Origin of the sequence: Methylomonas sp. HYX-M1 (genome assembly GCF_040741385.1) — a bacterium.
Lineage (GTDB): Bacteria > Pseudomonadota > Gammaproteobacteria > Methylococcales > Methylomonadaceae > Methylomonas > Methylomonas rhizoryzae.
In genome coordinates, this window is the sequence record NZ_CP160405.1 from 746060 (window position 1) to 802663 (window position 56604).

59 protein-coding genes (2 of these 59 only partly in view) are annotated in these 56604 nt (G+C 51.6%); 44 read left to right on the forward strand and 15 right to left on the reverse strand.

Features of this window, described 5'->3' with window-relative positions:
* The 10 genes from AB0A83_RS03525 to hemB form a co-directional block, all read right to left on the reverse strand.
* Positions 1 to 89, reverse strand: the start of a protein-coding gene (locus tag AB0A83_RS03525) for a hypothetical protein (RefSeq protein WP_367155411.1). The gene continues 1321 nt to the left of window position 1, outside the view; only the first 89 of its 1410 coding nucleotides appear in the window; its start codon is at positions 87 to 89; the stop codon falls past the left edge of the window.
* Positions 90 to 400: 311 nt separating this feature from the next.
* A complete protein-coding gene (locus AB0A83_RS03530) occupies positions 401 to 1033 on the reverse strand; it encodes a hypothetical protein (protein ID WP_150046778.1) in 633 nt (210 codons plus the stop codon).
* Between the two features lie 33 nt (positions 1034 to 1066).
* Positions 1067 to 3364 (reverse strand): hypothetical protein, encoded by a 2298-nt coding sequence (locus AB0A83_RS03535; protein WP_367155413.1) that lies wholly within the window; start codon positions 3362 to 3364, stop codon positions 1067 to 1069.
* Between the two features lie 265 nt (positions 3365 to 3629).
* Complete coding sequence (prlC, locus tag AB0A83_RS03540) at positions 3630 to 5669, reverse strand: oligopeptidase A (RefSeq protein ID WP_367155414.1); 2040 nt, start codon at positions 5667 to 5669, stop codon at positions 3630 to 3632.
* A gap of 33 nt (positions 5670 to 5702) precedes the next feature.
* Positions 5703 to 7064 (reverse strand): HDOD domain-containing protein, encoded by a 1362-nt coding sequence (locus AB0A83_RS03545; protein WP_367155415.1) that lies wholly within the window; start codon positions 7062 to 7064, stop codon positions 5703 to 5705.
* Positions 7065 to 7069: 5 nt separating this feature from the next.
* The gene (locus AB0A83_RS03550) at positions 7070 to 8368 is read right to left on the reverse strand and encodes an HDOD domain-containing protein (RefSeq protein WP_150046784.1); all 1299 of its coding nucleotides are present in this window, start codon (positions 8366 to 8368) and stop codon (positions 7070 to 7072) included.
* Positions 8369 to 8373: 5 nt separating this feature from the next.
* Entirely contained in the window at positions 8374 to 9639 is a 1266-nt protein-coding gene (locus AB0A83_RS03555; protein WP_150046786.1) for an HDOD domain-containing protein, read from the reverse strand.
* A 69-nt stretch (positions 9640 to 9708) separates the two neighbouring features.
* On the reverse strand, positions 9709 to 10560 hold the full coding sequence (gene aroE, locus AB0A83_RS03560; protein WP_367155416.1) for a shikimate dehydrogenase: 852 nt from the start codon (positions 10558 to 10560) through the stop codon (positions 9709 to 9711).
* The gene (locus tag AB0A83_RS03565) at positions 10547 to 11101 is read right to left on the reverse strand and encodes a hypothetical protein (protein ID WP_150046790.1); all 555 of its coding nucleotides are present in this window, start codon (positions 11099 to 11101) and stop codon (positions 10547 to 10549) included. The genes aroE and AB0A83_RS03565 overlap by 14 nt, the downstream gene beginning before the upstream one ends.
* Positions 11102 to 11127: 26 nt before the next feature.
* The gene (gene hemB / locus AB0A83_RS03570) at positions 11128 to 12141 is read right to left on the reverse strand and encodes a porphobilinogen synthase (protein ID WP_150046792.1); all 1014 of its coding nucleotides are present in this window, start codon (positions 12139 to 12141) and stop codon (positions 11128 to 11130) included.
* A 143-nt stretch (positions 12142 to 12284) separates the two neighbouring features.
* On the opposite strand from hemB, the gene AB0A83_RS03575 reads away from it, so the two are divergent.
* The 33 genes from AB0A83_RS03575 (at position 12285) to AB0A83_RS03735 (ending at position 40993) form a co-directional block, all read left to right on the forward strand.
* Positions 12285 to 12923, forward strand: coding sequence for a phospholipid-binding protein MlaC (locus AB0A83_RS03575; protein ID WP_150046794.1), 639 nt, complete (start codon positions 12285 to 12287; stop codon positions 12921 to 12923).
* Between the two features lie 49 nt (positions 12924 to 12972).
* Entirely contained in the window at positions 12973 to 13722 is a 750-nt protein-coding gene (gene cmoA / locus AB0A83_RS03580) for a carboxy-S-adenosyl-L-methionine synthase CmoA (protein WP_367155417.1), read from the forward strand.
* Complete coding sequence (gene cmoB / locus AB0A83_RS03585) at positions 13719 to 14693, forward strand: tRNA 5-methoxyuridine(34)/uridine 5-oxyacetic acid(34) synthase CmoB (RefSeq protein WP_150046798.1); 975 nt, start codon at positions 13719 to 13721, stop codon at positions 14691 to 14693. Before cmoA ends, cmoB begins: the two co-directional genes overlap by 4 nt.
* A 104-nt stretch (positions 14694 to 14797) precedes the next feature.
* On the forward strand, positions 14798 to 15121 hold the full coding sequence (locus AB0A83_RS03590; protein WP_150046800.1) for a helix-hairpin-helix domain-containing protein: 324 nt from the start codon (positions 14798 to 14800) through the stop codon (positions 15119 to 15121).
* A 231-nt stretch (positions 15122 to 15352) separates the two neighbouring features.
* Positions 15353 to 16000: a 3-hexulose-6-phosphate synthase gene (hxlA, locus tag AB0A83_RS03595; RefSeq protein ID WP_150046802.1), complete on the forward strand. Its 648-nt coding sequence runs from the start codon at positions 15353 to 15355 to the stop codon at positions 15998 to 16000.
* Positions 16001 to 16003: 3 nt separating this feature from the next.
* On the forward strand, positions 16004 to 16537 hold the full coding sequence (gene hxlB, locus AB0A83_RS03600) for a 6-phospho-3-hexuloisomerase (protein ID WP_150046804.1): 534 nt from the start codon (positions 16004 to 16006) through the stop codon (positions 16535 to 16537).
* Positions 16538 to 16716: 179 nt separating this feature from the next.
* Entirely contained in the window at positions 16717 to 18726 is a 2010-nt protein-coding gene (gene tkt, locus AB0A83_RS03605; protein ID WP_150046805.1) for a transketolase, read from the forward strand.
* A gap of 67 nt (positions 18727 to 18793) precedes the next feature.
* The gene (locus tag AB0A83_RS03610) at positions 18794 to 19429 is read left to right on the forward strand and encodes a hypothetical protein (RefSeq protein ID WP_367155419.1); all 636 of its coding nucleotides are present in this window, start codon (positions 18794 to 18796) and stop codon (positions 19427 to 19429) included.
* 277 nt (positions 19430 to 19706) lie between these two features.
* On the forward strand, positions 19707 to 20702 hold the full coding sequence (locus AB0A83_RS03615) for a transaldolase (protein ID WP_150046807.1): 996 nt from the start codon (positions 19707 to 19709) through the stop codon (positions 20700 to 20702).
* Between the two features lie 112 nt (positions 20703 to 20814).
* Positions 20815 to 21894: a class II fructose-bisphosphate aldolase gene (gene fbaA, locus AB0A83_RS03620; protein ID WP_150046809.1), complete on the forward strand. Its 1080-nt coding sequence runs from the start codon at positions 20815 to 20817 to the stop codon at positions 21892 to 21894.
* Positions 21895 to 22153: 259 nt separating this feature from the next.
* Entirely contained in the window at positions 22154 to 22681 is a 528-nt protein-coding gene (locus AB0A83_RS03625; RefSeq protein ID WP_150046811.1) for a flagellar basal body-associated FliL family protein, read from the forward strand.
* Positions 22682 to 23662 (forward strand): flagellar motor switch protein FliM, encoded by a 981-nt coding sequence (gene fliM, locus AB0A83_RS03630; protein ID WP_367155420.1) that lies wholly within the window; start codon positions 22682 to 22684, stop codon positions 23660 to 23662. It begins immediately after the preceding gene.
* A 22-nt stretch (positions 23663 to 23684) separates the two neighbouring features.
* Positions 23685 to 24125, forward strand: a complete 441-nt coding sequence (gene fliN / locus AB0A83_RS03635) for a flagellar motor switch protein FliN (RefSeq protein ID WP_150046815.1) — start codon at positions 23685 to 23687, stop codon at positions 24123 to 24125.
* On the forward strand, positions 24125 to 24568 hold the full coding sequence (gene fliO, locus AB0A83_RS03640) for a flagellar biosynthetic protein FliO (RefSeq protein ID WP_150046817.1): 444 nt from the start codon (positions 24125 to 24127) through the stop codon (positions 24566 to 24568). The genes fliN and fliO overlap by 1 nt, the downstream gene beginning before the upstream one ends.
* On the forward strand, positions 24561 to 25313 hold the full coding sequence (gene fliP / locus AB0A83_RS03645; protein WP_150046819.1) for a flagellar type III secretion system pore protein FliP: 753 nt from the start codon (positions 24561 to 24563) through the stop codon (positions 25311 to 25313). The genes fliO and fliP overlap by 8 nt, the downstream gene beginning before the upstream one ends.
* A 12-nt stretch (positions 25314 to 25325) precedes the next feature.
* Positions 25326 to 25595 carry a flagellar biosynthesis protein FliQ gene (fliQ, locus tag AB0A83_RS03650; RefSeq protein ID WP_150046821.1) on the forward strand — a complete coding sequence of 90 codons (270 nt, stop codon included), beginning with the start codon at positions 25326 to 25328 and terminating at the stop codon, positions 25593 to 25595.
* The gene (gene fliR / locus AB0A83_RS03655) at positions 25592 to 26368 is read left to right on the forward strand and encodes a flagellar biosynthetic protein FliR (RefSeq protein WP_150046823.1); all 777 of its coding nucleotides are present in this window, start codon (positions 25592 to 25594) and stop codon (positions 26366 to 26368) included. Before fliQ ends, fliR begins: the two co-directional genes overlap by 4 nt.
* The gene (flhB, locus tag AB0A83_RS03660; RefSeq protein ID WP_150046825.1) at positions 26369 to 27493 is read left to right on the forward strand and encodes a flagellar biosynthesis protein FlhB; all 1125 of its coding nucleotides are present in this window, start codon (positions 26369 to 26371) and stop codon (positions 27491 to 27493) included.
* 12 nt (positions 27494 to 27505) lie between these two features.
* Positions 27506 to 29611 (forward strand): flagellar biosynthesis protein FlhA, encoded by a 2106-nt coding sequence (gene flhA, locus AB0A83_RS03665; RefSeq protein WP_367155422.1) that lies wholly within the window; start codon positions 27506 to 27508, stop codon positions 29609 to 29611.
* Between the two features lie 19 nt (positions 29612 to 29630).
* The gene (gene flhF, locus AB0A83_RS03670) at positions 29631 to 31040 is read left to right on the forward strand and encodes a flagellar biosynthesis protein FlhF (RefSeq protein WP_367155424.1); all 1410 of its coding nucleotides are present in this window, start codon (positions 29631 to 29633) and stop codon (positions 31038 to 31040) included.
* A 31-nt stretch (positions 31041 to 31071) separates the two neighbouring features.
* Positions 31072 to 31905, forward strand: a complete 834-nt coding sequence (locus AB0A83_RS03675) for a MinD/ParA family protein (RefSeq protein WP_197737411.1) — start codon at positions 31072 to 31074, stop codon at positions 31903 to 31905.
* Entirely contained in the window at positions 31902 to 32648 is a 747-nt protein-coding gene (locus AB0A83_RS03680) for an RNA polymerase sigma factor FliA (RefSeq protein WP_367155426.1), read from the forward strand. The genes AB0A83_RS03675 and AB0A83_RS03680 overlap by 4 nt, the downstream gene beginning before the upstream one ends.
* 92 nt (positions 32649 to 32740) lie before the next feature.
* Complete coding sequence (gene cheY / locus AB0A83_RS03685) at positions 32741 to 33127, forward strand: chemotaxis response regulator CheY (RefSeq protein ID WP_150046832.1); 387 nt, start codon at positions 32741 to 32743, stop codon at positions 33125 to 33127.
* A 32-nt stretch (positions 33128 to 33159) separates the two neighbouring features.
* A complete protein-coding gene (locus AB0A83_RS03690; protein ID WP_232056764.1) occupies positions 33160 to 33870 on the forward strand; it encodes a protein phosphatase CheZ in 711 nt (236 codons plus the stop codon).
* A 10-nt stretch (positions 33871 to 33880) separates the two neighbouring features.
* The gene (locus tag AB0A83_RS03695; RefSeq protein WP_150046834.1) at positions 33881 to 36079 is read left to right on the forward strand and encodes a chemotaxis protein CheA; all 2199 of its coding nucleotides are present in this window, start codon (positions 33881 to 33883) and stop codon (positions 36077 to 36079) included.
* A 209-nt stretch (positions 36080 to 36288) separates the two neighbouring features.
* Positions 36289 to 37035: a flagellar motor protein gene (locus AB0A83_RS03700; RefSeq protein WP_150046836.1), complete on the forward strand. Its 747-nt coding sequence runs from the start codon at positions 36289 to 36291 to the stop codon at positions 37033 to 37035.
* Positions 37036 to 37045: 10 nt separating this feature from the next.
* The gene (gene motD / locus AB0A83_RS03705; protein WP_150046838.1) at positions 37046 to 37906 is read left to right on the forward strand and encodes a flagellar motor protein MotD; all 861 of its coding nucleotides are present in this window, start codon (positions 37046 to 37048) and stop codon (positions 37904 to 37906) included.
* A 14-nt stretch (positions 37907 to 37920) separates the two neighbouring features.
* Positions 37921 to 38724, forward strand: a complete 804-nt coding sequence (locus AB0A83_RS03710) for a ParA family protein (protein ID WP_367155427.1) — start codon at positions 37921 to 37923, stop codon at positions 38722 to 38724.
* On the forward strand, positions 38721 to 39476 hold the full coding sequence (locus AB0A83_RS03715; protein WP_150046842.1) for a chemotaxis protein CheW: 756 nt from the start codon (positions 38721 to 38723) through the stop codon (positions 39474 to 39476). The genes AB0A83_RS03710 and AB0A83_RS03715 overlap by 4 nt, the downstream gene beginning before the upstream one ends.
* A 25-nt stretch (positions 39477 to 39501) precedes the next feature.
* On the forward strand, positions 39502 to 39975 hold the full coding sequence (locus AB0A83_RS03720) for a chemotaxis protein CheW (protein WP_150046845.1): 474 nt from the start codon (positions 39502 to 39504) through the stop codon (positions 39973 to 39975).
* A gap of 24 nt (positions 39976 to 39999) precedes the next feature.
* Positions 40000 to 40173 carry a hypothetical protein gene (locus tag AB0A83_RS03725; protein ID WP_190303237.1) on the forward strand — a complete coding sequence of 58 codons (174 nt, stop codon included), beginning with the start codon at positions 40000 to 40002 and terminating at the stop codon, positions 40171 to 40173.
* Positions 40174 to 40292: 119 nt separating this feature from the next.
* Positions 40293 to 40592, forward strand: a complete 300-nt coding sequence (locus tag AB0A83_RS03730) for a DUF2802 domain-containing protein (protein WP_367155428.1) — start codon at positions 40293 to 40295, stop codon at positions 40590 to 40592.
* Between the two features lie 152 nt (positions 40593 to 40744).
* A complete protein-coding gene (locus AB0A83_RS03735) occupies positions 40745 to 40993 on the forward strand; it encodes an EexN family lipoprotein (protein ID WP_367155429.1) in 249 nt (82 codons plus the stop codon).
* Positions 40994 to 41242: 249 nt separating this feature from the next.
* Here the strand turns inward: AB0A83_RS03735 and mpl are convergent, their stop codons facing one another.
* Complete coding sequence (gene mpl, locus AB0A83_RS03740; protein ID WP_367155431.1) at positions 41243 to 42616, reverse strand: UDP-N-acetylmuramate:L-alanyl-gamma-D-glutamyl-meso-diaminopimelate ligase; 1374 nt, start codon at positions 42614 to 42616, stop codon at positions 41243 to 41245.
* The gene (locus tag AB0A83_RS03745) at positions 42613 to 43146 is read right to left on the reverse strand and encodes an ankyrin repeat domain-containing protein (protein ID WP_367155433.1); all 534 of its coding nucleotides are present in this window, start codon (positions 43144 to 43146) and stop codon (positions 42613 to 42615) included. The genes mpl and AB0A83_RS03745 overlap by 4 nt, the downstream gene beginning before the upstream one ends.
* Positions 43147 to 43215: 69 nt before the next feature.
* Here AB0A83_RS03745 and apaG point away from each other — a divergent pair, with 69 nt between their 5' ends.
* The 6 genes from apaG to AB0A83_RS03775 all read left to right on the forward strand — a co-directional run bounded on the left by apaG (position 43216) and on the right by AB0A83_RS03775 (position 47225).
* The gene (gene apaG, locus AB0A83_RS03750; RefSeq protein WP_150046854.1) at positions 43216 to 43593 is read left to right on the forward strand and encodes a Co2+/Mg2+ efflux protein ApaG; all 378 of its coding nucleotides are present in this window, start codon (positions 43216 to 43218) and stop codon (positions 43591 to 43593) included.
* The gene (locus AB0A83_RS03755) at positions 43593 to 44420 is read left to right on the forward strand and encodes a symmetrical bis(5'-nucleosyl)-tetraphosphatase (protein WP_367155434.1); all 828 of its coding nucleotides are present in this window, start codon (positions 43593 to 43595) and stop codon (positions 44418 to 44420) included. Before apaG ends, AB0A83_RS03755 begins: the two co-directional genes overlap by 1 nt.
* A 340-nt stretch (positions 44421 to 44760) precedes the next feature.
* A complete protein-coding gene (locus AB0A83_RS03760; RefSeq protein WP_150046858.1) occupies positions 44761 to 45315 on the forward strand; it encodes a flavodoxin in 555 nt (184 codons plus the stop codon).
* Between the two features lie 2 nt (positions 45316 to 45317).
* The gene (locus tag AB0A83_RS03765) at positions 45318 to 46088 is read left to right on the forward strand and encodes a 4Fe4S-binding leucine-rich repeat protein (protein ID WP_150051776.1); all 771 of its coding nucleotides are present in this window, start codon (positions 45318 to 45320) and stop codon (positions 46086 to 46088) included.
* Positions 46066 to 46755, forward strand: a complete 690-nt coding sequence (locus AB0A83_RS03770) for a hypothetical protein (RefSeq protein ID WP_232056766.1) — start codon at positions 46066 to 46068, stop codon at positions 46753 to 46755. The genes AB0A83_RS03765 and AB0A83_RS03770 overlap by 23 nt, the downstream gene beginning before the upstream one ends.
* 14 nt (positions 46756 to 46769) lie before the next feature.
* Entirely contained in the window at positions 46770 to 47225 is a 456-nt protein-coding gene (locus AB0A83_RS03775; protein ID WP_150046860.1) for an ankyrin repeat domain-containing protein, read from the forward strand.
* Here the strand turns inward: AB0A83_RS03775 and AB0A83_RS03780 are convergent.
* Genes AB0A83_RS03780 through AB0A83_RS03790 form a run of 3 tightly spaced genes read right to left on the reverse strand, consistent with a single transcriptional unit; the run spans position 47222 to position 50435 of the window.
* On the reverse strand, positions 47222 to 49180 hold the full coding sequence (locus AB0A83_RS03780; RefSeq protein WP_367155436.1) for an ATP-dependent DNA helicase: 1959 nt from the start codon (positions 49178 to 49180) through the stop codon (positions 47222 to 47224). The genes AB0A83_RS03775 and AB0A83_RS03780 overlap by 4 nt on opposite strands.
* A 19-nt stretch (positions 49181 to 49199) precedes the next feature.
* A complete protein-coding gene (locus AB0A83_RS03785) occupies positions 49200 to 49928 on the reverse strand; it encodes a tetratricopeptide repeat protein (protein ID WP_150046863.1) in 729 nt (242 codons plus the stop codon).
* Between the two features lie 24 nt (positions 49929 to 49952).
* Positions 49953 to 50435: a hypothetical protein gene (locus AB0A83_RS03790; protein ID WP_332095529.1), complete on the reverse strand. Its 483-nt coding sequence runs from the start codon at positions 50433 to 50435 to the stop codon at positions 49953 to 49955.
* Between the two features lie 844 nt (positions 50436 to 51279).
* Here AB0A83_RS03790 and AB0A83_RS03795 point away from each other — a divergent pair.
* The 5 genes from AB0A83_RS03795 to AB0A83_RS03815 all read left to right on the forward strand — a co-directional run.
* Complete coding sequence (locus AB0A83_RS03795) at positions 51280 to 51636, forward strand: RNA polymerase sigma factor (RefSeq protein WP_367155437.1); 357 nt, start codon at positions 51280 to 51282, stop codon at positions 51634 to 51636.
* The gene (locus tag AB0A83_RS03800; RefSeq protein WP_367155438.1) at positions 51614 to 51790 is read left to right on the forward strand and encodes a FecR/PupR family sigma factor regulator; all 177 of its coding nucleotides are present in this window, start codon (positions 51614 to 51616) and stop codon (positions 51788 to 51790) included. Before AB0A83_RS03795 ends, AB0A83_RS03800 begins: the two co-directional genes overlap by 23 nt.
* 20 nt (positions 51791 to 51810) lie before the next feature.
* Positions 51811 to 52380: a PepSY-associated TM helix domain-containing protein gene (locus AB0A83_RS03805; protein ID WP_367155439.1), complete on the forward strand. Its 570-nt coding sequence runs from the start codon at positions 51811 to 51813 to the stop codon at positions 52378 to 52380.
* A gap of 217 nt (positions 52381 to 52597) precedes the next feature.
* A complete protein-coding gene (locus AB0A83_RS03810; protein WP_150046871.1) occupies positions 52598 to 53677 on the forward strand; it encodes a hypothetical protein in 1080 nt (359 codons plus the stop codon).
* 46 nt (positions 53678 to 53723) lie between these two features.
* Positions 53724 to 56604 carry the beginning of a cadherin domain-containing protein gene (locus tag AB0A83_RS03815; RefSeq protein WP_367155440.1) on the forward strand. Its footprint extends 4154 nt past the window's final position, so only the first 2881 of its 7035 coding nucleotides appear in the window; the start codon lies at positions 53724 to 53726; its stop codon lies off the right edge, out of view.

Below are 56604 nucleotides of genomic sequence, written 5' to 3' on the forward strand. Positions count from 1 at the left end.
GTACCCATATCGGTAATAGCACTTACTTCGGAGAGCCCCTCTGCTTTAACTGAATCGAATCCAAATAATTTTTGCAAGGCTTTAAACATAGGAAATTATAAAACTAAGCCGGAATCAATGTGCTTGCTTCAACAACACGGTAGCTATTATATATTTATAGTTTGGCGCTAATAGCTTTGGAGTCATTCCTAAATACTCACATATCGAATTTGTTGGGAATATTGATGTCATCTAGTTGTTTTTGCTTAGTTAGGCTGTAACTGTTTAGCTATATATTTCGTAGAATCGCGACTCGCGTCGCTGCTGCATCTTCACTTGTTGCATACTATCGGTATTCCTGCATAAGATAAAATACTTACTGAATAATGACTATTGGTTGAGTCAAGCTTAAAGGCATGACTTAGCTTTTATTCTCCAGGCGTGCCATTTCTTGATGTTGACGTACGTTACTATATAAACGTTCGTCGCCATAGCCCCCTTTAACGGCAATTTGAAAATGTTTTATCATTCTGTTGTGGTCTTGCAGCAGGCAGGCGGCTTTTGCCAAATTGTTATGTACCCCTGAAATTAATATTCTACCTAATAATTTCTTATCGCAACCCCATTGCTTAGCTAACTGAATATAGTGTTTACCGTTTTGTATGTCGCCGAGCTGATAATGCGCGGCTGCTACTAGTAACGCCAGTTTTGCGCGCTGGGCGTCGGCTTCGATTGTTTCATTATCTAATGCGATTAAACTCTCCCAATCTCCGAATTGCCAATGGCTCAACGCATTTTCCAATGTTTTTTTGGGTGTATCGTAATTAACTTCGGCTGCCGTTAACTCTTCATTCCAGAAACCGCGATTCATTGTCAATCCGCTGGGGATTTGACTAAATAATGCCGCATGCCTGGGATTGTTGGATTCGAAATGCCAGTGAAAATGGATTTCTTCCATTCGTCTTGATGCCGGTGGATTATCGTACATAGGTTTCAAGTGCTTGGGCTTGAAACGAAGTTTTTTATTGAGCCATGTAATTAATTTGGTCAGCATTTATAATCGAATGATTAAATAGTGTGAATTGAATTATGAGTCCGATTCCCGTAATAATAAGTCTTTAATTAATTCAATTTGACCTTCCGCTTTGATAAGTTCTTCTTGTAAAAGTTGTTGGCGGCGCATGGTCTCTTGATGGTTTTCCGTTAGTTCTTGCAGTTCTTTTTGCTTTTCGATGCGTAGTGCGGTTTGCTCGTCGCGGGCCTTGGTCAGCTGTTCGATGGTTTGCTGCCGTTGCTCGGCAGTTTGCTTGGCGGCATCACGCTCCGCGCTTAACTGGTCGATTTGGGTTTTACGCTGTTCGGCGAGTTGTTTTTGTTCGTCGCGGGCCTTGGTCAGCTGTTCGATGGTTTGCTGCCGTTGCTCGGCAGTTTGCTTGGCGGCATCTCGGTCGGTGATCAATTGATCGATTTCGGATTTACGTTGCTCGGCGAGTTGTTTTTGTTCGTCGCGGGCCTTGGTCAGCTGTTCGATGGTTTGCTGCCGTTGCTCGGCGGTTTGCTTGGCGGCATCTCGGTCGGTGATCAATTGATCGATTTCGGATTTACGTTGCTCGGCGAGTTGTTTTTGTTCGTCGCGAGCCTTGGTCAGCTGTTCGATGGTTTGCTGCCGCTGGTTGGCGGTTTGCTTAGCGGCGTCGCGCTCCGCGCTTAACTGGTCGATTTGGGTTTTACGCTGTTCGGCGAGTTGTTTTTGCTCGTCGCGGGCCTTGGTCAGCTGTTCGATGGTTTGCTGCCGTTGCTCGGCGGTTTGCTTGGCGGCATCACGTTCCGCGCTTAACTGGTCGATTTGGGTTTTACGCTGTTCGGCGAGTTGTTTTTGCTCGTCGCGGGCCTTGGTCAGCTGTTCGATGGTTTGCTGCCGTTGCTCGGCGATTTGCTTGGCGGCGTCGCGCTCCGTGTTGAGCTGGTCGATTTGGGTTTTACGCTGTTCGGCGAGTTGTTTTTGTTCGTCGCGGGCCTTGGTCAGCTGTTCGATGGTTTGCTGCCGTTGCTCGGCGATTTGCTTGGCGGCGTCGCGCTCCGTGTTGAGCTGGTCGATTTGGGTTTTACGCTGTTCGGCGAGTTGTTTTTGTTCGTCGCGGGCCTTGGTCAGCTGTTCGATGGTTTGCTGCCGTTGCTCGGCGATTTGCTTGGCGGCGTCGCGCTCAGTGCTGAGCTGGTCGATTTGGGTTTTACGCTGTTCGGCGAGTTGTTTTTGTTCGTCGCGGGCCTTGGTCAGCTGTTCGATGGTTTGCTGCCGTTGGTTGGCGGTTTGCTTGGCGGCGTCGCGTTCCGCGCTGAGTTGGTCGATTTGGGTTTTACGCTGTTCGGCGAGTTGTTTTTGCTCGTCGCGGGCCTTGGTCAGCTGTTCGATGGTTTGCTGCCGTTGCTCGGCAGTTTGCTTGGTGGAATCACGCTCAGTGCTGAGCTGGTCGATTTGGGTTTTGCGTTGAATGGCAAGTTGGGTTTGTTCTTCTAGCGCTTTATTTACTCGAGAGACTTGTTGTTGGAGGTCGTTGATGGTTTGGGTTAGCGCATCTTTTTCGTCGGCTAGGCGGCTTGCGAGGTTGTGACTGTCGGTGAGCTGGTTGGTCTGTGCTAAAAGTTGAGCGGAAATAGCGGCGATTTCGGTTTGCTGCTGATTGATTTGGTGCGTCCTAGCTTCCAGTTGCGCGAACGACTGCGTTTGTTTGGCTTCAGTATCGATACAGAATACGGCATGAGCAATTTTCGGATTATTGCTTTCCAGGGTAACCGCGAGTTTGAAGCCTAGCGGAGCGAGTAACTGTTGAATGGTTGAGCGCGAAATGGGCGATAAGTTGGCTGTGCTATCGACCAGTGCGCATTTCACGATCAGCACATCGACATTGGCCAAATGGCCAAGCGAGCCGGCAATGATGGTTTTGGCGGGATGGCAGTCGATGATCAGCCATTGATGCGGCATTTTGGCAAACGACGCGAATTCGGTTTCGGCTAACAGTTCGTCCAGCTTGCCGGTTTGGCGGGTGGATTCGGTGTTAACGCGTAAATTGGGCCAGAATGGTTGAAGCTGGTTAGGGTCAAAAAGGCCGTCTTCGTCCGGATTGCTGGCGGAGTAAAAGATGGCTTCACCATCTTTTTCATTCAATACCCTGGCTGCGGTTTTCCATTGCGAATTCTGTTCCGTCAGCGCTTGTGCCCATGCCAACCGGGTTTCATCGGCGTCTATCAATAACGCCTGCGGGATGTGCCAATTTCTCCAAAAGTGTAATTCGCCAAAACCTTTGCCGGCGCCGACGTGGATTACGGTTTGCGGTGGCAGTAGCGATTGCAGAAGTTCCAGGGTGGTTTTGGCGATCAGGTTCATGGCTGAATTGCGGAATCTAAAATGTGTTGTTGCGGTGTGTTTTTCGAAAATACCGATTGTTTACGTGGTCTTTCGGCAATGGTAGCAAGCGCATCGGCGGGGAAGTCTTTTTAGTAAGAAGCATTGCAAACCGGGTATTTCAGCTCATAGTCTTGCCCGGATCGGCTGCACTCGGAACAGTTTTGCATAGTGGTTAGCGTAGGAGGGCTCTTTGCTTCGGTGCTTAAATCCAAAGCAAAGATAGACCAGTATTGGAATTTGTGAATTAAGCCGCAATACCGTTATGCCGCAACAAGGCGTCGATATTGGGCTCACGGCCGCGGAAGTTCTTGAACAGGGTCATCGCGTCGCTGCTGCCGCCTTGCTCCAGGATGTTATGCAAAAACGATTCGCCGGTTGTCCGGTCGAAAATCCCCCTTTCTTCGAATAGCGAAAACGCGTCGGCTGACAGCACCTCCGCCCATTTGTAACTGTAATAGCCGGCAGCGTAGCCTCCGGCAAAAATGTGCGAAAAACTGTGGGCGAAGCGGTTGAACGCCGGTACCTTGACCACGGCGACTTGATCGCGCACCTGCTGCAGGGTTGGATAGATGCGGCCGCTTTTGCGAGGATCGTAGTCGCGGTGCAACTTGAAATCGAACAAGCTGAATTCCAGTTGTCGTACCATCATCATGCCGGCCTGAAAGTTTTTTGCGTTCAACATTTTTTGGAATAGCTCGTCCGGTAATGCCGCGCCGGTTTGATAGTGACCGGAGATCAGATTCAGCGCTTCTTTATCCCAGCACCAGTTTTCCATGAACTGGCTGGGCAGTTCCACCGCGTCCCATTCCACGCCGTTGATGCCGGATACGCCGAGGTGGTCGATCCGGGTCAGCATGTGGTGCAGGCCGTGTCCGAATTCGTGGAACAGGGTTTCCACTTCGTCGTGGGTGAGCAGGGCCGGGTCGTTGCCTGCGGGTGGGGTAAAATTGCAGGTTAAGTAGGCGACCGGGGTTTGCAGGCCGGCGCCGGTTTTTTTGCGGCACACACAATCGTCCATCCAGGCACCGCCGCGTTTTTTGGCGCGGGCATACATATCCAGGAAAAAGCGGCCGCGCAATGCGCCGTCTTTGTCGACGATTTGATAGAAGCGTACGTCCGGATGCCAGGTATCGACGTCGTCGATTTCGCTGATTTGCAGGCCATACAGGCGTTCGACAATGGCAAACAAGCCGGGTACCACTTTGGTGTCCGGGAAGTAGGCTTTTACTTCTTCTTGCGACAGTTGATAGTAGTGTTGGCGCATTTTTTCCGAGTAATAACCGATGTCCCAGGTTTGCAGATCGTGCAGGCCGTGCTGATGTGCCGCGTATTGTTTCAATTCGGCCAGGTCACGGCGGGCTTGACGCCAGGATTTGTCGGCCAGATCTTCCAGAAAGTTGACCACGTCGTCGGTGGACTTGGCCATTTTGGTGGCCAGCGAATATTCGGCGTAGTTGGCAAAGCCCAGTAATTGGGCTTTTTCGTGGCGCAACGCCAGTATTTGCTCCATTACGTCGCTGTTGTCCCAGCGTCCGGCGTGCGGGCCTTGGTCGGAGGCGCGGGTGCAGAACGCTTCGTAGTGTTCGCGGCGCAGCTCGCGGTTGTCGGCGTAGGTCATGATGGCCAGATAGGACGGGAACTGCAAGTTGATCAGCCAGCCTTCTTGGCCTTCGGCTGCGGCGGCTTGTTTGGCTTGGGCCAGCGCGGATTCCGGTAGGCCGGCCAGATCGTCGGCGTTGCTAATCAGCTTGTGCCAGGCGTTGGTGGCGTCCAGCAGGTTTTCTTCGAATTGGCTGGCCAGTTTCGACAGTTGTTGGTTGATGTCTTTGTAGCGAGCTTGTTGTTCGCTCGGCAGGTCTACGCCGGACAAATGAAAGTCGCGTAAGGCGTTGTTGACGATTTTTTGTTGGGCGCGGTCCAGTTCGGCGAATTGCGCACTGTCGCGAATCGCTTGATAAGCTTGCTGCAAGGCTTTGTTTTGTCCGACTTCGGTAGCGTAAGCACTGAGTTTGCCCAGGCAGGCGTTGTAAGCGTCGCGCATGGCGTCGCTGTTGACCACCGAGTTCATGTGGCTGACCGGCGACCAGGCTTTGTTCAGACGGTCTTCGGCTTCTTCGATAGGTTCTATCAGGTTATGCCAGGTGTACGAGCCGCCGCCGGTCAGTTGACGTTCGATAACGGCGCGCGCGTCCGTCAATAGCTGTTCGACGGCAGGTTCGACGTGTTCGGGTAGAATTTTGGAAAATTGCGGCAGTTCGGTAATTTCGAGTAAAGGGTTGTTCATCGTGATGTGGAATTCGGTTGTAGCAATAAAGCGTCAGGATAGGAATTGCATAGCGGCATGTATACGCGATTGGGCTTTTTGCAAAATGGTTAACGAGAAATCCGGGTCAAGTTTGCCGTCGGCAATTTTGGCATAGGCGGGAAGGGAATTGATATAGGGCAGGCCTTTAATTTTGGGGTCGCCGAAATAGCTATGCCGTTTCGCCAAAATAACGATGTCGGGGATGCCAAGCTCGGTGCCGCCGTCGTAAAGCCAGTTTTCCGCTACTAGCGGAATTTTGCTCAATTCGGCGGAGAAGCCTAAGGTATGCAGCAGCAAAGAGCCGACCGGTCCTTTTAAATGCGGTAAAGCCGCTTTCAATTCCGATAAGCTCGGATATTGTTCCGGGTGCTGATCGGCGAAGTTGAACAGGGGAATGGCGCCTATATCGCAGATCAAGCCGGCTAGCAGCGCGTCCTCCGGGTTAAGGTCGCTACATTCTTGCGCCAATACGAAGGCGAGGCTGGAGGTGTAGATGCTGGTTCGCCATAACTCGTACATGGCGTGTGTCAACGCCTTGTCGTTGGAACGAAACAATTGTTTCAAGCTGATGCTTAATACTAAGTTTCTGGTGGCGTTCAGGCCAATACGGTTCACGGCGTCCAGGCAATTGTTGATCGGCACGGCCGTTGCATAAAGAGGGCTGTTGGCGACTTGGATGAGCTTGGTGACGATGGCGGGATCGATATGAATAATTTCCACCGCGTCTTGTATGCCGATGTTGCGCTGCATGGCTTCGCGCAATTTAAATGCGACGTCCGGCAAACTGGGCAGGCGTAGTTTGTTGTCCAGGTAGGCCTGAGCGAAGCTGCTGAAAAAACGGTTGTTGCTAATTTCGGCGGGAAGCGTGATGTCTAAATACGTCAGACTTTCCGGATCGGTGGTTTGTTGCGCTTGCCAGAGTCTGTTGATGTCGGCGGGCAGTTTCAAAATTTTGACGTCGGATAAGGCTTTGGCTGTTGCCCCGAAAAGCTTGCCGCTATTAATCGGCAAGAAGGCTAGGGTGCTGCCGGCTTTTACGGTATAGGCATTCACGCTCTCCGGTTGCATGATGAGTTCGCCTTCCAGCAAGTAATAGACGAAATCGGCCGGCTTGCCGCGTTCGAATAGGATGCTGCCTTCACTGTAGAACATCGTCGCATGGGACAGACTAGCCACGGTTTCGTTGTCTAAGTCGCGTATTGGCGCGAATTTTTTTAGTTCGGCAACCGACAAGTTCTGCTGGCAGGTCACTAAGGGAGGTGTGCAGGTTCCGGATTCGCCGGCCGGCAGGTTGGCGATGTTTTGTTTATCCGAAGGTGCGTGGGTATCTTTGTTGGGGGGGGATTTCTTCAACCATCCGGTTAGCCAGGTCATCGCTGTCAAGCCCTAAAGAAACTGAGCGCCTCAGCGATTTGCTGTTTGGCGTCTTGCAGCGCTTGCAAAGACATATCCGGTGTTAACGATTTGTCCCCTAGTTTGATGTAAGCCGGCAGGGTGTTCAACGGCGGTAATTTTTGCTTTTGCGTGCCGCCTAACTGCGCATGAAAACGCGCGAGTAACACAATATCGCTCAGTTGCAGATCAGGCTGGTCGTCGCAGTACCAGTTGTCGGTTTGCGCGGGGATTTGCAGCAAGTTTTCCGGAAAATTCCATTTTTTCAAAATGATGACGCCGACCATGGCTTGTAAAACCGAAAAGGTTTCGTCCAGTTCCAGCTCGCTGTATGCGCTTTCGGACAAGCTTTCGGCGTAAGTGATAATGGGCAAGGCACCGATGTTGTGCACCAAACCGGCCAATAATGCCTCGTCCGGGTTTACGCTGCTGGTCAAGCCGGCCAAGGTGTAACTCAAGCTGGCGACTTGTATGCTTTGCCGCCATAGTTGTTGAATGCGGTTATTCAGCAGGCGGCTTTTGCTGCGAAACAAATTATGCAAACTAATGCTGGTTACCAAGTTTTGAGTGGCTTTCAAGCCGAGTCGGTTGATGGCGTCGTGTAATTTGGCGATGGGTTTGACGGTTCGATACAACGGGCTGTTAGCCACTTGGATCAATTTGGAAGCGATGACGGGGTCTAAATTAACGATTTTCACGACGTCGGCGATACTGATGTCTTGCTGCATCGCGCTTCTTAGCCGTAATGCGACATCCGGTAAGGTTGGAACGTGTAATTCGTCGCGGCGAATCGCGTTACAAAAGCCGTGAAATAAATTGCTTTTCCGTAGCGCGTCGGCGGTGTTTTGCAAATTGTCCAACGGATTGTAAGCGGAAGCGACTTGCGAGCTGCGTCTTAATGCCGAAAGCGGCAAATAGATGATTTGCGTGGCGGATTTGGCGATGGCGCTGAATTGGTGTTCTGTTCCGGTCGACAACGGATAGCAGGCCTTGAAGGTGGCTTCTTCGACGTTGTAGCCCGCGCCGCTATTCGCTTCCAAATAGACTTTGCCGGAATACAAATAGATGATTTGGTCGGCACTTTCGCCGCGGTTAAAAATGATTTGTCCCGGCAGAAAACTGCGAACGCTCACCACCAGTTGTTGCAGTTCGTCGGGTGGCAGTTCGCCGATAGGCATCAAGTTTTGTAAATAACCGATCGGCAGGTTTAAACGGCTGTGGACCGGTGATTGCGGCTCGGGTAGCGGCGTCGCGGCGGTTTTTTTCTTCAGGAAATTCCAAATCATGAGACTTAAGTCAGGAAGAGGCGTAAGGCGGAGTGGATTTTCGATTTTGCATCGTGGAGGATGGCTAAGGTATTTTCCGGGGATAGGGCGATACCTTTAAATTTTCCTGCGGCGGGAATCGAGGTGATGGCGGGCAAGGGGTCGTGCAAGGCTCTGTTGCCGATCAGGGTGTGCAGACGCGACAGTACTACAATGTCCGTCAGCGATAAGTTATCGCCGGAGTTTTGATACCAGTTGTGCGAATTGAGGCTGACGTCGATGAACTCCGGCGCGAACTGCCATTCTTTTAAAACGGTAGTGCCGACAACGGGAGTGACTATCGGTAATGCTTCGGAAATTTCCTTGTCTTTGGTGAATTCGTTCGGAAGATTGGCGACGAAATTCAAAAAAGGAATGCCGCCAATGTCGCTGACCAAGCCGGCGAGTAAGGCGTCTTCTGGATTAATTTCTTTACCGGCCTTGGCTAAAATGTGGCAAAGCGTGGATAGATACAGGCTTTTTTTCCACAATTCTTCGAGTCGCAGTTTGATGGGTTGCGAACGGCTTTTAAACACTTGCTTCAAGCTTAGCGAGACTACCATGCTGCGGGTTGCGTTTAAGCCTATGCGTTTGATCGCGTCCATGCAGTTTTTGGCTGGCGCTTGCGCGATATATAGTGGGCAGTTGGCCACTTCCACTAGTTTTGCCGAAATCACCGGATCAAGGTTAACGATTTTTACGATCTCGTCCAAGTTGACGTCGGCCTGGATGGCTTTGCGAATTTGGATGGCGACTTCGGGTAGCGATGGGATTTCCAGTTCGTGATTGAGGTAATGGTCCGCAAATAAGGCTAACAGGCGGTTATCGCTGAGTTTCGGCGGTATTTCCAACGCCTGGTGTTGATTGCGGTTACAGGACGACATGATGCTGAGCGAAACGCGCAATAAGCTGACCTCGGTTTCCGTGACCGCCGTGGTCGTATGTTTGTTGCCGCTGCAGATCGGAAATTTGGCTTTAGGGCTGCCGGCTTCTATCGAGTAACTGCGGCCGTTCTGGTCGGTAAAATTAATGCTGCCTTTGATCAAGTAAATGGCGGAGTCGGTCGGCGTATCGATAGTAAATAATGTGGCGCCGGCCGGGATCGACTCCATGTGGTTTTCTTCGGCGAAGCTCAGGCGGACTTCTTCGCTCAGGTTACGGACCGGGAACAGCTGTTCCAGAATTTGTGGAGAAACTTTCGCTCCTTTATCGGCTAAATTGTGCCATTTGCTGAATTTGCCTGGGAAAGCCATAGTCGGTCCTTAGATGAACGATCCGTTGGTTGGAGGTTTAAGGAATTAAATGCCGACTAGTAGTTTAGGTCAAGATTCCGAGGCGTGGAGATTGCGTTCCCGGTTTAATAGATTGATGACCGCTGCCGTGTCGGGGCTTAACCCGCGCCAGAGCCGGAACGCTTCAGCCGCCTGTTCCACCAGCATGCCCAAGCCGTCCACGCTTTTGGCCGCGCCATGGGTTTGTCCCCAGCGGACGAACGCGGTCGGTTGATTGCCGTATGCCAAGTCGTAGCAGACCCCGCCGTCGCGCAGTACGTGATCGGGTAAAGGCGGCAACTCGTTGCTAAGGCTGCTGGCGGTCGCATTGATGATCAAATCGAACCCGGACAAATTATGCAGATCGGCATAGCCGCCGCTACGAATGGGGCCTAAGTGGCAAAATTCTTGCGCCAGGTTGTCGGCTTTTTCGACGGTGCGATTAATAAGCAATACGCTGTCCGGAGCCAGACCGAATAAGGCGCTCAGTATGCCGCGGGTAGCGCCGCCCGCGCCCAGCACCAAGATGCGGGTTCCGGAAATTTTCACTTGATGGTTGCGGGTTAAATCGTTCGCCAGACCGAAGCCGTCCGTGTTATCGCCCAGCAGCGTTCCGTCCGTTTGCAGCGCCAGGGTATTGACGGCTTTGGCTAATCGGGCGCGCTCCGTTAACTGCTCCGCTCGTTGCCAGGCGAGTTCTTTCAAGGGAATTGTGCAGTTTAAACCTTTGCCTCCTCCCGCCAAGAAAGCCGAGACGCTAGCGGAAAACGTGTCGGCAGGAACCGCGACCGCGGCGTATTCAAGGTCTTGCCCGGTTTGTTGGGCAAACAAACGATGAATGCGTGGCGATTTGCTGTGTCCTATCGGATAGCCGAACACCGCATAATGATCAATCGTCTGCATATTGTCTGCGCTGTGTCGTCCGGTAGCTCCAAAACACGGTCACTATGATCAGCAATACACCCAGGCCGATACAGGTCCAAATGTATTGTTCGATATAAGCGACAATCAATGAGCAGGCCACCAAAAAGAAACCCAGTAAACGGAATTGCCAGCCGATGCGGTAGCCGTCGAGGATGGTGGCTAGCGCCAGGATCAGCAATATCACCAAGCTCGCCCCGATTTCGGTCAGTTGACCTGACTTGTTCAGAAAGAACGCTGCGCCGACGATCAGCAGCGTGTGCAGCCAATGCATGCCTTGTTGTTTTACAATTTCGCCGAAATCTTGTGCGCCCGCTTTGGCTTGCAGCCACGAAACGAAAATCGACAAAGCCGCGAATACGAACACCATGAATAGCCAATAGCCGTAACCGTCGTGAATCGAAAAACGCGTGATGCTAATGCCGGTCAGCGAAAGGATGACCAGCAAGATGAAAACGGCCTCTTCCAGGCCGACATGGCGTTTGCTTGGCAGCTGCGGTTCTTCGTCTTCGGATATGTCCATAGTCAATCTCTCGATAAAGGCATGGCTTATTCGCTGAGCCACTGGGCGACGTTTTTGGCGTAATAAGTCAGGACGGCGTCGCAGCCGGCCCGTTTAAACGACAACAACGATTCCAGTACCGTTTGTCTCTCGTCCAGCCATTGATTTTGGGCGGCGGCTTTCAGCATGGCGTATTCGCCGCTGACTTGATAAGCAAAAGTCGGTACGCCGAACTGTGCTTTAGCGCGGCGAATGATGTCCAGATAGGGCATGCCGGGTTTTACCATGATCATGTCCGCGCCTTCTTGTAAATCCAGGGCGATTTCCCTTAGGGCTTCGTCCGAGTTGGCCGGGTCCATTTGGTAACTGTATTTGTTGCCGCCGGCTAAATTCCCGGCGGAGCCTACCGCGTCTCGAAACGGGCCGTAGAAGCTGGAGGCGTATTTGGCGGAATAGGCAAGGATGCGGGTATTAACGTGCCGGTGCTGTTCCAGCGTCGCGCGAATCGCACCGATTCTGCCGTCCATCATATCGGACGGTGCGACGATGTCCGCGCCGGCTTCGGCATGCGACAAGGCTTGTTTGCATAACACCTCTACCGTCGCGTCGTTGCTCACATAGCCGTCGTCGTCCAGCAGCCCGTCTTGGCCGTGCGAGGTAAATGGGTCCAAGGCGACATCGGTAATTACGCCTAATTCCGGAAAGTTGGTTTTTAAGGCTTTGACGCAACGTTGCGCCAGGCCGTCCGGGTTGTAGGCTTCGCTAGCGTCTAGTGACTTTTGCCGTGGGTCGATTACCGGAAACAGCGCTATAGCAGGAATTTTCAAACGCTGTACTTCCTCGGCTTCTTGCAACAGCAAATCGATGCTGAGCCGCTCGACGCCGGGCATGGAAGCAACCGCTTCGCGCCGGCCCTGGCCTTCGATAACGAACATGGGGTAGATTAGATCGTCCGTGCTCAGGCGATTTTCCCGCATGAGTCGACGGGAAAAATTCTGGTAACGCATGCGGCGCAAGCGAGTGGCCGGATAAAAGTCGTTAGGGGCGGGAATCTTTTCCATAGTAAAATATCGCCGAAATTTGTTTCGGGCCGAGGTGAACGAAAGCCGTTCGCTGTCGGATCATTAAAACATTGTAACAGTGTATCGCGGGCAATTATCTGATTTTGCCGGATGATGCGTCAGTAGAGGCAGTTGAAATTACTATGAGATTGAATGTAAACGTCGTATTCGTTTTACTGTTCGGATTGTTGACAAGTATAAGCACGGTTGTCGGCGCTGCGGAACTCAGCGCGCCGCAGCAGGTGATCGACGACGCTTCGGTGCAACTGAAAACGAAGATGCAAGACCCCGGATTTACCAAAGATTTTCGTAAGATTACCGAGTTTGTGCATTCGGTTATTTATCCTAGGGCGGATTTCGATCTGATCTCGTCGCTGGTGTTGGGCAAGCTTTGGAAGGAAGCCAGCGAGCCTGAAAAAGAAGCGTTCAAGCGAGAGTTTCAGACCTTGCTGATCAGAACTTATTCCCGGGCGTTCGTCGAATTTAAAGAGTGGTCGGTACGTTTTTTACCAATGGGCGATTCCGAAGGCGATCAGCGCAAGGCCATGGTTAAAACCGAAATTTTGCAGCCCGGCTTGCAGCCTATTGCGGTCAACTATCGAATGTTGTTAAGTAAGGGCGAATGGAAGGTTTACGATATTTTGATCGAAGGGGTTAGCTTGGTGACCAACTACCGCACCAGTTTTAAAAACGAAGTCGAACGTACCGGTTCGTTGCGAGAGGTCATTAATCAACTGGCCAAACGGAATTCGGAAGCGCTTTCCGGTAATACCAACTCTTAAACGTTCATCAGTCGTTTTGCACCTCCGCCCCGAGCGGAGGTGTTGTCCCATGACATCCAAGAAAGATTCTTTGTACGCTTACCCGCTGGGTGAAGTGGCGGCGTTTCAATTCGATAATACGGTTGCTAACGTTTTTCCGGATATGATTCGGCGTTCGGTGCCGGGTTATCAAACCATGATTTCCGCTGTCGGACATTTGTCGGCGCGCTTCTGTCAAGCAAATTCTCAATGCTACGATTTAGGATGCTCACTAGGCGCAGCTGCGTTGGCGATGCGGGAAGCTATTTGCGTGCGGGGCTGCAGAATAATCGCCGTGGATAATTCGGATGCCATGGTGGCCGGTTTTCGACAGAATTTGCAACAGATAGACGAGGCGGAAAGTGGCGAATCCAAACCGGAAGTCAGTGTGTTATGCGATGACATTCGGAATGTCGAAATCGAAAATGCCTCGGTCGTGGTGCTGAATTTCACCTTGCAGTTCATTCCCCTGCTAGACAGGCCGGCTTTGTTGGCTGCCATTTATCGCGGTTTGTTGCCCGGGGGCGTGTTGATCTTGTCGGAAAAATTGATGTTCGACGACGCTAGGCAGCAGGCTTTGCAAATAGATATGCATCACCATTTCAAAAAAATGCAGGGCTATAGCGAATTGGAAATCAGTCAGAAACGGACCGCATTGGAAAACGTGCTGATTCCGGAAACCTTTGTCAAACATCAACAACGCTTACTAGAAGCCGGATTTGCCAGTGCCGAAATTTGGTTTCAGTACTTTAATTTCGCCTCTATCATTGCCTTGAAATGACGGACTATCAAGCGCTGTACGAAGCTCTGCAAGCAGCGGGCGACGCTCGATGGGCGGCGCAAGTTAAACCGGAAGTCGAACGGATTCTATCCGCATCCGCTCACGGAGATTTTGCTCGTTGGCAGGCTGCGATAAACCGGTTGCCGTTATTGGTGCCGGATGCCGTGGATCTGCGAGATGGGGTGCGAATCGGTTCCGCGGGGCAAATTGATCCCGCGCAGCGTTCCCAATTGATAGAGGCGTTACAACAGTTGCATCCGTGGCGAAAAGGACCTTATGGCTTGTACGGCGTGGAATTGGATACCGAGTGGCGGTCGGACTGGAAATGGGAGCGAATCAGGCAGCGTATTTCGCCGTTGACTGGTCGAATGGTGTTGGATGTAGGATGCGGCAACGGTTACCACTGCTGGCGCATGCTAGGGGCCGGTGCGCGACTCGTGTTGGGCATTGATCCTACCCTGTTGAGTGTCATGCAGTTCGAGGCCGTCAATCGGCTGTATGGCTCTATGGCGCCTATTTACCTGTTGCCGCTTGGCATAGAGCAAATCCCGCCGGACTCGCATTTATTCGACACTGTATTTTCCATGGGGGTGCTGTATCACAGGCGTTCGCCTATCGATCATTTGTTGGAGTTGCAAGGTTGCCTACGTCCGGGAGGTGAATTGGTACTTGAAACATTGGTCGTTGAAGGCGATGAGAATACGGCGATGCTGCCGCGGCAGCGCTATTCGCAAATGCGCAATGTTTGGTTTTTGCCGAGTTGTGCTGCGCTGGAAAAATGGCTGTATCGTTGCGGATTTCGGGATATTGAGTTGTGCGATGTCGCGAGCACTACGGTAGACGAACAACGGAGTACTGAATGGATGAGATTTAATTCGCTTCGGGACTTTTTGCATCCGGAGAATGGAAGCTTGACCGTTGAAGGGTTGCCTGCGCCGGTCAGGGCTATTTTTATCGCTAAAAATCGATGATTAGACTGGTGTTGAAATTCAGTTGCCGTCGTCTACACTAGTAATCTGGCTATGCTGACATACTTGTATAGCTTAACTTTGCTTGTGATTTTAGGAGTAGAACGATGAAAATGTTACTTGCAATGCTATTGCTGGTGCCGGTGCAAGCGCTTACTGCCCCGGTCAACATCAATTCCGCAGATGCGGCGACAATTGCGGAAGCGTTACCCGGCATCGGCCCCAAGAAAGCCGAGGAGATCGTCAAATATCGCACCGAGCATGGACATTTCAAATCCGTGCAGGAGCTTGAAAACGTCAATGGGATAGGTAGTAAAACGCTAAAGGCTATTGAAAAAGATATTATTATTGAGCAGGCTGTAGAGCAAAGCGGCTCTATGCCTCCGGCCGAAAATCCACCGCCTGCTCAGCCGCAAAATAACAGCCAATAACCCTCAATAGATGGTCGATGCTGCCGAAATATGGCGGCATCGTTAAATCAGCGGGCGCCCCATGTTCATTTGGAGCGCCGTCCAAAACCGGCTTTAGGCTGCGCGGGCATTGACATCTATGCTATTTCTACCTTACAGTTACCGGCGCATCACGAGTATGTGACTGGCCCAGCAGATTGTGGCGACAAGATAATCAGCATTCCTATAATAAAACCTTTCGGAGCACATCACATGGCAAGACCATTAATTCAAATGGCGTTGGATTCTTTGGATTTCGACCAAACCGTAGCATTGGCTGAGCAAGTAGCGCCTTACGTCGATATTTTCGAAATTGGCACGCCTTGCATCAAATATAACGGTATCAACTTAGTCAAAGAATTGAGACAACGTTTTCCAAACCAACTGCTGTTGGTTGACTTAAAAACCATGGATGCCGGCGAATACGAAGCCGGTGCGTTTTATGCAGCAGGTGCGGACATCTGCACCGTATTGGGCGTTTCCGGCTTGGCTACCATCGGCGGCGTCATCAAAGCGGCGAAAAAACACGCCGCTGAAGTACAAGTTGACTTGATCAACGTACCGAACAAAGCCGAGTGCGCACGCGAATCCGCAAAAATGGGCGCGCAAATCATGGGCGTACATACCGGTCTGGACGCGCAAGCCGCCGGCCAAACCCCGTTTGCCGACCTGAACGACGTCGCTTCATTGGGCTTGAACGTTCGCGTATCCGTCGCCGGCGGTATCAAACCTGCCACTATCGATCAAACCGTTAAAGCCGGTGCCAACATCATCGTTGTCGGCGCTGCCATCTACGGCGCGCCCTCTCCGGCCGAAGCCGCGCGCGAAATTCGTGAATTGGTAGAAGCTGCGGCGGTGTGAATCATGCATCAAGATTTAGTCATCAAAAAAATCTCCGGCATTCTCGAAGCTACTCCTGATTCGCACGACAAAACGTTGGTCGACATGCTCGACGGCGCCAAGCGCGTATTTATTTCGGGCGCAGGTCGTTCGAAACTGGTAGGTAATTTTTTCGCAATGCGTCTGATGCACGCCGGCTACGATGTCAGCGTTGTCGGCGAAATTGTTACGCCAAGTATCAAAAACGGGGATCTTCTGATCGTGATTTCCGGATCGGGCGAAACTGAGCAGCTAATCGCATTCACTAAAAAAGCTAAAGAAGTCGGCGCCAAAATCTGTCTGATTTCCGCAAAAGACGACTCGACTATCGGCGATTTGGCGGAAATTACCTTGCAAATCGGTAGATCGGAACAATACGGTAAAGTCAAAGGCATGCCTATGGGTACCGTTTTCGAATTGTCTACCTTGCTGTTTTTGGAAGCGACTATCTCTCATGTAATTCATGAGAAAGGTATTCCTGAAGAAGAGATGAGATCGCGCCACGCGAACTTGGAATAAGAAAGCTTGCTTTAAACCTGTGACTCTATCGAGTCGCAGGTTTTTCGCCGGTTACAGAGGGGGCTTGTCTGCTTGCTCGACAGAGTGGGTGTGTCGGCCCTTTAAATCATTGAGCCTCAGCTATCGCGGTGTTTGCATGTCAAACATCGAGCCAAAAGAATAAATAACAGGAGACCCACATGCCTTCGCGCCGAGAATTAGCGAACGCCATCCGCGCACTCAGCATGGACGCCGTGCAAAAAGCCAACTCCGGACACCCTGGAGCCCCGATGGGGATGGCGGACATCGCAGAAGTCCTATGGAACGACTATTTAAAACACAACCCGACTAACCCGAAATGGGCCGACCGCGACCGCTTCATCCTGTCGAACGGCCACGGCTCCATGCTGATCTACTCCTTGCTGCACTTGGCCGGCTACAATCTGCCGATCGAAGAATTGCAAAAATTCCGCCAACTGCACTCCAAAACCCCGGGACATCCGGAGTACGGCTACACCGACGGCGTCGAAACCACCACCGGTCCTTTGGGACAAGGCATCACCAACGCCGTGGGCTTTGCTCTGGCCGAGCGTACCCTGGCCGGCCAATTCAACCGTCCGGGCCACGACATCGTCGACCATTACACCTACGTGTTCCTGGGCGACGGCTGCTTGATGGAAGGCATCTCGCACGAAGCCTGCTCTTTGGCCGGCTCGATGAAACTGGGCAAACTGATCGCCTTCTACGACGACAACAACATCTCCATCGACGGCGAAGTGCGCGGCCACGGCAACGTAGCCGGCTGGTTCCACGACGACACCCCGAAACGCTTCGAAGCCTACGGCTGGCACGTCATCCCCAAAGTCGACGGCCACGATCCGGATGCGGTGAAAAAAGCCATCGAAGAAGCGCGCAGCGTCAAGGACAAACCGTCGATCATCTGCTGCCAAACCATCATCGGCTTTGGTTCGCCCAACAAACAAGGCAAAGAAGAATGCCACGGCGCCGCCTTAGGCGAAGCCGAAGTCGCCGCTACCCGCGAACAACTGGGTTGGCCGCATCCGGCGTTTGAAATCCCGGCCGACATCTACGCCGGATGGGACGCCAAAGCCAAAGGCGACCGTCTGGAAAGCGCCTGGAACGACAAATTCGCCGCTTACCAAGCCGCGCATCCGGACTTGGCCGCCGAATTCCAACGCCGCATGGCGGGCGACCTGCCGGCCGACTGGGCGGAAAAATCGGCGGAATTCGTGGCGGCGGTCGACGCCAAAGCCGAAACCATCGCCAGCCGCAAAGCCTCGCAAAACACCCTGAACGGCTTTGGCCCGTTGCTGCCGGAACTGTTGGGCGGTTCCGCCGACCTGGCCGGCTCCAACCTGACCCTGTGGTCCGGCTGCAAAGACGTCTGCGCCGAAGGCTACAACGGCAACTACGTCTACTACGGCGTGCGTGAATTCGGCATGAGCGCCATCATGAACGGCCTGACCCTGCACGGTGGCTTCAAACCGTACGGCGCCACCTTCCTGATGTTCTCGGAATACGCCCGCAACGCCCTGCGCATGTCGGCCCTGATGAAAGCGCCGAGCATCTTCGTTTACACCCACGACTCCATCGGTCTGGGCGAAGACGGCCCTACCCACCAGCCGGTCGAGCAAACCGCCACCTTACGCATGATACCCAACATGCAGGTCTGGCGGCCTTGCGATGCGGTCGAGTCGGCAGTCAGCTGGAAAGCGGCTATCGAACGTAAAGACGGCCCTAGCATCTTGATCTTCTCGCGTCAAAACCTGCCGCACATGACACGCAACGCCGGGCAAATCGCCGACATCGCCAAAGGCGGTTACGTGTTGCGCGGGGAAGGCAGGCCGGACGCGATCATCATCGCCACGGGCTCCGAAGTTGAATTGGCGGTCAAAGCCGCCGAAGCGTTGGCAGCGAAAGGCAAAAACATCCGCGTGGTGTCCATGCCGTCCACCAACGTATTCGAAGCCCAAGATCAGGCTTACAAAGACAGCGTATTGCCGCCTAGCGTCAGCGCGCGGGTGGTCGTGGAAGCGGGGGTCAGCGACGGCTGGTGGAAATACGCGGGCAGCCATGGCAAAATCGTCGGGCTGGATCGTTTCGGCGAATCGGCGCCAGCCGGCCAGCTCTTCAAAGAGTTCGGCTTCACTGTCGATAACGTCGTCGCCAACGTCGAGGCTGTGCTTTAACCCAAAGAACTAATGAGCCTAGTTCGTCTAGGCTCGAACGGTTTTAACGAATCATTAGGTGAAAAACGTGAAAAGAGAACAAGTATTAACAGGCGTTATGGCGGCTTTGGTGTTGGCTAGCCCTCTGGCTTTAGCTGAGTCCGATTATCCGGCGGCGGATTTTCAGCCGAAAGTAGTCTATTCGGATCCTAATTACAAAGCCGAGGCGCCGCAGCCGGCGGCTGCGGCGCCAGCCGTGGAAAACGATCCAAACTTCCCGGCGGCCAATTATCAACCTAAAGTGCTGTTTAACGATCCCGGCTACAAGCATAGTTCGGTTGCCCCTGTTGCTCCGGGTGCCAGCCGCCCGGCAGCTGCTGTCGCTTCGTCTGCGAGTGCCGAGGTCGAAGCTAGTGCTCCGGCAAAATCCGGTTCTTCGGATACCACTTTGTTCGGCTTGATCGCAGTTGCCGCAGTTGCCGGCTATTTCTTAATGAATAAAAAAGGTGGTAGTAGTACTGCCGGTGCGGCGGATTATTCAGTAGCGAATGAAGGTGCTACAGGCGTTGAAAAATATCTGGAAAAAATGGGTGCCAATAAAACCGGTGTTGCTAAATATCTGGAAAAACAAACCGAAGTGCCGGCTACCGGCGTATCCAGATACATGGCCAAACAAGTGGTCAAAGACAGAGAGGCCGCGGCTGCTAAAAGGGATAACGGTTAATTCCTATAAGGGTTTTACCCACGCATGACTACTGAGTAATGCAAGATATGTGGGCTTCCGTAATTCTTTAACATGCATTAATCAATATCGCCACTCATGTACTTTAAAGTATCTTGATGCTTGAAGCCGCAGACAGTGGCGATACTGTTCCAATAATAATAAATCTCGCGGCATACTGATTGCCGTCATTTAATGCGTAGTTAGAGTGATTGCGCTTTATGGAATCACATTCTCATCATCAGGGAAACAAATCAATCTAAATAACGAGGATACTCCTATGGCAAAAAATTTACTTGAGCAACTAAGAGAAATGACGGTCGTGGTTGCTGATACCGGCGATATCCAGGCTATCGAAACCTTTAAGCCGCGCGACGCTACCACCAATCCGTCTCTGATCACCGCGGCCGCGCAAATGCCCCAATACCAAGAGATCGTAGACGATACCTTGAAGGGCGCACGCGCCACCTTAGGTGCAGCGGCTTCTGCGGCTCAAGTGGTATCGTTGGCGTTCGATCGCTTGGCGGTCTCTTTCGGTTTGAAAATTCTGGAAATCATCGAAGGTCGGGTTTCTACCGAAGTCGATGCCCGTTTGTCTTTCGACGTAGAGGGCACTATTGCCAAAGGCCGCGATTTGATCAAGCAATACGAAGCCGCAGGCGTTTCTAAAGAACGCGTTTTGATCAAAATAGCGGCAACTTGGGAAGGGATCCAAGCGGCCTCCGTGTTGGAAAAAGAAGGAATTCATTGCAACTTGACCTTGTTGTTCGGCATGCATCAAGCTATCGCTTGTGCGGAAAACGGTATTACGCTGATATCGCCTTTCGTTGGCCGCATATTGGATTGGTATAAAAAAGACACCGGCCGTGATTCATACCCGCCTCAAGAAGACCCGGGCGTAGTGTCGGTTACCGACGTTTATAACTACTACAAAAAATTCGGCTATAAAACCGAAGTAATGGGTGCCAGCTTCCGAAACATTGGAGAAATTACCGAATTGGCCGGTTGCGACTTATTAACTATCGCTCCGTCTCTATTGGCCGAGTTGCAATCCGTTGAAGGCGAACTGCCGCGCAAGTTGGACCCCGCTAAATCTATGGATGCGGATATTGAGAAAATTAGTGTCGACAAAGATACTTTTGACCGCATGCACGAAGAAAATCGCATGGCTAAAGAAAAGCTTGCCGAAGGTATAGACGGTTTTGCAAAAGCTTTGGAAACTCTGGAAAAATTGTTGGCAGACCGCTTGGTCGCTTTGGAAGCATTGGCGGCTTAAAACCGTATCGCCAATGCTATTGCGCGCGAAATTCGATTCGCGCGCAGCAATTTAATAATAAGGCCGCCGAATCGAGTACGCGGCCTTAGTTTGTTTTTAACAGGAATATTAGATGTCTCAAAAAATTTTAGATGTAGTTAAACCGGGCGTCGTAACCGGGGACGATGTACAAAAAGTTTTTGCAGTTTGCAAAGCTAATAACTTTGCGCTGCCGGCGGTTAACGTGATTAGCACCGACACCATTAACGCGGTATTGGAGGCGGCGGCAAAAGCCCGCTCGGCCGTAATTATCCAGTTTTCAAACGGTGGAGCAGCATTTGTAGCGGGTAAAGGCTTGAAATTGGAAGGACAAGGTTGCTCCATTGCCGGTGCGATTTCAGGAGCTCACCATGTACATGCAATGGCGGAACTCTACGGTGTGCCAGTTATTTTGCACACCGACCACGCAGCGAAAAAATTGTTGCCTTGGGTAGACGGTATGCTGGACGCCGGCGAAAAACATTTTGCGGCTACCGGCAAACCTTTATTCAGTTCGCATATGCTGGATCTTTCGGAAGAGAGTCTGCAAGAAAATATCGAAATTTGTGCCAAGTATTTGGAACGCATGAATAAAATGGGTATGACCCTGGAAATCGAACTGGGCTGTACCGGCGGCGAAGAAGATGGGGTGGATAACAGCGGCATGGATCATTCGGCGTTGTATACCCAACCGGAAGATGTGGCCTATGCCTACGAGCATTTGAGCAAAATCAGTCCTAATTTCACGATTGCGGCTTCCTTCGGGAACGTACATGGCGTGTATTCTCCCGGTAACGTCAAGCTGACTCCGAAAATTCTGGATAACTCGCAAAAGTATGTGTCCGAAAAATTCGGCTTGCCCGATAAGTCCTTAACTTTCGTGTTCCACGGTGGCTCAGGCTCGTCACCGGAAGAAATCAGAGAGTCAATTAGCTACGGTGTAGTGAAAATGAACATCGACACCGATACGCAATGGGCAAGTTGGGAAGGTGTGATGAATTACTACAAGAAAAACGAAGGCTATTTGCAAGGGCAAATCGGTAATCCGGAAGGTGCCGACAAGCCGAACAAAAAATACTATGATCCGCGTGTATGGCAACGTGCCGGTCAAGTCGGTATGGCGACTAGGTTGGAGCAGGCTTTCCAAGATTTAAACGCTACAAATTCGCTTTAAGCCTTCTTTTCCTGCGGCATTCGCAAGTAAATGTGAGTGCCGCTCCCCTTCTTTGACGCGCCGAGTTTTTGACGCGCGTTAACCCTGACCCGGCGTTATTTCTGTTGGTGCGACAGATGACAATAGGCCGCTTGCTGCCTACACTTCTATAGCCGGCCGATTTCTAGTAAAAATTCACTAAAAGTAAGTCGAGACTAGGCGGGTAGTTGTCCGAATACAGTGGCTCAATTCGTGCTTAAACACATTCACAAGGTAAGTTATGGCGGAAAAGACTTCTAAAGAAGGTGAAACCAAGTCTTCGAAAAAGTGGTTGATCATTATCGTGCTGATCATTTTGCTTTTAGGAGGTGGCGGTGCCGGTTATTACTTTCTGGTATTAAACAAAGCCGATGAGGTATCGAAGGAGCATAAAAGCGATCAACAGGAAAAGGCGGCAAAACCGGAAGAGGCTGAGCACCCGGTAGTTGAGCCGGACGTTTATTATGAAATGTCCAGTCCGTTACTTGTGAATTATCCTGCCGGTTCAAGCGCGCGGATCATTAAAATATCGGTATCGATTCAGGCTAAAGGCGACGCCAGTGTAGAAGCCTTGAAAAAACATGAGCCTATGATTAGGAATAATTTGTTGATGGCGATTAGTGCCATAGGCGCCGATAAGGCGAAAACCTTAGAAGGCAAAAAAGAGCTGCAAGCGTCGATGCTTAGCGAGGTTGGCAAGGTGCTTGAAAAGATGGCTGGCAAAAACAGCGTCAAAGACGTGTATTTCACCGAATTTGTGATGCAGTAAATGTCTACCGCGGATTTACTTTCACAAGACGAAATCGATGCGCTATTGCATGGCGTCGACGACGGCGATATCGATACCGGATTCGAAGATGAGGAACTCAGTAAGGCAATAAGGACTTATGACTTTACCAGTCAGGAACGTATCGTGCGCGGCAGGATGCCGACGCTGGAAATGGTGAACGAGCGGTTTGCTCGTTATTTTCGAATTTCGTTATTCAATTTTTTACGTAGAGTCGCCGAAATCTCTGTTTCCGGGATTCAAGTACAAAAATTTTCGGAATTTATCCAAAGTTTGTTTGTTCCGACCAATTTGAACGTCATCAGAATGTCGCCGCTACGCGGCAGAGCGTTGATCGTCATGGAACCTCGATTGGTTTTTACCGCGGTGGACAACTTTTTCGGAGGCGGCGGCCAATTCTATAACAAAGTAGAAGGAAGGGAATTTACTCCGACTGAGATGCGTATCATTCGATTGATCATCGACATGATATTCAAAGATTTGACCGAAGCATGGAAGCCGGTTATGGATATGGATTTCGGATATATCAATTCGGAGGTCAATCCGCAATTCGCCAATATCGTCAGCCCGTCGGAAATTGTGGTGATTTCGACGATACACGTCGAATTAGAGGGCGGCGGTGGCGATATCAACGTAGCCATGCCTTACACCATGATAGAGCCCATCCGGGAACTGCTTGATGCGGTGACGAGCGACAGGGGCGAGGTCGATGGTCGTTGGCAAGAGTCGTTGCGCGCTGAAGTAATGCGTAGCGAGGTGACGCTGAATAGCAATTTAATAGAAAAGGAAATGTTGATCAGCGAAATTATCGAATTGAAGAAAGGTGATGTCATTCCCATAGAAATGCCCGAAACTGTGGTGTTGGAAGTGGAATGCGTCCCTATCTTCAGAGGAAAGCTTGGTTTGTCGGACGGCAATTATGCAGTTGAAATAATTGAGAAGATGTCGCTTGATAACCTGTAACGAATAAGACGAGGCGAGTGATATGGGCGAAAACGATGAAATGGGCGATGATTGGGCTGCTGCCATGAATGAACAAGCCCAGGCCGAAGCGGATTGGGGTGATGCTCTAAAAGAACAAAGTGCGGCAGGCAAGAATCCGGGTTACGAAGCGGCCGAGTTTCCGCATCTTAGCGAAACCAAGACTAAGCCGATAGGCGGCGACGAAGTTAGATTAGACGTGATTTTGGACGTGCCGGTAACCGTATCGTTGGAGATAGGGCGGACAAAAATCAACATTCGCAACCTTTTGCAATTGAATCAAGGTTCGGTAGTGGAGTTGGACCGCTTCGCCGGCGAACCTATGGACGTGTTAGTGAATGGAACCTTGGTCGCACACGGCGAAGTCGTCGTCGTAAACGATAAATTCGGAATTCGGTTGACCGACATTATTAGTCCGTCCGAACGCGTGAGAAAGTTAGGCTGATGCCTATTCTAAGAGCGCTTGTCTGCATTGCGGTCACTCTGATCTATGTTGACGGTCATGCCGGCGTCGGTGGGGCGGATGAGGCGCATCATTCCGTGTTGAGCTTGGCCACGGTCGGCCAATGGTTGGTGTCGTTATTGCTGGTGCTGGCTATCTTTGCCGGCTTGGTTTGGCTGTTAAGGCGTAGCGGAACTCTGACGCGTAGCGAAAAAGGGCAATTGTCCGTCATCGCCGGACTTTCAATCGGTATGCGGGAAAGACTGGTGTTAGTCCGGGTTGGGGACAAACAATTGCTATTGGGTGTTACGCCGGGGCGTATCGACAAGTTATTGGAATTGGACGGCGATGCTCGCTTGTTTGTGGGGGATCCAATCGCAGGAGCGGACGGCGAAACGTTCGCCGATAAATTGCAACGCTTAATTCAGGCCAAGAACCATGCGTAAGCTTTATTGCTTGGGGGCATGCGTCGGATTATGGTTGTTAGGCTTGGCTGAGGTTCAAGCGGCGCCCCCGGGAATCGAGGCGATTACCGTGACTAGCAATGCGAAGGGCGGTGAAACCTACACGGTTACCATCCAGATCTTGGCCATTATGACGATGCTGACCTTGCTGCCGGCATTGCTACTGACCATGACGTCTTTCACGCGCATCATGATAGTGCTTGGTTTGTTGCGTCAGGCGATAGGTACCCAGCAAGCGCCGAGCAATCAAGTATTGTTGGGCTTATCGTTGTTTTTGACCGCATTTATCATGATGCCGGTTCTGGACAAGGTCAACGACACCGCGATTCAGCCCTATCTGGAAGAGAAAATCGATATTACAACGGCCATTGCTAATGCCTCTGAGCCCTTTAAGCAATTTATGCTCCGGCAAACCCGGGAAACGGATATCGACATGTTTGTCAGGATTTCCGGGCGGGAGAGCATCGATAAGCCGGAAGAGGTACCTTTTTCGATCTTGGTCCCGGCCTACGTGACCAGCGAGCTTAAAACCGGTTTTCAAATCGGTTTTTTAATTTTTTTGCCGTTCCTGGTGATAGACATGGTGGTTGCCAGCGTATTGATGTCTATGGGCATGATGATGCTTTCGCCAATGATCGTATCGTTACCCTTTAAGTTGATGCTGTTCGTGTTGGCGGACGGTTGGTCGCTGGTGCTGGAAATGCTAGCGGCAAGTTTTTACGTTTAATCGGCTAAAACCATGGTTCCGGAAACGATTTCGGTCATTGCCCAAGAAACGGTATGGATATCGGTGAAGTTAATGGGGCCGGTGTTGTTGTCTTCTCTAGCGGTGGGGCTACTCGTCTCCATGTTCCAGGCGGCTACGTCGATTCAGGAACAAACCCTAACCTTCATCCCGAAATTGGCCACCATCATTATCGTGCTGATGATAGCCGGACCGGGCATGCTGCAAATGCTGATCGATTACTTTCAAGATTTGATGCGCGAAATACCGCATATCATAGGATGAACTTCAGCGAAGACCAGCTCATCGCTTACCTTGTCGCGTTTTTCTGGCCATTTTTACGCATCAGTTCGATGTTTTTGTCGATGCCCGTGATTAGCGTCAATACGGTGCCGGCAAAATTAAAAGTGTTTTTGAGCTTGTTGATTACCATGACCCTTTATCCGGTGTTACCCCAAATGCCGGACATTCCGCCGTTCAGCGCGGCCGGCTGGATGGTGACCGTACAGCAATTGCTCATAGGTCTAGCGACCGGCTTTATTTTACAAATGGTGTTTTCCATCATGTTGTTTGCCGGACAGTCGATAGCCTACAGCATGGGATTAGGCTTTGCCTCGTTGGTCGATCCGACAACCGGCGTGCAAACGCCGGTGATCGCCCAATTGTTCATCATTGCTTCCAGTTTGACTTTTTTGGCGGTAGACGGGCATTTGCTGTTGATAGAAATGTTGGCGCAAAGCTTTTATACCTTGCCTGTTGCCGTTTCCGGTCTGCAAACGGACGATTTATGGCGCATGATCAGTTGGAGTTCGCAAATTTTCGCCGGCGGTTTGCTGTTGGCACTGCCGGTCATCTCGACGTTGTTGTTCGTCAACATTTGTTTTGGGATTGCCTCTAAAGCGGCCCCGCAACTGCAATTGTTCGGGGTCGGCTTTCCTATCACGATATTGTTGGGTATGGCATTGGTTTGGATAGGTATCGTAGAGATGCTGGACGCCTTTACCGACATGCTGCAGCAAGGCTTTAAATTGGTCGGCGAATTGTTGAGGCTGTCTTAGATGGCGGACGATTCCGACGACAAAACCGAAGACCCTACCGGTAAGCGAATCTCCGAATCGCGTAAGAAAGGCCAGGTTCCCCGTTCCAAGGAATTGAACACTTTTGTGACCTTGATGGTTAGTGCCGCCCTGTTTTTTTATACCGGCGGCTATATGACGCAAAACTTGTTGGAAATGCTAAGACGCCACCTTTATGTGCCGCGGGAGAGAATTTTCGACCCGGCCATATCCGTCGCTTATTTCAAGCAGGCATTCGAAACCGGATTCTCGATTGTGGCGCCGTTTATGCTTGTATTGCTGGTGGCCGATTTATTGACGCCATTGATGATGGGAGGCTGGAATTTTAGCTCGGAGGCGTTCGAACCCAAGTTTTCCAAATTAAATCCTTTACAGGGCATAAAAAAAATTTTCGGGATTCAAGGTGTCGTAGAGCTGGTCAAGGCCATACTCAAGGTCGTGTTAATCGGCTTCGTTGCATGGAATTTGTTTAAGTTAAACATTGACTATTTCATGAGCTTGAGCCAACAAAATTTAGAAGCCGCGCTAACCCAGGTGGGTAACAAAATCGTGTTTGCAGTGCTGATTTTGAGCGCGACCTTTCTGCTGTTAGTGATGCTGGACGTGCCTTATCAGTTATGGAATCACCAGCGCCAGCTGAAGATGACCAAGCAAGAAGTCAAAGACGAAGCCAAAGACGCCGAAGGAAATCCGGAAATCAAAGGCAAGATTCGTCAATTGCAGATGCAGGCAGCCCAGCGGCGAATGATGGAAGCTGTCCCGAAGGCGGATGTGGTGGTAACCAATCCGACTCATTTCGCCGTCGCATTGCAATACGACCAGCACGGGCCCGGTGCTCCGGTGTTGGTCGCTAAAGGTACGGATTTGATTGCCGCGCAAATACGCAATATAGCCTTGGAGCACAAGGTGACCTTAGTGGCCGCGCCGCAACTGGCCAGAGCTTTGTATTATTCCACCGAGTTGAATCAGCAAATTCCGCGCGGCTTGTTTCTGGCAGTGGCTCAAGTGTTGGCCTACGTGTTTCAACTGCGGGCGGCCGCCAAACAGGGCTGGACTAAGCCGGCTCCGCCCAGCGACGTGCAAGTGCCCGACGAATTTAGAACCTAAACGCAAGCAGTCATGGATTTCGCCAAATTATTTGCTACCGTCAAATCGCTGACCGGCATGGGCTTGGGGGCTCCGCTGGTTATCATCATGCTTTTGGCGCTGTTGGTGCTGCCGTTGCCGGCATTTTTGCTGGATTTGTTCTTTACCTTCAATATTGCTTTTTCCCTCATCATCTTACTAGTGGTGATATACACCCTGAAACCGCTGGAATTCGCTTCGTTTCCCAGCGTGATTTTGGTGGCAACCCTGCTGCGCTTGTCCTTGAACGTTGCTTCTACCCGGGTGGTATTGATCAAAGGACACGAAGGGGGCGATGCGGCCGGCAAGGTGATCGAAGCATTCGGGTCGTTCGTGATTGGCGGAAATTTCGCGGTAGGCGTGGTGGTATTCGCGATCTTGGTGATTATCAACTTTGTGGTAGTGACCAAGGGGGCCGGCCGGGTGGCCGAAGTGAGTGCCCGTTTTACCTTGGACGCCATGCCCGGCAAGCAAATGGCGATAGACGCCGATTTAAACTCGGGTTTAATCAATCAAGACGAGGCGAGAGCGCGTAGGGAAGAAGTCGCAGCCGAAGCCGATTTTTACGGTTCCATGGACGGTGCCAGCAAATTCGTGCGCGGCGACGCCGTGGCCGGCATCATCATTTTGTTCGTCAACGTCATCGGCGGTTTGGCGATCGGCGTCGGCCAACACGACATGAGTTTTGCGGATGCGGCAAACCGTTACGTATTGCTGACTATCGGTGACGGTTTGGTGGCGCAGATTCCCGCCTTGTTGTTATCGGTCGCGTCGGCGATGGTCGTCACGCGCGTCAGGGGAAGTAAGCAGGATTTAGGGCAGCAAGTATCGTCGCAATTGTTCGAAGATCCTAGGACCCTGATTGTTACCGCGGTGGTCATGGGTCTGCTCGGCATCATCCCCGGCATGCCTAATGTCGTGTTTATTTTGTTGGCCTCGGTGCTGGGTGGTGCGGCGTATTTGTTGGACAAGCGGCGCAAACGCGAAGAAGAAAAGGCGTTGGAAATGGAGCGGATGCTGATTCCGCAGCAGCAGTTGGCCAAAGCGGAAATCAAGGAATTGAGCTGGGACGATGTCATGCCGGTCGACACGATAGGCTTGGAAGTCGGTTATCGCTTGATTCCCTTGGTGGACAGGAATCAGGGCGGGCAGTTGATGACCCGTATCAAAGGGGTTCGAAAAAAACTGTCGCAAGAATTGGGTTTTTTAATTCCGTCCGTGCATATTCGCGATAATCTGGATTTGTCGCCGACCGCTTACCGAATTTCGTTGATGGGGGTTACCGTAGGCGAGGCGGACATCATGCCGGAAAAGGAAATGGCCATCAATCCAGGACGAGTATTCGGCAATTTGCAGGGTGTGGCCTGTAAGGATCCGGCGTTCGGCTTGGATGCGGTATGGATTGAAGTCGCACAAAAAGATCATGCGCAAACCTTAGGTTATACCGTCGTCGATCCGGGCACCGTCGTGGCTACGCACTTGAGCCATATCTTGCAAAATAATGCGCACGAACTGTTCGGCTACGAGGAGGCTCAGCAATTACTGGATAACTTGGCGAAAGTAGCGCCGAAGTTGGTCGAGGATCTGGTCCCTAAGACCTTGCCGCTCGGTTTAATGGTCAAGGTCTTGCAGAATTTGCTGCAGGAGAGAGTGCCGATAAGAGACATTCGTTCCATCGCCGAAACTTTGGCGGAGTACGGGGTCAAGAGTCAAGATCCGGACGTGTTGACGTCCGCCGTGAGGTCGTCCTTAGGGCGGTCAATTGTCCATGAAATCAATGGAGTACAAGCGGAAATTCCGGTAATAACTTTAGAGCCGGGGCTGGAACAAATATTGCATAAGTCATTGCAGACGGCGGGCGAAGGCGGCGCCGGGCTGGAGCCCGGATTGGCCGAACAAATGCACCAATCTTTGGAAGAAAGTGCGCAACGGATGGAATTGGAAGGTCAAGCGGCAGTGCTGCTGGTTTCTTCGTTCATCCGGCCTTGGTTGGCTCGTTTCGTCCGTCATTCGATTCCAGGCTTGCACGTGTTGGCGTACAACGAGATCCCGCAAGATAGGCAAATTCGCGTGGTGTCTACGGTTGGACAGCGCGGTTAACGATTAACGAGGTTAAGCGATGAAAATTAAACGCTTTTTTGCAACAGATATTCGCCAAGCCATGCGCATGGTCAAAGAAGAGCTGGGTGCGGATGCCGTGATTATGTCCAACCGCTCGGTGGACGGCGGCGTCGAAATTGTGGCGGCTCGGGATTTCGACGAACAAGTCATCCAAAAAAATCTAAAGCAACAGCAGGAACAGGAAGCGGCGGCCAGACGGCAAAAAAAACACGATTTGCCCGAGTTCTCAGGGGAGAACAAGCCGATACACGTGCTGAGCAGCGCTCGCAAGAAAGGCAATGAAACGGAAAGTCCGATCCGGCGCAACATGGACCAGTACTTGGGCTATGCGGAAAAGGTGCAGTTAGGCAATGTGAATGCGCAAAAAATTGCCGATAAAATGAAAGCGGCGGATAAGCCCGCCTGGGCATTGGGTGCCGAAAGCGCGCATAAGCCGCAACCGCACGAGCCTGCAAACCCGGCAGCGCTAAACAATCTGGCTCAAGATAAGTTTTTCGAAGAAATGCGCCGTGAAATGAAGGATATGCGGGCTTTGTTGGATGCCAAGCTGTCGAATATTTCGCAACTGCCGCTACCCGACGCCCAGCCCTTGCGCGGCGAATTGTTGGAAAAGCTGAGCGATTGCGGCTTTTCCAAAACATTGGCTACCAAAGTCGCCAATCGATTGGGTGGCCACCAAAAATTCGAACAGGCTTGGGCCAAGTCGCAAGAGATGTTGGCCAGAGCGATGCCGATTGCGGAAGACCGGTTGCTGGAGCAGGGCGGCATAGCGGCTTTGGTCGGTTCTACCGGAGTCGGAAAAACTACTACGATTGCGAAGCTGGCGGCGCAATATATTTTGAAGCACGGTTCCAGGCAAATTGCTTTGATCACTACGGATAATTACCGTATCGGTGCTCACGAGCAAATCAATACGTATGGAAAAATTCTGGATATTCCGGTGCGTATCGCCGGCGATGCCGAGGAATTGTGCCAACACGTCCAAGATTTTAGCGACAAGCGTTTAATACTTATCGATACCGCCGGTATGAGTCAGCGCGATTTGCGCCTGGCCGAGCAAATCAAAACTTTGCGGCACGGCGACTTACCGATTCGTTCCTACTTAGTCATGTCGGCTAATACTCAATATAAAGCGGCTCTGGAAATTATCGATGCATTTAGTATGCTGGAGCCGCAAGCAACTATACTTACCAAGTTCGACGAAGCGGTTTGCAGGGCCTCAGCGCTCTCCGCGCTCATCGAAAGGCGTATGCCTTTATCGTATATAACCGACGGGCAACAAGTACCTGAAGACATTTATATGCCGGAAGCCGAAGCTTTGATACAGCATTGTATGACGTTGGACGATGAGCACTCCGACATGGATGATCTGGACCAAGAGCGTTGGTTGGCGGAAGGCCATGCGTAAGTCGTCGGATCAAGCAGCGGGAATACGAAACATGAGACAGATGAAACCGGTTCGGGTAATAGCGGTCACCAGTGGTAAAGGTGGCGTTGGCAAAACCAATTTGTCGGTCAACATCGGCGTGGCTTTGGCCAAATCGGGCCGGCAAGTGGCGATATTGGACGCCGATATGGGCTTAGCCAACGTCGATATTTTGTTGGGCATGTTTCCGGAGTTCAACCTGTCCCACGTGTTGAGCGGCGAAAAAACCTTGAAGCAAATCATGATGCTGGGACCGGCCGGATTGAAAATTATTCCGGCCTCTTCCGGCGTGCAACGCATGTCGGAATTGAGCAGTGCCGAACAGGCCGGCTTGATCAGAGCGTTCAGCGAGATCGATAAAGAGCTGGATATCCTGATCGTCGATACCGCAGCCGGCATTTCCGCCAGTGTGGTGAATTTTGCCAGGGCGTCGCAGGAAATTATTGTCGTGGTGTGCGACGAACCGACTTCGTTGGCCGACGCCTATGCCTATATCAAGTTGCTCAACCGCGATTACGGATTGAATAGTTTTCACATCATTACCAACATGGTGCAATCGGCCGAACACGGCCAAGCACTGTTCAGCAAGTTAAGCAAGGTAACCGACCGTTATCTGGATGTAGCCTTACATTACGTCGGGGCGGTGCCTATGGACGATTACCTGAAAAAATCGGTTCAGAAGCAAACGCCGGTAGTCGAGGCGTTTCCGCAAAGCAAGTCGGCTTTAGCCATTAAAAATTTGGCGAGAAAAATCGATCATTGGCCTATCAAGCCTAAAGCCGGCGGTTATCTGGAATTTTTCGTCGAACGCATGATTCAGTACAGTACCCAAGAGGATGTTGCATGAGCGGAGCGGCAATGTATGCTGCTGTGCAAGCGGGTGGAGCCAATGATTGGGTCATCCAGCATGCACCGTTAGTCAAGCGCATTGCCTACCATTTGATGGGGCGTTTACCCGACACCGTACAAATCGAAGATTTAATTCAGGCCGGCATGTTGGGGCTTTTAGAAGCGGTTAAGCAATACGATGCCAGCCAGGGCGCCAGTTTCGAAACCTATGCCGGCATCCGCATCCGCGGAGCCATGCTGGACGAATTACGTCGCGCAGATTGGACGCCTCGCTCGGTACATAAAAAAGCGCGTATGGCGGCCGAAGCTATACGCAATGTGGAAAATCGCCTGGGAAGAGACGCTAACGAAACCGAAGTCGCGGCACAAATGGGCGTATCGCTTGAGGAATACCGGCATATTCTGCAGGATACCGCGGCGTGTAAGACCTTTAGCGTGGAAGAGCTGGTTCAAGGAGAAGATAGCGTTATTGATGAAATCCATACTCAGCATCATCCCGAGCAGCAATTTATAGAGCAAAGTTTTCAACAGGCACTTGCCAACGCGATCGCAGATTTGCCGGAAAGAGAGCGCTTGGTTATTTCGTTGTATTACGATGAAGAATTGAATTTGCGCGAGATTGGGCAAGTGTTGGAAGTCAGCGAATCCAGAGTGAGCCAAATCTGTAGTCAGGCATTATTGCGTCTTAGGGCTAGGCTTGCAGATTGGCTGGAAGGAAATGATAATGGCGGCCGCATTTAAACCATAGTAATTATTGGTTTTTTAGGATAATTGCATTGGTTTTCAGACCTTTTCGACTTAATTTGACGACGTAATCTGGGTGGAGATTTTCCTTGGATAAAAACATGAAAATTCTGATTGTCGACGACTTTTCGACAATGCGGAGAATTGTGAAGAACTTATTGAAAGACCTTGGGTTTACCAACACGGTAGAAGCGGACGACGGTAAAACCGCGATACCGATTTTGGAAAAAGGCGGCATCGACTTTTTGATTACCGATTGGAACATGCCGGGTATGACCGGAATCGATTTGTTGAAGGCCGTTCGGGCTAATCCTCATTTGGCGAACTTACCGGTTTTGATGGTGACTGCGGAAGCCAAGCGCGAGCAGATCATCATGGCTGCGCAAGCCGGGGTGAACGGATACGTCATTAAACCGTTCACGGCGGCTACGCTTAAGGAAAAAATCGAAAAAATCTTTGAACGCATTGAAGGTTGAAAGTAGTGGATTCGAATACAACGAGCGATCTTTTGGACTTAGCCAAAAATTTGGTGGCAGCACTGGAGGCGAAAGACCAAACAATGGCGGACGAATTGCTGGACGAATTAGCCGGGCTCAGGGAAACTCAACTGTTTAAAGAGTTGGGGCGTTTGACGCGCCAGTTGCACGATACCATGATCAGTTTCAATTTGGATGCAAAGTTCGCCGTGATGACGGAGCAAGATATTCCCGATGCTAAAGAACGTTTGCATTATGTCATTGCGATGACCGAGCAGGCAGCCAATCAAACGTTAACTGCCGTTGAGAATTTGCTGCCGATTTCTCAAGAACTCAACGATCAAGTCGATCTTTTGTCGGGAAAATGGTCGCGTTTTTTGGATAGAGAAATGCCTTTGGAGGAATTTAAAGCCATGTCCGGCGAGATTTCCCGGCATTTTAAAAAATCCAAAGGCGAGTTGGAACAGGTTCAAGCCGGTTTGAACGACATTCTGATGGCACAAGGGTTTCAAGATATTACCGGTCAAATCATCCGTAAAGTGATAGAACTGGTTCAGGAGCTGGAAAGCAGTATGGTCAAACTGATCAGTATTTCGGGCAAACGCAAGTTCGAAAAAGGAGCGATAGAGGACGCCCAGCATGCACCGCCGGGCCCCGTCGTACCGGGTATCGACGACAGACAGGGCGACGTTGCCACCAGTCAAGTCGACGTGGACGATTTATTGTCTAGCCTGGGATTCTGAGGGGAACGGCATGGCTATCGATCTTGACGACGAAATCTTGCAGGACTTTTTGGTTGAAGCTGGTGAAATTCTCGATCAGTTGGGCGAACAATTGGTCGAATTGGAACAGTCGCCTAACGACCCTGAATTGCTAAATGCGATTTTTCGAGGATTTCATACCGTAAAAGGTGGTGCAGGTTTTTTGGCGATTCACGAATTGGTAGAAATTTGTCATACCGCCGAGGATGTTTTTAACGTATTGCGGCAAGGTGAGCGTGCGGTTTCGGCAGATTTAATGGACGTCATCCTTCAAACGTTGGATGTGGTTAACGAAATGTTCGGAGAGGTACGCGCCGGACGCGATCCTCAGCCCGCACCGCCTAAATTGATGGGGCGATTGAAGCTATATTCCACTCCGGACGGTGGTAACGGAGTGCCGAACGAACCGGCTGCCGTTACCGCGGAACAAGAATCGGTGCAGCAGGTAAAGTCTGGTTCCGCACAAGATATTGTCGTGCAAGAGTTCGAGTCCATGCTGAACATGGATGAGCTGGGGGACGGTGAGGAGCCGGGCGACGCCGGCGACGAAATTACCGAACAGGAATTTGAAGACTTACTGGACGCATTACATGGAAAAGGCGGTTCGCCAACCATCAAGCAGCCAGCCGCAGAACCGAAACCGCCGATCGGCGACGAGATTAGCGAAGACGAATTCGAAGAGTTATTGGACGAGTTGCACGGCAAAGGAAAATTTAAAGCGCCAAGCCAAGCTGGTCCTCAAATTGCCGATGCCGGAGAAATCACCGAGCAGGAATTTGACGACCTCATGGATCAATTGCACGGCAAAGGAAAGTTCGACGTGCGAAACTTGCCCTCCTTGCCTGCAAGCCCAAAAACACCGGAGCCGCCGAAATCGGAACCTACGGTAGCCGCTCGGAAACCCGAGCCTATTGCGCCTGCTGTCGCCGAGTCCGATTCGGAGCCGCTTGTAAGACCGGCTTCCAAAGCGGGAGCCTTGGAAAGTCCGGGCGATAAGTCAAAAGTCCCGGCGCAGCAGACTGACACAACCGTAAGGGTTGATACGCAAATTCTCGACGACATTATGAACATGGTCGGCGAGTTAGTGCTGGTTAGAAATCGTTTTCAAACGCTCAAAGCCAGCGCGGAAGCCAATGAGCAATTATCTAAGGCCATTTCAAACCTGGATGTAGTCACCGCGGATTTGCAGTTGGCGGTTATGAAAACCCGCATGCAACCGATCAAAAAAGTATTCGGACGATTTCCTCGCGTCGTTCGCGATTTGGCAAGAAGTTTGAAAAAGGAAATACGCCTGGAATTGGTGGGGGAAGAAACCGATTTAGATAAAAACTTGGTGGAGGCCTTAGCCGATCCCTTGGTGCATCTGGTCAGAAATGCGGTAGACCATGGTATAGAGATGCCGGAAGAGCGCTTGGCGAAAGGCAAGCCGCGGGAAGGGGTGGTGGTGTTGAAAGCCTCTCAGGAAGGCGACCATATCGAGCTATCCATTCGCGACGATGGTACAGGAATGAATCCCGATGTGTTGCGCGCCAAGGTAGTGGAAAAAGGCCTAATGGATGAAGAGTCGGCTGCCAGATTGGACGATAAGGAATGTTTTAACCTGATATTTCTACCCGGTTTTTCTACCAAATCGGAAATTTCCGACGTTTCCGGCCGCGGCGTTGGCATGGACGTGGTTAAGACCAGGATTGCGCAGATGAACGGCGTCGTCGAAATCGATTCCGTAGAAGGCAAGGGCAGCAACATTATTATCAAAGTCCCGCTGACCCTGGCCATTATGCCCACTTTGATGGTGAAGCTGGGGGCGCAAGCATTTGCGTTGCCGTTGGCGAATGTGTTGGAGATTTTGGATTTGGACCTGACCAAGACCAATAAAGTCGACAATCAACTGGTAGTGATGGTTAGAAATCGTGCCTTGCCGTTGTTTTACTTGAGCGAATGGCTGGTGAACGACCCTTATTACACCGTGAATAAAAAAGTGACCAGCAGTCATGTAGTGGTTGTTAATGCCGGCGGCAGACAAGTGGGGTTCGTGGTCGATCAATTGATAGGGCAGGAAGAAGTTGTGATTAAGGCTCTTGGCGCAAAACTACACGGCTTGGATGGTTTAGCCGGAGCGACCATTACCGGGGACGGCAAAATAGCATTAATTTTGGATGTTCCGGGCCTGATGAAACGATATGCAGGTTAACCTGGATTTCTCTTGATAGATAAAAGAAAAGCCGGATAACCTCAATGGGTTTGGCGCAGTGTCGCGTCGATAAAGTCGGGGGGATTGAAGCGGGTAATCTAAAGCAACTCGAGTTTCAGCACGTTTTAGCGCCGGTGCGAGTCAGTGCGATAAAGAGGTCGTGAACAGTTAGCGGTCAAAACTTTTACCAGCTTCAAATAGTTGATTGAATGGATATATTAAGCATTATTGGTGTTCTGGTCGGGTTTTCCGCCATCATTGGTGGAAATATGATGGCGGGCGGCCATGTGGATTCATTGATCAACCTCCACGCTTTCGTGATCGTGGTTGGCGGTACATTGGGAGCTACTCTGTTGCAATTTCCGCCTAAAGTGTTTTTGCGTTGTTTACGTATCTCAATCTGGGTCATTAGGCCGGAAAATTTTCAATTGAATCGGCAGATCGAGAAAATCGTGCGTTGGAGTACTATGGCCAGAAAAGAGGGCCTATTGGGTTTGGAATCCTTGATTGAAACCGAACGGGATCTATTTGCCAAAAAAGGCTTGCAACTTTTAGTAGACGGTAACGAGCCGGACGTGATCCGTGATTGTTTGGAGGTCGAACTAACGACCAGAGAGCATTTGGACATGCAAGCGGCACGGGTATTCGATGCTATGGGCGGCTATTCGCCGACTATCGGTATTATCGGTGCAGTTATTGGTTTAATTCACGTGATGCAAAACTTGGCAAAGCCGGAATTACTCGGCAGCGGAATAGCCACTGCATTCGTTGCCACTATCTATGGGGTGGGCTTGGCGAACTTATTGTTTATTCCCATCGCTAACAAACTAAAAGCCCACATTTTCAGGGCGTCTCAAGCTCGGGAAATGGTGATCGAAGGCGTTTCTTCAATCGCAGAAGGCGAGAATCCCCGAAATATAGAACTGAAATTATCCGGTTTTATGTTGGAAAAATAACGCTCGTACCATGGCCAGACGCAGAAGAAAAATGATAGAGGAGGCGGAGCATCACGAACGCTGGATGGTGTCTTATGCGGATTTTATTACCCTACTGTTCGCGTTTTTTGTCGTGATGTATTCGATATCCTCTGTTAACAAAGGGAAGTACGAGACGTTTTCCGAGTCGTTGGATCAAGCCTTATTTCACAGTGAAAAAATCGTTAAGGAAGCCGAGCCGATAGAAATCGGGGTTATTCCCACCCGTGTACAGCCTATCGAGTTGCCGGATTTAATGACGGTTACGGAACAAGAGCATCAACTTAGCGAAGAAATAAAGCAGGAAAAGCAAAGGTTGGATGAAGTATCCGACGAGTTTCAGCGTGCATTGCAACCTTTTGTCGAAAGCCAATTAGTCGGCATAAACAAGCACGAATTTTGGGTTGAGTTGGAAATGAACAGCGAGTTGCTTTTTGCTAGCGGTAAAGCGGAGTTATCCGGCAAAGCTCTGCCCGTTTTGCAAAAAGTGGCTGAGGTTGTATTGGCGGTCCCCAATGTCATCAATGTAGAGGGCTATACCGACGATGTGCCTATATCGACAGGTTTGTACCCTTCGAATTGGGATTTATCCTCAGCCCGTGCTACTACGGTTGTGAAGGAGTTAGTCAAAAACGGTGTCCCGCCTGCTCGTTTATCAGCCGTTGGGTATGGAGAATTTCATCCTATTGCCGATAACAGTGTCGAAGAGGGGCGGTTCAAGAATCGGCGTGTTGTTTTGGTGTTGATGTCACAGGCTTTTGCGCGTTACGGAATGACAGACGAACAAAGAGCCAAGGCGCTGAACTTAAAATCGGAAACCGATCACTCTGAATCTGCCGGTAACGTGCGGTAAAAAGTGGCGTCATTATGAAAATTTGGTCAGTTTCCAATCAGAAAGGCGGGGTAGGAAAAACCACTACAGTGGTTACTTTAGGTGGTTTGTTGTCCGGATGGGGCTTTCGGACCCTATTGGTTGATTTAGACCCGCACGGCTCTCTGACCAGTTATTTCAAAATGAATCCCGATGAAGTCGAACAAGGCGTTTACAACTTATTTCGCGACGCGAGCGAAAAAAAGAAAAACGTTAATCCCGAAGTCTATTTGGCGTCTACCGAATTCGACGGATTGTCGGTTTTACCCGCATCGACCGCAATTGCTACTCTGGACAGGCAAGTCGCTCAAATGGGTGGAATGGGATTAGTGGTTGCAACGGCTCTCGGCAAGCTCAAAGACCGTTACGATTATGCGATCATTGATAGCCCCCCCATGCTCGGTGTGCTAATGATCAACGCGCTCGCCGCCTGCGATCATTTAATCATTCCGGTATTAGCCGAATTTTTGGCCTTGAAAGGGCTGGATAGAATGGTCCATACCATCAATATGGTTTTTCATTCTCGAAAAACGCTGCCTAAATTCACCATCGTTCCGACGATGTACGATAAACGAACCAGAGCGGCAAGAGACAGCTTGATAGGGTTGCATCAACAATATCCCGACAATGTCTGGAGTTCGGTAATCCCGGTAGATACCAAGGTACGAGAAGCCAGTAGAGTGGGGGTGCCTTTGTCTCTGTTCGATAAAAGTGCCAAGGCCGTAGAAGCCTATTCCGAATTATTGGAGCAATTGTTGTTGGAAAAAGGCGAAGACAAACTCGTGGCGAATAGATTATGACTCGCTCAAAGCCGCCTCAGCACATCGTTCAGCAACAATTGGCATTAGATGCCTATTTAACGACTTTATTGGAAGAAATTCCGGATGGCGACGCCGAGATAGGCCGCCAGCCGTTAAACGAGCGGCAGATTGCACAGCAGGGGGCGGAAACGCCGAAGAGGCAGACCGCTAAAGTTATCACTCAAACAATTGAATTGCCGCCGCAAGTAACGCGAGAGGCGCTTGACGATAAGCCTGCTGCCCATATTTTGCCGTCTAATCTGGTTGCATATCAGGCGCCGGCTAAGTTGCATCCCTTATCGGTAATGCCTTATTGGGCGCAGCACGAGTTTCAAGCGTTGTTTTTTAAAGTCGACAATTTGATATTGGCTACCCCGTTAACGGAATTGGCCAGAACCATCAAGATAGATAAAAAACCCGGCCAAATTCCCGGTCAACCCTCTTGGTTCATGGGGTTATTAGACGAGCAAGACAGCCGAATCGGCGTGTTGGACATGGGACAACTCATTTTCGGGAAATTACGCGGTAGTCAACGCGATCTGGAAAAGAATCCGTTCAAAAGTATTTTGATTACTCAAGATAAACGCTGGGGCTTGGCGTGCGACGAAGTTTTATCTATAGGAAGGGTAAGGCCGGATAAAGTACGATGGCGAACGAGTCGACAAAAAAAGCCTTGGCTGATCGGTACCGTGATCGAGGAATTGACGGCGATCATCGATTTACAGGCTTTGGTTCCGCAGCGCAGAAAATGATTTTAATTTAAGTGGATGCATAATTATGAGTGAAGATAGAAAACAAACTGACCCGATCATGCAGTGGGTGACGTTTTGTTTAGGGGATGAAAAGTACGGTATCAATGTGATGCAGGTGCAAGAGGTTCTAAGAATCACCGAGATTGCTCCGGTGCCAGGCGCTCCGTCTTATGTGCTTGGTATTATTAATCTTAGGGGTAATGTCGTGACGGTGATCGATACTCGAAACCGTTTCGGCTTACCCTCGAAGGAGCCGGATGATGCCTCAAGAGTGGTCATTATCGAGACCGATAAGCATATTATCGGCATACTAGTCGACAGCGTCGCGGAAGTAGTGGAAATGCGGGCTTCCGAAATTGAGACAGCCCCTAACGTCGGCAACGAAGAAAGTTCCAAATACATTCAGGGGGTGACGAGTCGCGATAACAAGTTATTGATCTTGGTCGATCTCAATAAATTTCTTAGCGAAGATGAAAAAGCCGAATTGGACATGTTCTGACTCCGTTAACCGGGAAAAATCGGTATGCCTGAAATCCCGCCCTTAGGGCCGAGTTTGCCGCTGCAAGTGGTGGAAAAAGCCGGTCCTCAGCCGCAACGCAAACGTAAACCACAGCCCCGGCTGCGATCCGCGCCGCAAGACCCTAAGGGTGCGGATCAGGAATTACCGCAGACTCAGCATATCGATCAGTTCGTATGAGCGTGGACTATTTGCTTTATTCATTAATAGTGTTGGTTGCTTTACTATTGCTTGGCTTAATCGGGTTTTGGCGTGAGACTAAAAAGCTCGGCCGGCGGATTAGGAGTTTGGAAGCCGGCTTGCAACAAACCCATGAGGATTTGGCCGGCATCTGCTCTGCGGCCGTAATGGTCGATAAACGCTTGGCGGCTAATGATGCGCGTTTGGATCAGGTTTGGGAGTTTGTGCAGGATCAGGGTCAGGCCGACATGGAAAAGTTTGCCGAGGTGCCTACGGCATCTACGCAACAAAGTTATGATGGTGTGATTCAGAAGATTCGCTGGGGAATAAGTTTAGACGAATTGGTGAAAGAGTGTGGATTAACCCGCGATGAAGCGGTGCTTTTGATGCGGTTGCACGGCGCTAAATCCGGGCGTTAGTTGTTTTGCGGCGTCATTGTGATTTGCAGTGAATTGACAATTTGTCGCGCGGCAATTAGCCACATTTTCGGCGCGGATGTTTTTTACTAGACTTTGGCCTGCTTGCCAATTGTGTGGCGAGTCTAGTTATTCAAACTATAGGGAGATTAGGCATGAAAAAAAATACCGCTATTTTGTTGATCACATCGTTGGCGCTCGTGTTAACCGCATTTAAAGTGACTAGTGCCGAGGAAGAGGTGCAACAAATCGAACCCAATAAATCCGTCGCTTGGTATGTCGCAAATATCAAGGACGCGAAGATCAAGAACCAACAATGCTATGACGATCCGAATCTTAAAGATACCGAAGACTGTCAGAATGCGCTACACGCACTGCAGATTAGCTTTAAAGGCGGCAATTAGTTGACCTGTTAAAGGGTTTAAAGCCACAAGGTTTTAACATGATGATTGCCGCGTTAATAGTGTGTTGTATTTGTGCGACAGTTTGTCGCCTGTGACAATCGGTCACATTCACAAATTCGAAAATTAGCATTAGACTGCGCGCAACTCTAGTATTGTTTTGCGCAGCTGAGTTGCTTTACCCTCTTCCTCAAACGGCCCCTAAAGGCCGTTTTTTTTTGCCTGGGTTCCGGGCGCGACGAGAGAGGCTGATCAAAGTTCTTGTTGTAAGCGCCGGTAAATGCCGCCGAAGCTGCCGTTGCTCATCAACAGTACATGGCATGGTTTATTGGTTTCGGCTTTCACCATAGCGATGATGTCATCCAGCGTGTTATGAAAGATAATCTTGTCGTTATATTGCTTAAGGCAGCTTAAATCCCAGCCTAAGTTGTCCGGCTGGAATACGATGGCCGTATCGGCTGCCGTTAACGATTCGGCTAAAGATTGCGTGTGTATGCCTAAACGCATTGTATTGGAACGCGGCTCGACGATCGCGACTATTTTCTCGGAACCGACTTGTTTCCGCAGTCCGTCCAGAGTTGTTTTGATGGCGGTGGGGTGATGGGCGAAGTCGTCGTATACGGTGACGCCGTTTTTGCGGATTATGACTTCCATTCGGCGTTTCACATTTTTGAATTGCGCAAGTGCCGGTACGGCGTCGGATGGGGCGATTCCGACGTGGCGGGCCGCGGCTATGGCCGATAACGCATTGCTAACGTTATGCAATCCGGTCAAATTCCACGACACCTCGCCCTGCTGTTTGCCCTGAAAGCAAACCGTAAAAGCGCTGCCGTCGGAACGCAATAAGTCCGCTTGCCATTCGCTCTCGCTGCCGATTGCCGTGCGAGTGACCGGTGTCCAGCAACCCATCGACAGTACGTCGCTGATGTGCTGCTCGGCAGCGGGCGCGACGATCAAGCCCGAGCCGGGAATGGTACGGATTAAATGGTGGAATTGCTTTTTGATTGCATCCAGATCTTCGAAGATATCGGCGTGGTCGTATTCCAGGTTATTCAATACGGCCGTGCGCGGGCGGTAATGCACGAATTTGGAGCGTTTGTCGAAAAAAGCACAGTCATATTCGTCGGCTTCGATGACAAAAAAATCGGATTCCCCCAAGCGTGCGGACACTCCGAAATTCACCGGAATTCCGCCGACTAAAAAGCCGGGTTTTAGCCCGTTGTATTCCAGTATCCAGCTGAGCATGCTGGTGGTGGTGGTTTTGCCGTGAGTGCCGGCTACCGCTAGCACCCATTTATGCCGTAATACGTGTTCGGCCAACCATTGCGGCCCGGATAGATAGTTCAGGTCGCGATTCAATACGGCCTCGACTTCCGGATTGCCGCGAGAAAGGGCATTGCCGATTACCACGATGTCCGGGGCGCCATCCAAATTCTCCGCACGATAACCGCGCATTAACGCTATGCCCTGTTGTTCCAATTGAGTGCTCATAGGCGGGTAAACGTTTTGGTCCGAACCGCTGACTTGATAGCCTAGTTCGCGGGCAATCAAGGCCAGTCCTCCCATGAATGTGCCGCATATGCCGATGATGTGAATATGTAAACGGGATTGATCGTTGGCTGTCATGGTTTGGCTGGTTCCGGAGTGGCTTCTGGATTGGCTGGGGCTTCTGCCGTAGGTTGTTGATCTGTCGGTTGTTGCTCCGGAGCGGGCGCGGGCTTGGCGCCGGCGTCCTCTAATAATTTCACGATAGATTCGCGACCGGTTTTCTTGGCTTTGTCTAAAACGGTTTCTCCGCGGCTATCCTTAGCGTTTAAGTCTGCACCGGACAAGATCAATAGCTTGATTATATCCGCGTTGCCGTTCAGGATTGCGTCGCTTAGCGCCGTCGATCCTGATTTATCGGCTAAATTGGCGTTTGCTCCGTAACTTAACAGTAGTTTTACAATCCGTATGTTGCCGTTGTAGCTTGCAACCATCAACGGCGTGCGGTCTTGGTCAATCTTGCTGTTGACGTCTATGCCGTCGGCCAGTAAAGAGCGAACGCGTTCCAGATTTCCGCTCGCAGAGGCGGCAAAAAGATCCCGGCCGTCCGCAGCCGGTACCGCGATAGAAAAGGCCAGCAACCAGTAGCGCAACAGGGTACGGGTAATCATCGATTAGCTTGCGTTTGCGTAATAGTTGGGGTGAAATAAGGAATCATTTATGCGACACATCTTCTATCAATGAGCGAGAAAAACAAAGTTTTAGTTGAGGCTAGGCCGCAATATATTGAATCTCAGTCGTCGCCCGAGCAAAACCGTTTTGTGTTTGCCTATACCGTGACGATTACCAATGTAGGTTCGGTACCTGCACGTTTGTTGACCCGGCACTGGCTGATTACCGATGCGAACGGAAAAGTGCAGGAGGTCAATGGCGAAGGCGTGGTTGGCGAGCATCCTTATTTGAATCCGGGCGATTCCTTCCGTTATACCAGCGCAGCAATGATTGAAACTCCGGTCGGCGTAATGCAGGGAAAATATCAAATGCAAGCGGATACCGGCGAAAGTTTCAGCGCGAATATTCCTAAGTTTACCCTGTCCATTCCGCGTACTTTGCACTGATGGCGATATACGCAATCGGTGACATCCAGGGGTGTTACGACGAATTTCGGCGCCTATTGGATGCTATCGGTTTCGAGCCCGCGTCAGACACCCTATGGTTAGCAGGCGATCTGGTCAATCGCGGGCCTAAGTCGTTAGAAACCTTGCGGTTTGTAAAAAGCCTGGGCGAATCCGCAGTTACCGTGCTTGGCAATCACGATTTGCACTTATTGGCCACCGTCACTGCGGCGCGTAGCCTAGGGCGCAAGGATACGTTGGAGCCGATTCTGGCTGCACCCGATAGAGACGAGTTGTTGCATTGGCTCAGGCATCGGCCCTTGTTTCATGGCGATGCCAGCTATTGCATGTTGCACGCCGGTTTGCCGCCGCAATGGGATTTGACCGCGGTGAAGGCGATGGCGCTATTTGCCGAACAAGCGATACAAAGCGACGATTATGCTACGGTGTTGAAGTCGATGTACGGCGACGAGCCAAGGTTGTGGCAAGAGGGATTGTCGGACATGGAAAAAATTCGCTTCACCATTAACTGTTTGACCCGTTTACGCTATTGCTCCGCGTCCGGTGAGCTCGACTTTCATTTCAAAGGCCCGGTCGGCAGTCAGCCGGCTCATTTGCTGCCCTGGTTTTCGGTACCCGGACGGCGAAGCGCGTCTATGCGGATCATTTTCGGACATTGGTCCACGCTTGGTTTCTACCATGGTCACAATGTCTACGGCATCGATACCGGTTGTCTATGGGGGGGGCAGTTAACCGCATTGGAACTTAGTTCCTCGCCGCGCAGAATCAGTATCGATTGTCGGCGAACCTTGGCCCCGAACGTAAGCTGATCACACTTCTAGGTTAAACCCTGCACAAGCTAGATTTCCAGTAACTATTCAGCGTTTGACAAGATGAGGGCGGTTTGCCTCGTCCCCCGCTCTACCGGGTGAGTAACCGTACTTGGCACTGAATAAGTCTTAAAGCTAGAAAAAGCCGCTGCTGCTGTCAGAAACAGGCCATAACGCCGACAATTGTCGTCAATTGAGCAAGCGAATGGGGGGGATATCGCTTGGCTCAAAATTAATTGCTTGAATTGTAACGAGAAAAAACAAAAAACATTCGCTTCGATTTTGGTTTGGATATTGCTTGAAGAGCAAGTAACGGTAGGTTATTTCTCACAGGTGATTTATGAGCAAAATCGGCATTTTTTTTGGCACCGATACCGGTAGCACCCGATTGGTAGCAAAAAAAATATACAGCGTATTAGGCGACGAATTGGCCGACAAGCCTAAAAACATAAACCGTACCCGGCCGAACGAGCTATTGGCTTACGACGCGTTGATCCTGGGTACGCCTAGTTACGGAGTGGGCGACATGCCGGGTTTGGCCGTAGGTTGCCAAGAGCCCAATTGGGCGGAATTCGTGCCGTATCTGGATGATGTGGATTTAAGCGGCAAGCGCGTGGCGCTGTTCGGTTTAGGGCATCAAGAACGTTATGCTTCTCGCTTCGCCAGTTCGCTGATTCAGCTGTATCGGGTATTTTACGGTTACGGTGCAACCATCGTCGGGCGTTGGAGCACCGAAGGGTATCAATTCGAGCATTCGGATTCCATCATCGACGGCCAATTTGTCGGCTTGGTGTTGGATCAGCGCGGTCAACCGCATATGACCGATCAGCGGGTACAAACTTGGTTGGCGCAAGTTACCCCGCAATTGTTGCCTGCGGCGGCTAAGGCAGCATGACTATGCCGGCCGCCGATTTAGAAACCGATTTAACGCCGTTGGCGGATTGCGGCGCATGCCGGTTTAGGGCGAATTTGCTGTCGCAAGGCGCTTGCAAACCGGGCGATTGCTGTGTGGCCGCCAATAGCGGCAGGCAAATCGACCGTTTTTTCAAAGCCAATCCGCAATTCGCACCGGATTATGCTCAAGACGGCTTTTGGGAACGCAGGGCAATTGCCGCCAGATATTTGCCGACCAATTTGCTGCCGCCTTTGTTGAAAGATCCGGATGAGGCGGTGCGGCGGGTGTTGGCGTATCGGGTACCTTTCGACTTGCTGATACAGCTGCGTAACGACTCGGATAGGGAAGTACGGATAACCGTGGCCGACCGTCTACCGGAAGAAGAACTGGAAGCGATGGCGGACGATCCTGATTACTTGGTGCGCGTTTATGTGGCGCGACGTTTGCCGCAAGGGCGCTTGTTCCGCTTGGTAGCGGATCCCGACAGCGAAGTCAGGCGCATCGTGGCGACGCGGATTCCGGCCGTGAGTCTGGGTTTGATGGCGCACGACGCGGAAGTCGAAATCCGCAGAATCGTTGCCCAACGCATGGAAATCGAAGATTTGGCCCTGATCAGTAAAGATCCGGATTGGACCGTGCGATACGAAGTCGCGCTACGCGCTGCCCCGGATTTGCTACAGAGTTTGTTGGACGATCCCGAGGAAGAAGTGAGATTAGCCGCCAGTCAATGTTTGGAAAACAACACGAGTCATGAACCTGCCCATAATGAATGAGTTTATCGTCGGATTGACGTATGCCGACCGCTTGCAATTCGCTTCTAGCGCCCGTCACGAGGCAATTCGGACTTGGGCAGGCACCCGGGAACTCGCGGCTTTAACCTCGTTGATGGGGCCGATGAGCGATGGACCGGAATGGCCGGCGGGCGCGGCGTGGGCAGCCGGCAGGAAAGACGATGCTTGTTTCGTCGTGTCCGACGGCCTGTCTGATCCTTGGGTGGAGCGGGACAGGCCCGAAAACGGTTTGGGTCTGGAGGTTTTCGTGGAATCGCCGGATTCCGGCATAGCGGACGATGCGCCGTTGACGGCTTTGGCCGATACCTGGATGTTTCCGATGGTAGCGGAAATCAGCCATACCTTGGCCAGTTATCCGCGCTTGGCAGTGAAATTGCTGGAAGGGCAGTTGTTGTCTTTAGAGTTTAACATCGATCATATTAAAGACGGCCGTGGCAGAGTCGGTGCCTTGCTAGTGCCTATGGTGGACGATGCCGAATGGCAAGTAGGGGGCGGCAAAGTCGCTCTGATTGCTGCGGTGTTGTTGACCTTGCCGGAGTTACGCTTTCTGCGCGGCAAAGGGGAACAAGGCCGGCGGATCATGTTGGAGCGGCTCAATGCGGCCGGCATAGGCCGGCTTTCCTTGTTGCATAGACGTTCGTTGGTTTAACGGGAGATTTGTCGATGAATTTGAATCAACAGGTCGCGGAATGGTTAAGCAGAAACGGATTTTCAACGGAATCTATTGCTTCGACGAATGCCGCCGGACAATACCCTCTGATATTGGCTGCCCAGCAAGCGGAAATTGAGGTGTTGCAATGGCTGCTCGCCAACGGCGCGGATTTAACCGTTCTGGATCTTTATGGCAATAACGCCTTGTGGGCGGCCTGTTTTGCCGAATCAATCGATTGTATCGAGCTGTTGCTGAATGCGGGGATAGACCCCGATTATCGAAATCCCAGCGGGGCAACGGCGTTAATTTATTCATCGTCCAGCGGTAAAGCGGCCATGGTTGCGAAATTGCTGCAAATGGGCGCGAATCCACTGTTAACGACTCAGGACGATTTTAGCGCCTTGGATCTGGCTGCAACCCGCGAGTGCTTGTATTTACTGCGAAATGCCGTTAAAGCGATAGGTTAGGCGCGGGTTGCGGGGGGTGTTTCGGCGCTTTCGGAAGTATGCTGTTCGACTGCGAAAAACCGGCGGACGTCTTCCAAATCCCGGCTACGCTGCATCGCCGGCACGCTATCCAAAAACATTTGCCCGTAAGCGCGTTTAAGCAACCTCGGATCGCACACCATCAACACGCCGCGATCGTTAATGTCGCGAATCAATCTTCCCACCCCTTGGCGCAACATGATGACCGCATTGGGCAGTTGGTATTCAAAGAAGGGATTGCGGCCTTGTTTCTCCAGTGCCTGCATCCTAGCCTTAAGCACCGGGTCGCCCGGAGAGGCAAAAGGCAGCTTGTCGATGATCACGCAAGAGAGTGCGTCGCCGCGTACGTCTACCCCTTCCCAAAAACTGGCGGTCGCCAGCAGGACTGCATTGCCTAAGCTCTTGAATTGATCCAGTAAAGCCGATTTGGAACGGCTGCCTTGAATCAAAATAGGATGACTCAATTTGCCTTCCAGCCGCTGAGCGGCGCGTTGCAGGGCCTTATGGCTGGTGAACAAAAAAAACGCCCGTCCGCGACTGGCCTCCAATACCGGTAAGACGAAGTCTACGATTTTATCGGTGAACTGCGGATCGTTGGGTTGGGGGAGGCCGCGCGGATGGTAAAACAACGCTTGGTTGGGATAATCGAACGGGCTTTCCCAGCTATGGCTGGTGGTTTTGCTTAAGCCCAGATTTCTGGAGAAGTGGTTGAAATTATTGGCGACGCTCAGCGTGGCCGAGGTGAAAATCCAGCTGGCTCTATGTCTTGCCATAAAACTGCGAAACTCTTTCGCGATATCCAGCGGGGTACGGCTCAAAGTAAATGATTTGCCGAAGGTTTCGTACCATTTGATCCATTGGCCGGCCGTATCGTTTATCAAGGTTTCCAACTGGGCGTCCAAGGTTTCGGCCCGTTCGAAGCAGGCTTCCAAGCCTTTGCTGCGAACCGACGCGCGTTCCAGTTGATCGGTCAAGCAGGCCAGTTGTTTTTGCAAAGTACCTAACGCGTCTATTAATTTCGGATCGGAATCGATGTCTTGCCAATCGCCGCGTCGCAGTTCCAGGCCGAAGGCTAAGCGCAGGTTTTTGACTTCCAATTGCAGATTGTCGCAGGCCGAGCGTAAGTCGGGCATGTCCTTGGCGTGGCTAAAGTACTCCGCTAAAGTATCGTCGGCTAAATCGACGAGTTGTTTACCGCTCACAGTTTCGCCTAAAAAGCCGGATGCCGTGTCGGCCAGTTGATGTGCTTCATCAATGATGACGACTTCCGCATCGGGTAGCAACTCGCCGAAACCGGTTTGCCGAATCGACCAATCCGCGCACAACAAATGGTGGTTAACCACTACGACATCCGATTCTTGCGCTTCTTTACGGGCCTTTAATACAAAGCAATCGGTGTAGTCCGGACAATTTTGCCCTAGACAATTATCGGTGGTGGACGTGGCGTTAAACCATACTCTATCGCCGTCGTGTACGTCGGCGATTTCAGAAATGTCGCCGGTTTGCGTGCGTTGAGACCAGATTTTGATTTGCGACAGGGCGTGCGCTTCCGCCTGTTCGTAACCGAAAGCCGAATTCAGCGCCAATTCCAGCCGATAGGTACACAAATAATTGGACCGCCCCTTTAGCAAGCGGGCTTTAAACGGAACTCCGCTCAAGGCCTTGCGGATCAGCGGCAGATCTTTGTTGAATAATTGGTCTTGAAGATTTTTGGTGCCGGTAGAGACAATGACTTTCTTGCGGGACAAAATCGCCGGAATCAAATAGGCGAATGTCTTGCCTGTGCCAGTGCCGGCTTCCGCTATTAAATGCTCACGCTTGCTGATTGCGTCGTAAACCGCTTGCGCCATTTCGATTTGTGCGCGCCTTGGAGAATAACCGTTGATGACTTTAGCTAATTCACCTTCTGCTCCGAATATCTCGGTCAATTCGGACACGTTTTTTTCCCTATTGCGTTTAACGGCCGATAAAGCTGTCGGCTTTGGCTTTGGCGTCTTTAGAGCCTTGATAGTTTTGTTGAATGCGGCGCGCTTCGGCAATTAAAAGCCAACTTTTCCGTTTCAGATCCGAGTTATTTCCGGCGAGTAACGCCGCTTTACCCGCCAATTCTTCGGCTTGCTGCGGACGATTTTGTTTAAGTCTAAGCTGCGCAAGTTTATAGGTCAGTACCGGGTTTCGGGAGTCGATGCGCAAAGCGCGTTCCGTAGCGAAAACCGCCGCGTCGAGATCGCCGGATGCCCGACTTCGGTCCGCGTCCGTCAACAAGGCAATAACCGCGGGCGGAGAGCCGCTGGGGAGTTGAGCGTCTTCGATTGAAATTGCAGGTTGGGGGGGCGGCGGTACCTGCACCTGCCCGAAATTCGTATCGGGTTGCTCGATAGGGGGTTGTGTAATGACGGGTTGTTCCAGCGGTTGAGCCTGTAGAGTCGGTTGACTGGGTTCGATTTTAAACTCGCGTCTTCCCGGATCGATGGCGTAAGTCGCCGTGCCATTCGAGACCGGCGGTTTCGATGGAGCCGGGGGAGACGGTTTCTTAGCCTGCTGATTTTGCGATTGTTGCGGCGTCGAAGTCTTAGGTCTTACCACTTGCGGGGCTGGTTTGGCTTTTTTAGGTTCTTGAAAGGTACTGCAAGCGGCATTGACAAGCAAAACCGGGATAACGAGCAATAGAGATTTAGATTTCATGTAAGTTTTCGGCAAGACGGCCGATTAGAAAAGTTCGACTTCGTCGTCGTCCTCGTTATTTTGTTGGTTGGCCGCTTCCACCAAGGCGATTGCCTCATCAATGCTTTTGCCTTGATGAATCGCATCGAACATGATTTTTTCCGATTCCATGGTGTAGCGGCCGCGAATTTCCTCTTGGAACTTATACCATTCCATAGGGTTATACAGGCGCGTCGGCGATTCGATAATATCGGACAAGCCTCTCAGTCCGACTGATACGTGGTGCAGGCATTGTTGGAGACGGTCATGAAATTGGAAAGCCACTACCGATGTTTGAATCCTGTTTTGAATGGCTGCGCAATATTTTAATGCTTCCTCGGATTTGGGGCTTTGTTCCATGCTGGATAAAATCTCGTGTATCGAGCTTAGATCCTCGACCATGCTGGTAAAGGAGTTTACCAGTACGTCGACAGCCTCGTCGCCCACTTTCATGCCCCCTTCTACTTGGGCGACAGTTACTGCTAGCAATTTAACCGTTTCCCTGATTTGGCTCCAGTCCAAGTCAGGCTGGGAGGAGCCAGAATAAGTCAATTTCGATACCATAATACGTTATACGCCTGTGATACAGGTAGGTTGATCGATGTAACACCCTTATAAATAAGGCATTCTAGTTGAATACATCCGGTAACACAAACAGCCTTGTCCAATAACGCATGAGTCTGGGCGAGGCGCTGTATTTCCACAGTGAGATGGGACTGGAGGCGCAAAGGTTGGGATCATGGAGAGAATGACAATGCGTCAAATACGAGCAGTTTTAAGATCTAGTCTGAGTGCCGGATTGAGTATCCGGAAAATCAGCGCCGGTACCAAAATCAGTGTCGGCAGCATTCAGGCGATTCCGCAAAGTCTGCAAACGATATCGAGTATTGACGGACTCAATCCCGCGCGGCGGACAATGGCAGTTTGCAATCGGCCAATATGAGTTTGTAAAACTCGTTCTCTGCCAGGGCGGGTCAAGCTGGAGTTCAGGGATATGCCGGCCTAAATTGTATTGATAAATAACATAGTTTTATTTGTTTCCGACAGTTTCTTGCCTTGCTTCGCGCAAATTCGGCCGCCTTGGTTATCGGTAGCTTGAGTCGGGAGTCTTTATGCCTTTGATATATGCCATACAAACATTTCCGGTCGATGTTCGATATTCTTGTCCGTGTCGGATCAATTTCGTTGGACCGGTTTTTGCCTTATTGGGTGATCGTTCATTGAGCCGCACCGAAGCACAGGAGCTTTACCCACCCGTGTCCTCCGTTTCCCTAGACTGCAATCAGGTTGCCGATTTATTCGTCAGCCATCGTGACGATATCGTCAAAACTACTTGTTGCAACGGGTTGGTTGCCCGGAGACGGCGCAAGACTTGAGCCAGGAAGCCTATTTGCGCATGTTGCGTAAGGAGCAAGTTTCGCATGCCGATAATCTGATCGGTTATCTATACCGCATCGCCGAGCGCTTGGCCCTGGATTTTCTTCGCTACGACCAACGGGTAACGAGCAAGCACGACCAACTGAACGACGATTTGATTTGCCCGCGCACGCAGCCGGACACCCTGATACAACTCAGCTGGGCATTTCCGAAAAAACCGTGCAGCGCCATTTGGTCAAGGCCATGCTGCATTGCCACCGTCGTTTCGAAAGATAGGATGCCGCCGCATCATGACAGCCTTCGATCAGCGTAGTTTCGACCAAGCCGTGGCTTGGTTCGTTGCTTTGCAGGATGAGCGTTGCGACGCTAAAACCCGCGCCCGTTTCGAGCGTTGGCTGGCCAGCGACGCCTCGCACCGAGAAGCTTACGCGGCGGCGCAAACCTGTGGGGCAATCTGGACAACCTGAAACAACTCGAGGTGCCGGGATTGGATGCTGCGCGTTCGACGCGTCCGCGGGCTCGACATTCAGCGCTGACCGGCGTTGCCCTGGAAATCCCGCAATACGCCAATCCGCTGTTCGGCTATTTTTCGCCGTTGCAAGCGATGCCCAAACCGCAATCCTCACCAACAGTGATCGGACAACAACGGATTAGCCTCGATCAAGCGGTCGCCGCCGGCCAGTCGGTTTTTCCCGACGCCCGCTTGTGCTGGATCGAAACCCCGCACGACGCCGACGGTAGTTTCCGCATCAATCTGCGCCAAGACGGCGAGCCTAACCGGCGCTTCCCGAAAACCAATGTCTGGGTCGACCAATACAGCGGCCGGATATTGGCGGTCAGCAATCCCGCCGATCTCGGCGCTTCGGACACGCTGATCAACTGGCTGCACCCCTTGCATAGCGGCGAAGCCTTCGGTTTGAGCGGGCAAATATTGGTGTCGATTTCCGGCTTGGCCTGCCCGCTGCTGTTCGTTACCGGCCTGATTCGCTGGCTGCAAAAAGCCGGCGCGAAGCGGCGGGGCCGGCCGCTTAGTGTGGCAGAACGCCGTTGGCTTTAATCACGTGCCCCATGACCGCGGCCCATGTTGCCGGAGTGTTAAGCCCTGGGAGTGAGTTGGCTATCTCCCCCAACTGCGATTGCGGATGAAGCGGCGTAGTGTATGATCTAGCCGCCAAATTTGACGCGTGTCCTATCGGTGCGTATTGGATCCGGCATAAACAGGATGCAATCGATGCGCGGTGCGTCTTTTATTAAGTACCGGAATACCAATAACAATGAGCATAGAAATTAAGCTTACCGATCAACATTTTCCCGTATCTCCGGCGTTTATCAATTTCCTGTATCACTTTGACAACGGCCTGCCGTTCGAATCGCCGTGGCACGATCAGTTGAGCGAAACGTTGAATAGAGACAGTCAAGCTCAGCAACGAGCCGTCACGCATGCGGCGGAGGTGTTGGCATCCGCCGGCGGGAAAAACGCCTTGCAACGCAGTTACGAATTGTTTGTGGCTATCTTGACCGGAGACGTAGCGCGCTTACGGCCGATTCATGAACGCTATCGCTTCGTTTGCGTAGTCGGCTGTCCCCGGCACGGCGGTTCGTATTTAACCAAGCAGCTGTTTCTGGCGCTGGGCTGGAAGCCGGAGCAAATTCCCAACGCGATTGCCCACGATGGCTTTCCGGATGCCGGTCCTTTCGAGATTAAACAAGGCGTGAATAGCGTTACCCATTCGATGCAGGGTATGGCGGAATATCTCACCATGGTCGAGCTGTTTTACGCCAACGCCCGCTTGTTCGACAACCGGGTGGTAGTGCCGAAAAAAGCCACTAAAGCAGCGTATCAAGGCGGTTTTTTTCATCAATTGTTAGGCAGCGAAACCGAGTATCTGCTTACTTTGCGTCATCCGGTGGCCGCGTGCATTTCCACTTACGAAAAATCCGGGGGATTACCCGTCGACGGAAAATTCGCGGTTAGAGGCAATATCGAAGAATGGGCGCGTAGAGACGCCCAACTGGCCGGGGCGCAATGGATCGAGGCAACCAGACCGGATTACTTCGACGTGTATTTACGCTATTGGGAATATTACCATTACCAGCTGATACATAGCGGTTTAGCCGCTAGTCCGCACTGGCGTACCGTGGCATACGGCGAAGCGCGGATACAGGCAACGGCACAAGGTTTTTACCGGCGCTACGGCTCCGACAACGATGCGGAAAAGTTTTATGTATTTGCCAAACAAGACCGTCATGCGGATTGGCTGCGCAAAGCGGAACCGGCGTTGCTCAGGGTCAGGGATGCCTGGGCGGCGGCGGGGAAAGCGTTTCCGCTGGACGAGCTGATGGAAGCCTGGTGAGCGAAGCGGTAACGAACAATCAAACAGAATTTGACGCGGAGTGAGCATGACTACGAATACGGCACCGGTTTTTTCCAATTTTACCGATTCGAACGTGACTGAAAGTTCGGACGGGACGCTACGCTTAAGCGGCGACACGGCCTCGGTTTACGATGCCGAATTGGCTGCGCTGGGCGACGGCGGCGATTACAGCGGAGCGACGCTGACGCTGACCGACGCGCAAGGACGATTGGCGGCCATAGGCATCGCCGATAGTAGCTTCCTGTTGGACAAGGAATCCGGTTATCTGCTCTATCAAGGCGAATCCGGCGCTTTGCCCGTCGCCGAAATCAATCAGGCAAGCGCCGGCAGTTTTTCGTTGAGTTTCGTCGATTACGGCTATACGCCGAGCCAGGACATCGTCAACGCCTTGCTGCGCAGCCTGGTGTTGAACGATGCGACGCCGCCTTCCTCGCTCGATTTGCGCTGGCGTTTTTCCGACGGCAATAGTGGAGACCAGGGCAACGGCGGCGCGTTGCAAGCGGAAAGTACAACGGCGCTGCAAATCACCGCGGTGAACAATGCACCGCAATTAGTCAGCCATGCCGGCGATTACGCGGACATTGTGGCCTTACTCGACGACGGACAATTGTTGGTGGCGCAACACGGCGCACTAGGGTTGAATTCGAGTTCTTCGGGCTTCTTCGCTCACTATCATTTGACATCGAGTTTGAGTCAGCTATCGGCCGACGGCGGCTTGAATGGCGAATACGGTCAAAACGGCAGCGTGGAATTAGGCATTCAGCTAACCAGTGTGGATGTATTGGACAACGGCAAGCTGCTGCTGGGGGGCTATTATCCGGATGACAACAACAGTTCTTCGGCTGCTGTGCAGTATGTGATACAGCAGCTGAATAGTGACGGCAGCGCCGACGGCGGTTTCGGGGTTGACGGCAGGCTGCAAATAGAGGGGCAGTTGTCCTCGCTCAGCGTGCAAGACGACGGGAAAATCTTGGTGTGCGAAACGGAATCCGGCGGTAATAGTGGCGGCGGAGCGTTTAGGCTCGCTCGTTATAACGCGGAGGGCAGCCTGGATAACGGCTTTGCCGGCGACGGCATCGCCGAAACCGAGTTTCATGGTACAGCCAACATAGTCAGTGTCAATGACGACGGCCAAATTTTGGTGAGTTTGTACAACTATGGTAGCAGCAGCTTTGGAAGCAACAGCTATGGTAGCTATCTGATTCGATTTAACGCCGACGGTTCGCAGGATGCCGGCTTTGCAGGGGACGGCAAGATAGAAGGCAGCGTGGTTGCCAGTTCGGCGGACGGTAGTATATGGGTAGGTTACAGCCATACCTCATCCGATAGTTCGACGGGCAGTTCGGACACTAACTACACCTTGAGCCACATACTGGCCGACGGCTCGTTGGATACCGGCTTCGGCAGCGACGGCAGTATCACGATAGCAGACCGTTACGTGTCTTTCGTCGAGGTCAGCGACGACGGCCAATTGGTGTTAGGGGAATCGACCCGCGGCGGTTCCAGCGGAAATTCCGGGGATTTTTATGTGGCTAAATACAATGCCGACGGCAGTTTGGATGCCACGTTCAGCGACGACGGCATTGCCGAGACCGGGCATAGAGCTTCGTATGCCGGTTTTGTTTCGGTAAACGACGACGGACAGCTGCTGCTGTCGTTATCCGGCGGTTATTGGGGCGGTGGATCGTCGTCCGCCAGCGGTTTGACCTACGTTGCGCCTTCGTTGCTGCGGCTCGATGCCGACGGCAGCGTCGATACTGAGTTCGCCGACAACGGCAGCATAGACGGCGATTTGCTGGCGATCTTGGCCGACGGCGATATTGTGGTCGGTAACGACCACGGTCATACCGATAACGATGCGGCCCCAAATGCCTACACCATTTCCCGCCTGAATGCGGACGGCTCGTTCGATACCGGGTTCGACGGGGACGGCAGTTTGAGCTTGCTCGACAAAAATGTTTCATGGGTTGCCGTACAAGACGACGGCAAGCTGGTGGTCAGCGAATTGGAGCAAAACAGCAGCGACCGGTTCCTGGCCTTGGAACGCTTCAATGCCGACGGCAGTTTGGATCAGGATTTCGGTACCGAGGGCAGGGTCGTTACCGATTATCTGGTCAGTAGGGCCTATATCACCGGCATCGACCAGGACGGCAAAATATTGGTCGACGCCTTCCAAAACAGCGGTTTGAGTTTGCCTTACAGTGGCTTATTCATCCGCTTCAATACCGACGGCAGCGTCGATACCGCGTTCGGCAGCGGGGGCTCGATAGACGGCGATTATCTCTACGGCTATGGCGGGGATGGTATTAGCTATGTGCGCAACGAGGTCTACGTTGCCAATGAATCCTACAACTTTGTTTTCAAGCTGCTGGCGCAAGACGGTAGTTCCGCGATGGAATTCGAAGGCAGTCAATTCGCTACGTGGTTGCCGTACGGCGACAAATTCGCCGCGTTGCAGAGCGATGGAAAATTGTTGATGGGCGGGGGAGCATCGGGCGATTATCGGATCCATCGCTTGAATGCGGACGGCAGTTCGGATAGCGGGTTTAGCAGCGACGGCATCGTCAAAATCAATGCCTCGGTCGGTTTTGTCAAGTTGTTGGACGACGGCAAACTATTGGTTGGCGAATTGATAGCCGACAGCGGCAGTAGCAGCGATTATCAGTTCGCCGTGGCGCGTTACGGTACCGACGGCCGTTTGGATACCGGTTTTGCCGGCGACGGTCTGGCGGAAACCGGCTTCTCGGCAACAGATGCGGACTTGGTTGCGGTAAACGCCGACGGTCAATTGCTGTTGCGCCTGGAACAGGAAACCAACCTTAGCAGTCACGACGCAGCCTTGATTCGGGTCAATGCCGACGGCAGCCTGGACGGCGCATTCGCCGACAACGGCCGCTTGCACGGCG

What these genes read in the sequence shown, in the direction of transcription:
- AB0A83_RS03530 (WP_150046778.1), bottom strand. Translation starts at nt 1,033, where the DNA reads ATGCTGACCAAATTAATTACATGGCTCAATAAAAAACTTCGTTTCAAG.
- AB0A83_RS03535 (WP_367155413.1), bottom strand. Translation starts at nt 3,364, where the DNA reads ATGAACCTGATCGCCAAAACCACCCTGGAACTTCTGCAATCGCTACTG.
- prlC (WP_367155414.1), bottom strand. Translation starts at nt 5,669, where the DNA reads ATGAACAACCCTTTACTCGAAATTACCGAACTGCCGCAATTTTCCAAA.
- AB0A83_RS03545 (WP_367155415.1), bottom strand. Translation starts at nt 7,064, where the DNA reads ATGACCTGGCTAACCGGATGGTTGAAGAAATCCCCCCCCAACAAAGAT.
- AB0A83_RS03550 (WP_150046784.1), bottom strand. Translation starts at nt 8,368, where the DNA reads ATGATTTGGAATTTCCTGAAGAAAAAAACCGCCGCGACGCCGCTACCC.
- AB0A83_RS03555 (WP_150046786.1), bottom strand. Translation starts at nt 9,639, where the DNA reads ATGGCTTTCCCAGGCAAATTCAGCAAATGGCACAATTTAGCCGATAAA.
- aroE (WP_367155416.1), bottom strand. Translation starts at nt 10,560, where the DNA reads ATGCAGACGATTGATCATTATGCGGTGTTCGGCTATCCGATAGGACAC.
- AB0A83_RS03565 (WP_150046790.1), bottom strand. Translation starts at nt 11,101, where the DNA reads ATGGACATATCCGAAGACGAAGAACCGCAGCTGCCAAGCAAACGCCAT.
- hemB (WP_150046792.1), bottom strand. Translation starts at nt 12,141, where the DNA reads ATGGAAAAGATTCCCGCCCCTAACGACTTTTATCCGGCCACTCGCTTG.
- AB0A83_RS03575 (WP_150046794.1), top strand. Translation starts at nt 12,285, where the DNA reads ATGAGATTGAATGTAAACGTCGTATTCGTTTTACTGTTCGGATTGTTG.
- cmoA (WP_367155417.1), top strand. Translation starts at nt 12,973, where the DNA reads ATGACATCCAAGAAAGATTCTTTGTACGCTTACCCGCTGGGTGAAGTG.
- cmoB (WP_150046798.1), top strand. Translation starts at nt 13,719, where the DNA reads ATGACGGACTATCAAGCGCTGTACGAAGCTCTGCAAGCAGCGGGCGAC.
- AB0A83_RS03590 (WP_150046800.1), top strand. Translation starts at nt 14,798, where the DNA reads ATGAAAATGTTACTTGCAATGCTATTGCTGGTGCCGGTGCAAGCGCTT.
- hxlA (WP_150046802.1), top strand. Translation starts at nt 15,353, where the DNA reads ATGGCAAGACCATTAATTCAAATGGCGTTGGATTCTTTGGATTTCGAC.
- hxlB (WP_150046804.1), top strand. Translation starts at nt 16,004, where the DNA reads ATGCATCAAGATTTAGTCATCAAAAAAATCTCCGGCATTCTCGAAGCT.
- tkt (WP_150046805.1), top strand. Translation starts at nt 16,717, where the DNA reads ATGCCTTCGCGCCGAGAATTAGCGAACGCCATCCGCGCACTCAGCATG.
- AB0A83_RS03615 (WP_150046807.1), top strand. Translation starts at nt 19,707, where the DNA reads ATGGCAAAAAATTTACTTGAGCAACTAAGAGAAATGACGGTCGTGGTT.
- fbaA (WP_150046809.1), top strand. Translation starts at nt 20,815, where the DNA reads ATGTCTCAAAAAATTTTAGATGTAGTTAAACCGGGCGTCGTAACCGGG.
- AB0A83_RS03625 (WP_150046811.1), top strand. Translation starts at nt 22,154, where the DNA reads ATGGCGGAAAAGACTTCTAAAGAAGGTGAAACCAAGTCTTCGAAAAAG.
- fliM (WP_367155420.1), top strand. Translation starts at nt 22,682, where the DNA reads ATGTCTACCGCGGATTTACTTTCACAAGACGAAATCGATGCGCTATTG.
- fliN (WP_150046815.1), top strand. Translation starts at nt 23,685, where the DNA reads ATGGGCGAAAACGATGAAATGGGCGATGATTGGGCTGCTGCCATGAAT.
- fliO (WP_150046817.1), top strand. Translation starts at nt 24,125, where the DNA reads ATGCCTATTCTAAGAGCGCTTGTCTGCATTGCGGTCACTCTGATCTAT.
- fliP (WP_150046819.1), top strand. Translation starts at nt 24,561, where the DNA reads ATGCGTAAGCTTTATTGCTTGGGGGCATGCGTCGGATTATGGTTGTTA.
- fliQ (WP_150046821.1), top strand. Translation starts at nt 25,326, where the DNA reads ATGGTTCCGGAAACGATTTCGGTCATTGCCCAAGAAACGGTATGGATA.
- fliR (WP_150046823.1), top strand. Translation starts at nt 25,592, where the DNA reads ATGAACTTCAGCGAAGACCAGCTCATCGCTTACCTTGTCGCGTTTTTC.
- flhB (WP_150046825.1), top strand. Translation starts at nt 26,369, where the DNA reads ATGGCGGACGATTCCGACGACAAAACCGAAGACCCTACCGGTAAGCGA.
- flhA (WP_367155422.1), top strand. Translation starts at nt 27,506, where the DNA reads ATGGATTTCGCCAAATTATTTGCTACCGTCAAATCGCTGACCGGCATG.
- flhF (WP_367155424.1), top strand. Translation starts at nt 29,631, where the DNA reads ATGAAAATTAAACGCTTTTTTGCAACAGATATTCGCCAAGCCATGCGC.
- AB0A83_RS03675 (WP_197737411.1), top strand. Translation starts at nt 31,072, where the DNA reads ATGAGACAGATGAAACCGGTTCGGGTAATAGCGGTCACCAGTGGTAAA.
- AB0A83_RS03680 (WP_367155426.1), top strand. Translation starts at nt 31,902, where the DNA reads ATGAGCGGAGCGGCAATGTATGCTGCTGTGCAAGCGGGTGGAGCCAAT.
- AB0A83_RS03695 (WP_150046834.1), top strand. Translation starts at nt 33,881, where the DNA reads ATGGCTATCGATCTTGACGACGAAATCTTGCAGGACTTTTTGGTTGAA.
- AB0A83_RS03700 (WP_150046836.1), top strand. Translation starts at nt 36,289, where the DNA reads ATGGATATATTAAGCATTATTGGTGTTCTGGTCGGGTTTTCCGCCATC.
- motD (WP_150046838.1), top strand. Translation starts at nt 37,046, where the DNA reads ATGGCCAGACGCAGAAGAAAAATGATAGAGGAGGCGGAGCATCACGAA.
- AB0A83_RS03710 (WP_367155427.1), top strand. Translation starts at nt 37,921, where the DNA reads ATGAAAATTTGGTCAGTTTCCAATCAGAAAGGCGGGGTAGGAAAAACC.
- AB0A83_RS03715 (WP_150046842.1), top strand. Translation starts at nt 38,721, where the DNA reads ATGACTCGCTCAAAGCCGCCTCAGCACATCGTTCAGCAACAATTGGCA.
- AB0A83_RS03720 (WP_150046845.1), top strand. Translation starts at nt 39,502, where the DNA reads ATGAGTGAAGATAGAAAACAAACTGACCCGATCATGCAGTGGGTGACG.
- AB0A83_RS03725 (WP_190303237.1), top strand. Translation starts at nt 40,000, where the DNA reads ATGCCTGAAATCCCGCCCTTAGGGCCGAGTTTGCCGCTGCAAGTGGTG.
- AB0A83_RS03735 (WP_367155429.1), top strand. Translation starts at nt 40,745, where the DNA reads ATGAAAAAAAATACCGCTATTTTGTTGATCACATCGTTGGCGCTCGTG.
- mpl (WP_367155431.1), bottom strand. Translation starts at nt 42,616, where the DNA reads ATGACAGCCAACGATCAATCCCGTTTACATATTCACATCATCGGCATA.
- AB0A83_RS03745 (WP_367155433.1), bottom strand. Translation starts at nt 43,146, where the DNA reads ATGATTACCCGTACCCTGTTGCGCTACTGGTTGCTGGCCTTTTCTATC.
- apaG (WP_150046854.1), top strand. Translation starts at nt 43,216, where the DNA reads ATGAGCGAGAAAAACAAAGTTTTAGTTGAGGCTAGGCCGCAATATATT.
- AB0A83_RS03755 (WP_367155434.1), top strand. Translation starts at nt 43,593, where the DNA reads ATGGCGATATACGCAATCGGTGACATCCAGGGGTGTTACGACGAATTT.
- AB0A83_RS03760 (WP_150046858.1), top strand. Translation starts at nt 44,761, where the DNA reads ATGAGCAAAATCGGCATTTTTTTTGGCACCGATACCGGTAGCACCCGA.
- AB0A83_RS03765 (WP_150051776.1), top strand. Translation starts at nt 45,318, where the DNA reads ATGCCGGCCGCCGATTTAGAAACCGATTTAACGCCGTTGGCGGATTGC.
- AB0A83_RS03770 (WP_232056766.1), top strand. Translation starts at nt 46,066, where the DNA reads ATGAACCTGCCCATAATGAATGAGTTTATCGTCGGATTGACGTATGCC.
- AB0A83_RS03775 (WP_150046860.1), top strand. Translation starts at nt 46,770, where the DNA reads ATGAATTTGAATCAACAGGTCGCGGAATGGTTAAGCAGAAACGGATTT.
- AB0A83_RS03785 (WP_150046863.1), bottom strand. Translation starts at nt 49,928, where the DNA reads ATGAAATCTAAATCTCTATTGCTCGTTATCCCGGTTTTGCTTGTCAAT.
- AB0A83_RS03800 (WP_367155438.1), top strand. Translation starts at nt 51,614, where the DNA reads ATGACAGCCTTCGATCAGCGTAGTTTCGACCAAGCCGTGGCTTGGTTC.
- AB0A83_RS03810 (WP_150046871.1), top strand. Translation starts at nt 52,598, where the DNA reads ATGAGCATAGAAATTAAGCTTACCGATCAACATTTTCCCGTATCTCCG.